This is a genomic window from Pseudonocardia sp. (genome assembly GCF_025465255.1).
Taxonomy (GTDB): Bacteria; Actinomycetota; Actinomycetes; order Mycobacteriales; family Pseudonocardiaceae; genus Pseudonocardia.
The window spans coordinates 57,672-115,342 of sequence record NZ_JAODNI010000121.1; the positions used below are offsets into that span (position 1 = coordinate 57,672).

Genomic DNA, 57,671 nt, shown 5'->3' on the forward strand with positions numbered 1-57,671 from the left:
GGAGCGCCGGCAGCGGGACGACGGCGGCCGGGACCATGTACTCCGGCAGCCGCTCCCGCAGGTGCTCGCGCACGGAGCCGACGAGCGCGGCGACGTCGCGGAACGGGGCCGGCCGGTTCGCGAGGTCTTCGGGGCGCGCGGCCACCGACGGCAGGTGGACGGGCCCGGCGTCCACGCCGTCCCGGGTGAGGAGCAGGTCGAACTCCCCGGCCGTCCCGCCGGCCGTCCAGGCCGCGGCGCTGCGGTAGCCCGCCTCGTCCGCGGCCCGCGCCACGGCCTCCGGGTCGATCCCACGCTCCTGCGGCGCCGCCAGGCCGTCGATCGCGGCGAGGGCCGCGAGATCGTCGGCGAGCCGGGCGTTGGGGATCCCGCGCAGGCGCAGCGCGTCCGGACGACGGCGACGCAGGTGTTCGGCCAGGTCGTGCGAGGTCCAGCCGGCGGGCCAGGTGAGCTGAACGGCCTCGATCCCCGGCGCCCGTTCCCCGGCCCGCAGGACGACGTCGTAGCGGTATCGGCTCAGCTCGTCGTGTGCCGTGGCCCGCTTGAGCCGCAGGTCCGCCGACCCCAGCTCGGGGATCGTCGCCGCGGCGGCCGTGAAGAAGTCCGGCTCGCAGAGCAGTTCGCCCTCCCACGCCACCGACGCGTCGACGGCCCGGCGCAGTGTCTCAGGGGATGCCGCCTCCCCGTCGGACGTTCCGGCGCGGGCGGTCTCCACCCCGGCGCGGAACGTGCGGAGCAGGCCGGCGTGCCGGACGTCGCCGACGAGGATCGCGCCCCCGGGCGCGAGCAGCCGCGCGGCCTGCCGCAGCACGTCCAGCAGGTACTCCGGGCCCGGGAAGTACTGGGCCACGGAGTTGATCACGATCGTGTCGAAGGGGCCCTCGTCCGCGAGGCCGGCCAGCTCGTGCGCCGGGCGGGCTTCGAGGACCACCCGGCCGTCGAGCCTCGGGTCCGCCGCGACCCGCCGGCGCAGCGCCGCGACGGCCTCCTCGGACAGGTCGAACCCGCGGTAGAGCGAGCAGCCCGGGGCGAGCTCGGTGAGCAGCAGCCCACTGCCCACCCCGACCTCTAGCAGCCGGTCCGGGGCGAGCTCGCGGATCCGGGAGACCGTGGCGTCCCGCCAGGCCCGCATGTCCTCGCGCGGGATCGGGGCGCCGTCGTAGGTGGAGTTCCACCCCGCGAAGCCGTCCTCGAACGCCCCGTTCTCGAACTTCCCGGCCTCGTCGTCGGCGGAGGTGGCGCCGTAGAGCAGCTCGTGCAGCTCCTTCCACGCCGCCACCTGCTCCGGCGTGCTCGACCCGAGCTCCGGCACCACGTACGCGGCCAGCCGCCGGTCCCCCGGCGTGATCTCCCGGACCTGCACGGTCGCCTGCGCGACGCCCGGATGCGCCGCCAGCACGGACTCGATCTCCCCCGGCTCGATCCGGTACCCGCGGATCTTCACCTGGTCGTCGACCCGGCCGAGGAAGTCCAGGCTCCCGTCCGCGAGCCGCCGGACGAGGTCCCCGGTCCGGTAGAGCCGCTCGCCGGGCGCCCCGGACGGGTCCGCCACGAAGCGCTCCGCCGTCAGGCCCGCGCGTCCCAGGTAGCCGCGGGCCAGCCCCGGCCCCCCGAGGTAGAGCTCGCCCTCGACGGCGGGCTGCAGCCGCTCGTCGAGGACGTGCGCCGAGGTCAGCGGGTCCGGCACGCCGATCGGGACCGACGTGCCGTGCAACCGGTCCGGGTGGCTCTCGCCGAGCGTCGAGTTCACGGTGGCCTCGGTGGGCCCGTAGGCGTTGTACATCCGCCTGCCCCGCCCCCACCGCGCCACCAGCTCCGGCGACACCCGTTCGGTCCCGGCGAGCAGGGTCGCCGGCGGCAGCGTGACGTCCGGTGGCATCGCGGCGAGCAGCGCGGGTGGCAGGATCATGTGCGTGACGCCCTGGGCGTGCGCGTACTCGGCCAGCTCGGGTCCCGGCACCCGCCGCTCCGCGGGCACGACGACGAGCCGCCCGCCGGACAGCAGCGCCTGGCAGAGGTCCCAGAACGCGACGTCGAAGCTCGGTGACGCGAACTGCAGGATCCGGCTCTCCGGCCCGACGCCGAGCCGCTCGGTCTGGGTGGCCACCAGGCCGGTGACGCCGCTGTGGGTCAGCACCACGCCCTTGGGCCGGCCCGTCGACCCGGAGGTGTAGATCAGGTACGCGGCCGAGCGGACGTCCAGGTCCGCAGGCGGCAGCGTGCCCGGGGCCGCGGCGATCTCCGCGGCGGAGACCGGGTCGTCCAGCAGCAGGAGCCGCGGCGCGCCGGGCAGCTCGCCGGCGAGCCCGGCCACCGTGACGACGACGGCGGGGGCCGCGTCCTCGAGCATGAAGGCCAGCCGCTGCGCGGGGTAGTCCGGGTCCAGCGGCAGGTACGCCGCGCCCGCCCGGAGCACCGCGACCTGCGCGACGACCATGCCCACGGACCGCGGCAGCGCCAGCGCGACCACGGTCTCCGGGCCCGCGCCCCGCTCCCGCAGCACGTGGGCGAGCCGGGCCGAGCGCGCGTCGAGCTCGGCGTAGGTGAGCCGCTCCTCCTCCAGCACGACGGCCACCGCGTCCGGGGCGCGCCGGACCTGCTCGGCGAACAGGTCGGGCCAGGTGCGCAGGCCCTCGACTGGACCGGTCGACAGGGGGCGGGACATCTCGCTCTGGGTCACAGTTCTCCCACCGCGCGGCCGGCGGGCCCGCGGTTCTCGATCGAAGAGGATGGGCCGAGTGGGCTAGCGGCTCGAACGCTCGACCAGGCTGCGGGGACGGAGGTCCGTCCAGTTCGCCTCGACGTGCTCGAGGCACTCCGCCCGGCTCGCCGGGCCGTGCGCGACGGTCCAGCCCGCCGGCACGTCGACGAACGTGGGCCAGAGCGAGTACTGGCCCTCGTCGTTGACCAGCGCGTGGAACGTGCCGTTCTCGTCGTCGAAGGGGTTCGTGGACACAGGAGTCTCCCGAGATCGTGCGTGCGGGGGTGGGGGCCGGGCTCAGCGGGCGGTGGTGGCCACCGGGTCCGCCGGCGCCTCGCCACGGATCGGCTCGGCGGGCCCGGCGTCCGGCACGAGCGCGCCGGTCAGGGAGTCCACGATCTCGCCCGAGCGGGCGGCGACCGTGGACAGCAGCGTCGAGGTGATGCCGTGCGTGTGCTCGGTGGCGCCCTGGACGTAGATCCCGGCGGAGAGCGGGGCGGCGCCGGCGGCGCGGTGGGTGGCGATCCGGTAGTCCCGCAGCACCTGCAGCCGGCCGGCCTCGTCCCGGGCGCACGCGCCGGCCAGCGCCGGGTCGAGCAGCCAGAGGGGGTCGCTGGAGCGGTAGCCCGTCGCGTACACGACGACGTCCGCCGCCAGCACCTCGCGGGAGCCGTCGATCAGGGACTCGACGGCCAGTTCGACGCGGTCCCCCATGTCGACCACGTCCGCCACCCGGGACACGTTGTGGAACTGCAGGCGCTCCCGGCCCGCGACCCGCTCGTGGTAGTGCCGGCGGTAGAGCTCCTCGATCAGCTCCGGGTCGACCACGGAGTAGTTCGTGTTGCCGTGGTAACCCATGATCCTCTGCTTGACGTCCGCGGGGGCGTCGTAGAAGTCGTCGACGGCGGACGGGTCGAAGATCCGGTTCGCGAACGCGCTGTCGTCCGCCGGGCTGTAGCCGTAGCGGGCGAACACCGCGCAGACCTCGGCGTCCGGGAACGTCCGGTGCAGGTAGTCGACCGTCTCGGCCGCGCTCTGCCCCGCGCCGACCACGGCGAACCGCTTCGGGGTGGTCCCGGCGAGCTCGGGGATGCGGGTCAGCAGGTCCCGGTTGTGCCAGACGCGCCGGCCCAGGACGGCCTCGCGCGGCACGTTCGGGGTCAGGCCGGTCGCGAGCACGACGTTGCGGGCCCGGACCCGGACCGGCGCGCCGTCCGCGCGGCTCGCGACGACGTCGACCAGGCCGACCGGCTCCCCGGCGGCCTCGCGGACCGGTACCACCTCGGTGACCTCCGCGCCGTAGTGCACCCGCTCCGTGAAGCTCCCCGCGGCCCACTCGAGGTAGTCGTGGAACTCCAGGCGCGTGGGGAACACGCTGCCGTAGTTGATGAAGTCGACCAGCCGGTCCCGGGCGTGCAGGTAGGACAGGAAGCTGAACCGGCTCGTGGGGTTGCGCAGCGTGGCCAGGTCCTTGAGGAAGGAGATCTGCATCGTGGCGTCCTCGAGCAGCATGCCGCGGTGCCACCCGAAGCGGTCCTGCCGCTCGACAAAGCAGTACGTGAGCCGCGCGCCCTCCCCGACGGCCCCGTTGTGCTCCTCGATCGCGACGGCCAGCGCGAGGTTCGACGGCCCGAACCCGATGCCCACGACGTCCACGTGTTCGATCCCGGCGACGTCCCCGGTCGTGCGCTCGGTGTGCGGCTCGCTCATCGTCATCCTCTCGGCACCCCGACGGGGTACGGGTCACGGCAGCCTTACTCAGGGCAGGCTAACCAATAGTGAGGATGCACTACGCCACCGGGCGGGTGATCTTCACGCAGCGACGGAAACCCGGTTGCCGCGCGGGACGCGGCCGACCGGCGGAAAGCGGGATCACACCTGGTGACAGGAGCACCACGATGGCAGGATGGCAGGATGCCCGGCCCCCCTCAGGGAACCGGGTCAGCGGGCGGCAGCGGGCCCGTCGAGCAGGGTGCGGGCGAGCTCCTGCCACTGCGCGACCATCGGGTCCGTCGCGGGATCCCGGGGATCGAACGTGTAGGTCATGGCGGTGCCGCGCATGCTCGTGAACAACAGGTCCCGCAGGCGGGTGAACCCGGGTCGCGAGGCGAGCTCGTCGCCGAACATCCGGGTCATCGAGGCGCGGATCGCCGCGCCGAGGGTGCGTTCCTCGGGCCGCAGCGCGTCCGCGATCTCCGGGTTGGCACGGGCCGCGGTCCACAGCTCGATGGCCGCCCAGAAGTGCGGCTCGGTGAAGCTCTCCCACAACGACTCGATCACCCGGTCGGCGCGCTGCCACACGTCGGTGGGTGGGTGGCCGTCGAGCAGCAGGGCGAGCCGGTCCTCGGTGTCCTGCACGCGTTTGACGGCCAGGTGTTGCGCCGCGGCGACGAGCAACAGGTCCCTCGACGGGAAGTGGTGCAGCAGCCGGCCGCGCGAGACCCCGGCCCGGGCCTGGATGGTGAGCGTGGTCGCGCCGGAGTAGCCGCCCTCGACGAGGGCGCTCACGGCGGCGTCCAGGATCCGGGCGCGGCTGTCGGAGGTGCGCTGCGCCCGGGTCCTGGGCTCGGCTCCCGAAGTCATGGATTCCCTGACGTCATGCGGCGATCACAGGCCGAGACTACGGCCGATGACCTCCTTCATGATCTCGGTGGTGCCGCCGTAGATGCGGGTGATGCGGGCGTCGGCGTACGCCTTCGCGATCGGGTACTCGTTCATGTAGCCGTAGCCGCCGTGCAGCTGCAGGCACTTGTCGACGACCCGGCCCTGCAGCTCGGTGCACCAGTACTTCGCCTTGCTGGCGTCGACGGCGGTGAGCTCGCCCGCGTTCAGGGCGCGGATGCAGTCGTCCACGTAGTGCTCGGCGATGTCGATCTCGGTGTCGAGCTCGGCGAGGACGAACCTCGAGTTCTGGAACGAGCCGATCGGCGAGCCGAAGGCCTTGCGCTCTTTGACGTAGTCCAGGGTCCAGCCCAGCGCGGCCCGGGACGCGGCGACCCCGGCGACGGCGATGGAGAGGCGCTCCTGCGGCAGGTTGGTGACGAGCTGGGTGAAGCCCTTCCCCTCCTCGCCGAGCAGGTTCGCGACCGGGACCCGGACGTCGGTGAACGACAGCTCCGCGGTGTCCTGGGCGTGCTGGCCGAGCTTGTCGAGGTTGCGGCCGCGCTCGAAGCCCTCCATCCCGCGCTCGATCACCAGCAGCGAGATGCCCTTGTGCTTCTGCGACGGGTCGGTCTTGACCGCGGTGATCACCAGGTCGGAGTTGATCCCGTTGGTGATGAACGTCTTGGCGCCGTTGACGACGTAGTGGTCGCCCTCGCGCCGGGCCGTCGTCGACATCGAGGCGAGGTCCGAGCCGATGCCCGGCTCGGTCATCGCGATCGCGCTGATCAGCTCGCCGGAGACGATGCCGGGCAGCCAGCGCTGCTTCTGCTCCTCCGTGCAGTACGCGAGGAAGTACGGCATGCAGATGTCGTTGTGCAGGGTCAGGCCCAGCCCGGCCGCCGCCGCCCCCGAGCGCATGAACTCCTCGGTGATCACGGCGTTGAACCGGAAGTCCTTGACCCCACCGCCGCCGTACTCCTCCGGCACGTCGATGCCGAGGAAGCCGGACTTCCCGGCGGTCGCGAACAGCTCGCGCGGGACGATGCTGTCCTTCGCCCACCGATCGTCGTGCGGCACGATCTCCTGCTCGACGAACTTCCGGAAGGACTCCCGGAACGCGTCGTGGTCGCTCTCGTACAGGCTGCGCTTCATGGGAGTCCTTCCGGGTCGTCGGGCGGAGGGTGGGTGCGGCCGCTAGCGGGGCGCCATGCGGATGGCGCCGTCGAGCCGGATGACCTCACCGTTCAGCATCGGGTTGGCCACGATGTGCGCGGCCAACGCGCCGTACTCCGACGGGCTTCCCAGCCGGGCCGGGTGCGGAACCTGGGCGCCGAGCGAGGCCTTGGCCTCCTCCGGCAGGCCGGCCAGCAGCGGGGTGTCGAACAGGCCGGGCGCGATGGTGCAGACCCGGATCATGGCGCCGGCCAGGTCCCGCGCGATCGGCAGCGTCATGCCCACGACGCCGCCCTTCGACGCCGAGTAGGCCGCCTGCCCGATCTGCCCGTCGAACGCCGCGACCGACGCGGTGTTGACGATGACGCCGCGCTCGCCGTCGATCGGGTCCGCCTGAGCGATGCGCTCCGCGGCCAGCCGGATGACGTTGAACGTGCCGACCAGGTTGATCTGAATGATGCGGTTGAAGTCGGCGAGCGGGAACGGGCCCTTCCTGCCGATCGTCTTGATCGCGTTGCCGGTGCCGGCGCAGTTGACCGCGACGCGCAGCGTGCCCAGCTCCGCGGCGACGTCCAGGGCCTCCTTGACGGAGTCCTCGCTGGTCACGTCGCCGGCGACGAACCGGACCCTGTCGCCCAGCTTGTCCACGGCCTCGGAGTTCCTGAGGTCGAGGATGACGACGCTCGCGCCGGCGTCGAGCAGCTTCTCGGTGGTGGCCAGGCCGAGGCCCGAGGCCCCGCCGGTGACCAGCGCGACCGAACCGTTGATGTCCATCGGGGGAACGAACCTCCAGGTGATCGGTACCTGTGCGCGGGAAACCTCGTTAGAACGAGGTTTCACGCGCACAGGGGTCAGAGCAGTTCGAGGATGGTGGCGTTGGCCTGGCCGCCGCCCTCGCACATCGTCTGCAGGCCGTAGCGGATGCCGTTGTCCCGCATGTGGTGGATCAGGGTCGTCATGATCCTGGCACCGGAACCGCCGAGCGGGTGGCCGAGCGCGATCGCTCCCCCGTTGGGGTTGAGCGACTTGGCGTCCGCGCCGATGTCGGAGAGCCACGCGAGCGGCACCGGGGCGAACGCCTCGTTGACCTCGTAGGCGCCGATCTCGTCCACCCGCAGGCCCGACCTGGCCAGCGCCTTCTGGGTGGCGGGGATCGGGGCGGTCAGCATGATCACCGGGTCCGCACCGGCCAGGACCGCGGTGTGCACGCGGACGATCGGGGTCAGGCCCAGCTCGGCGGCCTTCTCCGAGGTGGTCATCAGCAGCGCGGCGGAACCGTCGCTGATCTGCGACGAGTTGCCCGCGGTGATGGTGCCGCCCTCGGGCTTGAACACGGTCTTCAGCTTGCTCAGGCCCTCGACGGTGCCGCCGCGGCGGATGCCCTCGTCCTGGCTGACGACGGTGCCGTCCGGCAGGGTGACGGGCGCGATTTGGCCCTCGAAGCGGCCCTCGTCCTGCGCGACGGCGGCCTTCTCGTGGCTGGCGATCGAGAACTCGTCGAGCTGGGTGCGGGTGAAGCCCCACTGCTCGGCGATCATCTCGGCGCCGACGCCCTGGTTCGGGAACCGGCCGTTGTAACGAGCCATGAAGCGCTCGCCGAACGGGTTCTTGTCGGCGACCGCGGAGCCCATCGGGACCCGGCTCATCGACTCGACGCCACCGGCGACGGCGACGTCGTACTGCCCGGAGATCAGGCCGGCCGCCGCGAAGTGCACGGACTGCTGCGACGACCCGCACTGCCGGTCGACGGTCACGCCGGTGACGGTCTCGGGCCAGCCCGCGGCCAGCGCCGCGTTCCGGGCGATGTCGAAGGTCTGCTCGCCGACCTGGGACACGCAGCCCCAGATCACGTCGTCGATCACGGCCGGGTCCACGCCGCTGCGCTCGGCGAGGGCCTGGAGCACGTGGGCGGACAGGTCCACCGGGTGGATCCCGGACAGACCGCCGTTCCGCTTGCCGACGGGGGTTCGTACCGCTTCAACGATGACTGCGTCTCGCACGCCCTGGCTCCTCTGCCTCTGGCCTGGATCGGTCCGGCCCACTCCGACGGCCTCCGCGCACGCGGCTCCGTCGCCTGCCGGTGACGCTAGCAGCGAAACAGTCAGAGTTGACCGTCCGGAAGTGTGGTCTGCAGAACACCCGTTAAGATCACCAGGTCAGAACACGATCACGCCGCGCAGGTTGCGGCCCGCGTGCATGTCGTCGAAGCCCTTCGCGACCTCGTCGAGGGAGTAGCGGGTGGTGATCAGCTCGTCGAGCTTGAGCGCGCCCCGCCGGTAGAGCTCGAGCTGCGCCGGGATGTCCGCAGTGGGCGCGCCGGCGCCGAACAGCGAGCCCTGCAGCCGCTTCTGGAACAGCACCAGCTCGGTCAGCGGGATGTCGCCCTCGCGGGTCCTGGCCTCCCCGAGCCCGACGACGACGCAGGTCCCCGCCTTGCGGACCGCCTTGAGACCCTGCCCGACGTGCTTCCCGGTCACGACGCCGATGGTGACGATCACGGCGTCCGCGCCCTGCCCGCTCGTCAGGGACCGGGCCAGCTCCGCCGCCTCCGCGATCTCGGAGACGGCGTGCGTCGCCCCGAGGCCCAGCGCCGAGGTCCGCTTGAACTCGACGGGGTCGACGGCGATGACGGCCGACGCCCCGGCGTGCGCAGCGCCCTGCACCGCGTTGATGCCGATGCCGCCGACGCCCATCACGATCACGACCTGCCCGGGCCGGACCTCCGCGGAGTTCACCGCCGCACCCCAGCCCGTCCCCACGCCGCACCCGGTCAGGCATGCGACCTCGAGCGGGATCGACGGGTCGACCTTCACCGCCGACGCCGTCGAGACCGTCGTGTGCTCACAGAACGTGGAGAGGCCGCACATCTGGCCGACCGGTGCGCCGTCCAGGGAGAGCCGGAAGCTCGTCGGGTCCTCCCAGCGGGCGTTCGTGGCCAGCGAGGCCCCCATGTCGCACAGGTTCTGGTGGCCCGTCGCGCACCACCGGCACCGCCCGCACGAGGGCAGGAACGAGAAGACGACGTGGTCGCCCTCGGCGAAGCCCGGCGTGTGCGGCCCGACGGCCTCGACGATCCCGGCGCCCTCGTGCCCGCCGGCGAACGGCAGGATGCCGACCTTCATGTCCCCGGTGGCGTGGTGGTCGTCGGAGTGGCAGAGCCCGGACGCGACCATCCGCACCCGCAGCTCGCCCTGCCGCGGATCGTCCACCTCCAGCTCGACGACCTCGAACCGACCGGGAACCTCACGCAGCACCGCACCTCGAGTCAACACCCGTCGATCTCTACACCCGTTCCGGGCCGGAAGGCCAGATGCCCCTGTCCCGAACCGGGTCCGGCTGCCAGGGTCGAGGTCGTCAGCAATGCTCACGACCTCCGGGAGGCCACGCGTGCACGACCAGTGGGACATCACGAACGGCGTGGGGTTGACGGCCCTCGCGGTCGCCGCCGCCCGGGCCGTCGAGGCCGGCCGGCCGGACGCCCTCGTGCACGACCGGTGGGCCGCCGAGTTCGTGCGCGCCGCCCGGTCGGTGGATCCCTCGGTGGACTTCCCCGCCGGCGCGGACGACGTCGGTGACGACGCGGAGCTCTGGCTCCCGATGACCGACTACATGGCCGTCCGCTCCCGGGTGTTCGACGACGCCCTGCTCGACGGCGTCCGGGCGGCCCGGCAGGTGGTGGTGCTCGCCGCCGGCCTCGATGCGCGGGCGTTGCGGCTGCCGTGGCCGTCCGGGACGACGGTGTTCGAGGTGGACCAGCCACGGGTACTGGCGTTCAAGCAGGAGGTGATCGACTCCCGCGGGGACACCTCCGGGGACCGCCGCACCGTGCCGGTCGACCTGCGGGACGACTGGTCGTCGGCCCTGCTGGACCGCGGGTTCGATCCCGCGGCGCCGACGGCGTGGCTCGCCGAGGGCCTGCTCCCCTACCTGCCCGCCGAGGCGGAGAAAGCGCTGTTCGAGACGATCGACCGGCTCTCCGCACCCGGGAGCACGCTCGCGGTCGAGGCCGTCGGCGAGGATCAGGTCGAGGCGATCGACGGGCACCCTGTCGTCACCCGCTCCGCGGAGAGCCTGGGCATGGACATCGTCGCGCTCTGGAACCGCGAGCCCCGCACGGACTGCACGGCCCGGCTCCGCGAGCTGGGCTGGGAGGTCGCGACCGAGTCCGCGGGCGCCGTGGCGCAGGGGTTGGGCCGCCCGCTGGTCGGCGACGTCGCGGGGATCATGGCGGAGGGACGGATCATCCGGGCAGGTAAGGGGTGAGCCCGGCGGCGGGGCGATCACCGTCCCCGCCGCCGAGCGCGGCTAGTTGCCTCCGGGGTTCAGGGTGACCGTCTCGGGCTGGTAGTTCGTCCCCACGACGTCCACGCCCTGGCCCTTGAGGATCTCCACGGCCTTGGTCACGTAGTCGTTGGTGTACGCCTGCGGGTCCGGGTCCTTGGTCAGCACCGTCTGGCCGTCGGCGTTCACGGCGGTCCGGGCGACCTTCACGGTCTGGTCCCAGGCGGCCTGGTCGATGGTGCCGACGCCCGCGGCCGGCGACGGCCAGATCAGCTTGTTGACCTCGTTGACCTGCCAGAGCTGGTGGCTCGCGCCGAGCTTCGAGCCCGCCTTCACGACGATGTCCCGGCAGGACGCCGCGTTGTCCCGGCAGTAGGCCCAGCCCTTGAGGGACGCGGCGACGAACTTCGTCGTCTGGTCCTGGTAGGCCGGGTCGGACAGCTTGTCCGTGCTGGCCCAGATCGCGTCCTGCAGCATCGCGGTGCCGTCGTCGTTCCAGTCGATCATCGAGAAGTCGCCCGGCTGGTAGAGCTGCCCGGTGGCGGGGTTCGTCGCCTCGAGCACCTGCGCGTACTCGTTGTAGGACATGGCCTGCGCGGCGTCGATCTCCCCGGACAGCAGCGCCTGCATGTCGAACTGCTGCTGCACGAGCGTGACGTCGGTGGCCGGCTTGATCCCGGCGTCGGTCATGCCGGCGAAGAGCTCGAACTCGTTGCCGAAGCCCCAGTTGCCGACCTTCTTGCCCTTCAGCTCGGCCGCAGCGGTGATGTTCTCCGTCGCGAACGACACCTGCCTGGTCCCGGAGCGCTGGAAGACCTGGGCCACGTCCGTGATCGCCGCCCCCTGCTCGCGCGACGCCAGCGCCTTGGGCACCCAGGCGATCGCGTAGTCCGCCTGGCCCTGGGCCAGCACGGTCTGCGGGACGATGTCGACGCCGCCCTCCTTGAAGGTGACGTCCAGGCCCTGCTCCCGGTAGAAGCCCTGGTCCGCGGCGGCGATGTAGCCGGCGAACTGGCCCTGGGTGAACCACTGCAGCTGCAGCGTGACCGGTTTCAGGGCACCCGGCGCCGTCGAGGCGCCGGAGCTGCTGTCCCCGGCTGGGGTGGTGGAGCATGCCGCGGCCGTGACGGTGAGCGCCGCGGCCACCGCGGCCACCCGCCAGGACCGTCGGGCCGGGAAGGATCTGGATCCTGCGAATCGGGACACCGGGGACCTCCGGGGGTCGGTTTCAGCGGCTGGTGCGGGTGCGGGTGACCAGGCGCTCGACGAGCAGGCCGGCCAGGAAGAACAGCAGCCCCAGGGCGATCGAGGCGGCGACGAAGGCCCACGCGCGGGCGTAGGCGGTGTTGGCGGCCGCGGAGGAGATCCGGCTGCCAAGCCCGTTCTGCAGGCCGCCGAAGTACTCCGCGACGATCGCGGCGACTACCGCCGCGGGGGCGGCCAGCCGCAGGCCCGTCATCACGTACGGGACGGCGCCGGGCAACCGCACGAACCTGGCCTGCTGCCACGGCGTCGCCGCCAGGGAGGCCATCAGCTCGGCGTGCACCGGCTGCACCTGGCGCAGGCCGCGCAGGGTGGAGACGAACACGGGCACGATCACGACGACGGTGACGACAAGGCGTCGCGGGATCTCGGTCGTCGAGCCGAACATCGTGGTGAACACCGGCGCCAGCGCGACGATCGGGACCGCGCTCGCCGCGAGCACCACGGGGGTGACGAGCTCCTGGACCAGGCGTGACCCCGCGGCCAGGACCGCCAGCACGACCCCGGCGAGGAAACCCGCGACCAGTCCGACCAGGGCGTTCCCACCCGTGATCCCGGCGGTGGCGAGCAGCACGGGGAACTGGGCGCCGATCTGGGTCGCGATCGCGCTCGGCGCCGGCAGCAGGAACGCGGGCACCCCCGCGGCCGTCACGACCACCTGCCACAGCACCAGGACCGCGATCCCGAAGACCACCGGGGCGGCGACCCGGGCCGTCGTCGCGCGGCCGGTCATACCGCGTCGCCCTTGCGCAGCGCCTCGCGGACCGCGGTGATCGCGGAGAAGAAGGCGCCGGACTCGCGGACGTCCTCGACGTCGTCCGGGGCGAGGTCGGTCGCCTCGCCGGGACGCGGCCGCCGGCCGTCGACGATCTCGGTGATCCGCCCCGGCCGCGGGGACATGACGACCACCCGGTCGGACAGCACGACGGCCTCCGGGATCGAGTGCGTCACGAACAGGACCGCCGCCCCGGACTCGCCCGCGATCCGCAGCAGCTCGGCCTGCATCCGCTCGCGCGTCATCTCGTCGAGGGCACCGAACGGCTCGTCCATCAGCAGCAGCCGCGGGCTCGGGGCCAGGGCGCGCGCGATCGCGACGCGCTGCTGCATGCCGCCGGAGAGCTGGCTGGGCCGGGAACCTGCGAAGTCCGCCAGCCCGACGAGCTCCAGCAGCTCCGCGGCCCGCGCCCGGCGTTCGGCCCTTGCCATCCCGTGCACCTGCAGCGGCAGCTCGACGTTCTCCGCGACCGTGCGCCACTCCAGCAGCCCGGACTGCTGGAAGGCGATGCCGTACTCCTGGTCCAGCCGCGCCCGGTGGGCGGACTTCCCGGCGACCTCGACGGTGCCCGCGGTCGGCTGCTCGAGGTCCGCGACCACCCGGAGCAGCGTCGACTTGCCGCAGCCGGACGGGCCGATCAACGAGACGAACTCGCCGTCGCCCAGGGTGAGCTCGATGCCGTCCAGGGCCCGGACCTCGCCGAAGGACTTGTCGACGCCGCTCAGGGAGACGGCTGTCATGAAACAGTCCCGCGGTATCGGCGCAGCCCCAGGTCGAGCAGCCCGACCGCGCCCGCGGCGACCAGCCCGAGCACCGCCGCCCCCAGGATCGCGGCGTACATCTGCGAGGGATCGCCCGTCGCCGACTGTGCGTACTCGATGATCAACCTTCCGATCCCGCCGCGGGTCCCGGTGGAGATCTCCGCGACGATCGCGCCGACGACGGCGGCCGCCGCGGCCAGTCGCACGGCCGGGACCAGGTGCGGGACCGACGCCGGCAGCCGCAGCCGCAGCAGCGTCGTCCACCAGCCCGAGGCCATGCTGTGGAACAGCTCGACGTCCGCCTTCGGCGGGGAGCTCAGGCCCCGCAGCATGCCGACCGAGATCGGGAAGAACGCCAGGTAGGATGCGATGACCATGACGCTGGCCCACGGCTGCCACGCCCAGCCCGCGATCGCGATCTTGCCGCCCCAACCCGCGACGAGCGGTGCGATGGCGATCAGCGGAACCGTCTGGGACGCGATGACGTAGGGCAGCACCGCCCGCTCGGCCAGCGCGAATCGCTGCATGAGCAGGGCCAGCAGCACCCCGCCGATCCCGCCCAGCACCAGGCCGCCGAGCGCGAGCCCGAGGGTGAACAACGCCCCGGACGCGACGGCCACCCCGATCGACCGGGGATCCGCGGCACCCGCGACCTCGGGCGCACCGAGCTTCGCGAGCACCGTCCAGACGTGCGGCATCGCTGCGTCGTCGGTGCGCGGCAGCAGCCGGACCCCGCCGACGGTCACGCCCGCGGCCGGCAGCACCAGCTTGGCGAGCTCCCACGCGGCGACCAGCAGGACGAAGGCGGCGGCGGTCGTGAGGACCGTGCGCGCCCTGCTCCTCATCGCCGTCCCCCCGTCGTGCGCCGGGCGTTCACCCGGACGAGTAGGCGAATACTCCGAGCCGCGGATGACGGTCGGGTTACGAACGGGTTCCCACTGCACCGTCGATCCCACGGTTCGATCACAGGCTGTCGATCACCGAACGGGCCCGGAGGTGACAGCTTCATGTCGGGTCTTGCGCTCCACCCGTTCCGAGCGCGAGGGTTCAGGGCTCCGTGGACGAGGGGAGCCGGCGTGTCCGACAGTGCAGGGCCCGAGAGGACGGTCCGGGCCGCGATCGTGCAGACCAAGTGGACCGGCGACACCGCGTCGATGATCGAGGTGCACGAGTCCTACGCCCGCGCCGCGGCGGAGCAGGGCGCGAAGGTCATGGGCTTCCAGGAGGTCTTCAACGCGCCGTACTTCTGCCAGGTGCAGGAGGCGGAGCACTACCGCTGGGCGGAGCCCGTCCCGGACGGCCCGACGACGGTGCGCATGCAGGCGCTGGCGAAGGAGACCGGGATGGTGCTCGTCGTCCCCGTCTTCGAGATCGAGAGCGCGGGCAACTACTACAACACCGCGGTCGTGATCGACGCCGACGGCACGGTGCTGGGCAAGTACCGCAAGCACCACATCCCGCAGGTCAAGGGCTTCTGGGAGAAGTACTACTTCAAGCCCGGCAACCTCGGCTGGCCGGTCTTCGAGACCGCGGCCGGCAAGGTCGGCGTCTACATCTGCTACGACCGGCACTTTCCCGAGGGCTGGCGCGCGCTGGGCCTGGCCGGGGCCGAGATCGTCTTCAACCCGTCGGCCACCAGCCGCGGACTCTCCGCGCACCTGTGGAAGCTGGAGCAGCCCGCCGCGGCCGTCGCGAACGAGTACTTCGTCGCCGCGATCAACCGGGTGGGCGTCGAGGAGTACGGGGACAACGACTTCTACGGCACCAGCTACTTCGTGGACCCGCGCGGGCAGTTCGTCGGCGAGGTCGCCTCCGGCACGGACGAGGAGCTGGTGGTCCGGGACCTGGACCTGGACCTGATCGACGAGGTGCGTCAGCAGTGGGCCTTCTACCGGGACCGCCGCCCCGACGCGTACGGAAAGCTGGTGGAGTCGTGAGCGAGCTGTACGACCGCACGCGCGCGGTCCTCCCGAAGTGGCTCGCGATGTACTACGACGAGCCGATCGAGATCGACCGCGGCGAGGGCCGGCACGTCTGGGACGCCGACGGGAACCGCTACCTGGACTTCTTCGGCGGCATCCTGACCACGATGACCGAGCATGCGCTGCCGGCCGTCACCAAGGCCGTCGCCGAGCAGGCCGGCAAGATCATCCACACGTCGACGCTGTACCTGAACCGGCCGATGGTGGAGCTGTGCGAGGAGATCGCCGCGGTCTCCGGCATACCGGACGCCAAGGTGTTCCTGACGACGAGCGGCACCGAGGCCAACGACACCGCGCTCCTGCTGGCGGCGTCGCGGAACCGTTCCAACCAGATCCTGGCGCTGCGCAACAGCTACCACGGGCGGTCCTTCTCGACGATCGCGATCACCGGGAACAGCGCGTGGTCGCCGACGTCGCTCTCTCCGTTCCAGACCTACTACGTGCACGGCGGCCAGCAATACCGCTCCCCCTTCGCCGGTCTGTCCGACGGGGAGTTCATCGCCGCCTGCGTCGCGGACCTGAAGGAGACCCTGGACCAGGCCGGCGGGGAGATCGCCGCGCTGATCGCCGAGCCGATCCAGGGCGTCGGCGGGTTCACCTCGGGGCCGGACGGCCTGCTGGGCGCGTTCGCGGAGGTGCTGCGGGAGCGGAACATCCTGTGGATCTCCGACGAGGTCCAGACCGGCTGGGGCCGCACCGGCGAGCACTTCTGGGGCTGGCAGGCCCACGAGGCCACACCGGACATCGTGACGTTCGCGAAGGGCGTCGGTAACGGCCTGTCGATGGGCGGCGTGATCGCCCCCGCCGCGATCATGGACGGCCTCTCCGCCAACTCGATCTCGACGTTCGGTGGCAGCCCGCTCACCGCCGCCGGCGCCCTGGCCAACCTCCGCCACCTGCGCGAACATGACCTGCAGGCCAACGCGGCGAAGGTCGGCCCGATCCTGTTCGACGGCCTGCGCGCGCTGCGCTCCCCGATCGTCGGGGACGTCCGGGGCAAGGGGCTGATGATCGGCGTCGAGCTCGTCGAACCGGGATCCGGCAACCCGGGGACGCCCTCGCCGCAGCTCGCGACGGCCGTCCTTGAGGGCTGCAAGGAGCGCGGACTGCTCGTCGGCAAGGGCGGGCTGAAGGGCAACGTCCTGCGGATCGCGCCGCCGCTCTCGCTCACCGCCACGGAGGCGATCGAGGGCCTCGACATCCTCACCGCCGCTCTGGAAGGGGCGTCATGACTCGCACGGTGATCCGCGGTGGAACGGTGATCACCGCCGCGGACGAGCTCCTCGCGGACGTCCTGATCGACGGCGAGCAGGTCGTCGCGCTGGCCGCACCCGGCTCGTCGCTCGCGGAGTCCTTCAGCGCCGACACCGTCCTGGACGCGACCGGGAAGTACGTCATCCCCGGCGGCGTCGACGCGCACACGCACATGGAGATGCCGTTCGGCGGCACCTACGCCTCGGACACGTTCGAGACCGGCACCCGGGCCGCGGCCTGGGGCGGTACGACGACGATCATCGACTTCCCGATCCAGACCGTCGGACGGTCGCTGCGCGAGGGACTCGACGCCTGGCACGCCAAGGCCGACGGCCACTGCGCGATCGACTACGGCTTCCACATGATCCTCTCCGACGTCACGGAGTCGTCGCTCAAGGAGATGGAGTCCCTGGTCGACGAGGGGATCACCAGCTTCAAGCTCTTCATGGCCTACCCCGGCGTCTTCTACAGCGACGACGGCCGCATCCTGCGGGCGATGCAGAAGGCCGGCGACACCGGCGGCCTGATCATGATCCACGCGGAGAACGGGATCGCGATCGACGTGCTCGTCGAGCAGGCGCTCGCCCGCGGCCAGACCGACCCGCGCTACCACGGCGACGTCCGGCACGCGCTGCTCGAGGCCGAGGCCACGCACCGGGCGATCCAGCTCGCGCGGGTGGCCGGCGCACCGCTCTACGTCGTGCACCTGTCGGCGTCCGAGGCCCTCGCGGAGATCGCGAACGCCCGCGAGCTGGGCGTCAACGCGTTCGCCGAGACCTGCCCGCAGTACCTGTTCCTCTCCACCGACGACCTGGCCCGGCCGGGGTTCGAAGGCGCCAAGTACGTCTGCTCGACGCCATTGCGGCCGGCCGAACACCAGGCGGCGCTGTGGCGGGGGCTCCGTAACGACGACCTCTCCGTGGTCTCCACGGACCACTGCCCGTTCTGCTTCAAGGGGCAGAAGGACCTGGGCCTCGGGGACTTCTCCAAGATCCCCAACGGGATGCCGGGTGTGGAGACCCGGATGGACCTGCTGCACCAGGCCGTCGTCGACGGGCACATCGGCCGGCGTCGGTGGATCGAGCTGGCCTGCGCGACGCCCGCGCGGATGTTCGGCATGTATCCGAAGAAGGGCACGATCGCGCCCGGCTCGGACGCGGACGTCGTGATCTACGACCCGACGGCGCGGCAGACCCTCTCGGCCGAGACGCACCACATGGCCGTCGACTACTCGCCCTACGAAGGCAAGGTGACCACGGGGAAGGCGGAGACGGTGCTCTCCCGCGGCCGGTTGATCGTCTCCGGCGGCGAGTACCTCGGCTCGGCCGGGCACGGTCGCTTCGTGCCGCGCTCCACCTGCCAGTACCTGCGATAGGAGCCGCACGTGGACATCGGGCTGGTACTGCAGACGGACCCGCCGGCGTCGACCGTCGTCGACCTGATGGTGCGCGCGGAGGAGCTGGGGTTCAGCCACGGCTGGACCTTCGACTCGCACGTGCTCTGGCAGGAACCGTTCGTGATCTACAGCCGGATCCTGGAGCGGACGTCCCGGCTGGTCGTCGGGCCCATGGTGACGAACCCGGGTACCCGGGACTGGACGGTGCTGGCGTCCCTGTTCGCGACCCTCGACGACATGTTCGGCCCGCGCACGGTCTGCGGGATCGGGCGCGGGGACTCGGCGGTGCGGGTGCAGGGTCGGCCGCCGACGACGCTGGCCCGGCTCGAGTCGTCGATCGAGGTGATCCGTGGGCTCACCGCGGGCGACTCCGTCGACCTGGGCGGGACGCCGGTGCAGATCCCCTGGGTCGCTCCCGGCAGTCCGGCCGTGCCGGTGTGGGTCGCGGGCTACGGACCCAAGGCGCTCGCGCTCGCCGGGCGGTGCGCGGACGGGTTCATCCTGCAGCTCGCCGACCCGTACCTCGTGGAGTGGACGATCAAGACGGTGCGGGCGGCGGCGGCCGAGGCGGGCCGGGACCCGGACGCGATCACGATGTGCGTCGCGGCGCCGGCGTATGTCACGGAGGACCTGGCACACGCCCGAGACCAGTGCCGCTGGTTCGGCGGGATGGTCGGCAACCACGTCGCGGACCTGGTGACCCGGTACGGGGAGTCCTCCGCGGCGGTCCCGGCGGAGCTCACCGGCTACATCAAGGGCCGCGACGGCTACGACTACAGCCACCACGGCCGCGCCGGGAACACGTCGACGAACTTCGTCCCGGACGAGGTCGTCGACCGGTTCTGCCTCCTCGGCCCCGCGGCGGCGCAGCGGGACCGCCTGGCGGAGCTGTCGAGCCTGGGCGTCGACCAGTTCGCGATCTACGCGATGCACGACGACCGCGAACGCACCCTCGAGCAGTACGGATCCCACGTGCTGTGAGTGCGGAGCCTCGCTAGAGCGAGGCTCCGCACGCACAACCCGTACTGACCTGCGCGATCAGGTTTGGGCGGCCGAGAGCTCGGCGTCGGCGCGCTGCGCCGGGGAGTCGGCGGACGCGACATCGGGGGCGGGCCGCTCGCCGCGGGCGACCTCGTCGTCGAGCAGGCCCTCCTGCCGCGCGACCAGGGTCGGCACGACTACCTGACCGGCGACGTTCGTGGCCGTCCGGATCATGTCCATGATCGGGTCGATGCCGTAGACGATCGCGACCCCGACCGCGATGACCTCCGGCGGCAGGCCGATCGCGCCCATCGTGAGAGTCAGCATGGTGAACCAGCCGGTGGTCCCGGCCGTGGCAAGTGCGCCGAACACCGCGACCAGCGCGATCACGACGTACTGCCACACCGCGAGCTGGATACCCGAGATGTGCGCGATGAAGATCGTCGCGATCGCCGGGTAGATCGCCGCGCAGCCGTCCATCTTCGTGGTCGAGCCGAGCGGCACCGCGAAGGCCGCGTAGCCGGGCTCGACACCGAGGTCGACGGCCGCCTTGCGGCTCATCGGCAGGGATGCGCCCGACGAGCGCGAGACGAAGGCGAACTGCAGGGTCGGCCAGGTGACCGCGAAGAACCGTCGCGGGCTGACGCGCCCGACCGTGCGCAGGAGCAGCGGGTAGACGCCGAACAGCACCAGCAGGCAGCCGACGTACACCGCCACGACCAGGGACAGCAGCGGCGCGACGAACCCGGTGCCGTAGGTGGCGAAGGCGTTGCCGATCAGACCGAGCACGCCGATCGGGGCGAGCCGGACGATCCAGCCCACGACCTTCTGCACGACGTCGAAGACGGAGCGGGTGAGCGTGACGAAGGGTGCGGCCCGCTCACCGAGCACGTAGGCCGCGACGCCCACGAGGACCGCGACGAACACGACCTGCAGCACGTTGCCGTCGGCGAAGGCGGAGAACAGGTTCTCCGGCACCAGGTCCTGCAGGATCTGGCTCCACGATCCGGGGGTGCGGGAGGCGAGCTTGTCGACGGTGGCGGGATCCGCCTGCAGCCGCGTGCCCTCGCCGGGCCGGCCGATCAGCCCGATGGCGAGCCCGATCGCGACGGCGATCACAGAGGTCGCGGCGAACCAGGCCACGGTGCGCCCGCCGAGGCGGGCGGCCGTGCGGGCGCCACCGAGACCACGGAGGCTGCTGATGCCCACGACGATCGCGGTGAACACCAGCGGCACGACCGTGAACTGCAACAACGTCGTGAAGACGCTGCCGACGGTCTCGAGCGTGCTTGCGAGCCACTGCTGACCGCTCGTGCGGGCGAGCAGGCCCAGCAGGGCGCCGAGGACGAGGCCGGCGAGGGTGAGGGCGCCGAACACGCGTGGACGCGACCAGGCGCGGGCGAGACGGGCGGGGGACGGGAGGGACACGGGCGAGCTCCGGGGAGTGCGGGACGGACTGGCGGCCGGGCGGGTCAGGAACCCGGACAGGCCGTCGCCCGTCGGCGGCCGAAGTCGATCGTCCGCCGGCGGGTCAGCAGAACGCGTAGTCCCCCGGTCACGTCTGCATGCAACGGTCCCGGACGGACCGGACATTCCGTGCGCGGGGGTGATCTTGGCGACTCACTCCCCCGGCCGGACCACGCCCTTCACCGCGTTCGGGTCCTTTGCGAACGCGGTGAGGGCGGCCTCGGAGTCCGCGAGGCCGAAGTGGCCCGTGACCAGCGCGTCCAGGTCCACCCGGCCGGAGGCGGCGAGGGCGATCGCGGTGGGCCAGGTGTTGGCGTAGCGGAACGTCCCGGTCAGCTCGACCTCCCTGCGCTGCAGCGCCGACAGCGGCACCGGGATCTCGTCGCTCCCGGTCCCGACGAGGACCGCCCGACCGGCCGGGGCGACGACGTCGATCGCGGCGCGGGCGGCACCCGGGTTGCCGGAGCACTCCAGCAGCACGGTCGGCGCGAGGCCCGAGTCCCGGAGCGAGGTCTCGGTGACGTCCAGGACCGCCGTCGCGCCGAGCGTCGCGGCGAGGGCGAGCCGGTGCGCGTTGACGTCCGCGACGACGATCTCCGCCGCTCCGGCGGCCGCGGCGACCTGGGCGGCGACCAGCCCGATCGGCCCGGCGCCGTTCACCAGCACCCGGCTCCCCAGACCGACGTGGCCCTTCTGCGCCGCCCACACCCCGACCGACAGCGGCTCGAGCAGGGCCGCGGCGTCGTCGCCGAGGGTGTCCGGGACGGGATGGGCGAACGCCTCGTGCACGACGACGTACTCGGCGAGCGCCCCGTCGACGGGTGGGGTCGCGAAGAACGCCATGTTCGGGCAGAGGTTGTAGCGGCCGGCGAGGCACTCGGTACACGTGAAGTCCGGGCGGCCCGGCTCGATCGACACCCGTGCGCCGAGCCCGACCCGGGTGACGCCCGTCCCCAGCCCGACGACCTCGCCCGCGGGCTCGTGCCCCAGGACCAGCGGGGACTCGACGACGAACTCGCCGATCCGGCCGTGCTCGTAGTAGTGCACGTCGGAGCCGCAGACCCCGACCGCCGTCACCCGCACCAGGACCTCGCCCGGCCCGGGCTCGGGGACCGGGCGCTCCTCGAGCACGATCTCGTGGACGTCCCGCAACACCGCGACCCGCATGTCCGCCATGCTGCGAGTGTGCCGCGCGGCCGGACGGCCCGACAGCGCCGTCCAGGTGCGCGCCGGAGCCTCGCCCACGCGCCCGTTTCGGTTCGCCGCGCGCGGCCGACGGGGCGCGTGGCGTCAGAACGCGCGTGGCGCCGCGGCGCGGAGCTCGCGGGCGGTGTGAGTCCGGGAGGGTGCGGGGCTCGGGCAGCGGGCGGGCTCGGGATCCGATCGACGGAACTGCGGGTCGATCGTCTGGACATCCTGCCGTGTCCGGTGCCCCCGCCGGACCTCGGGCGGGCGTTTCCGTCGGGGGCCGGCGCCAGCGTCCGGGCCATGGCGCACGCCGACGCCGACGCCGGCCAGGATCCCGTGATGGCCCGCATCACCGCGGCCATCGCCCTTTCCCACGGCGGCGCACCCGGGAGGCCGCTCCCCTGTTCGACGCGTTGTGGGCCGAGATCGGCGCGGACGGGGACCCCTTCCACCGCTGCGCCCTGGCCCACTACGCGGCGGACGTCCAGGACGATCCCCGCGTCGAGCTGATGTGGGACGAGCGGGCCCTGGCCGCCGCGGACGAGACGCCGGCCGGTCGCGCGGCCGAGTACCAGGCGTCGTTGCAGGTCAGGACGTTATACCCGTTGTTGCACCTCAACCTGGCGGACGTCCACCGCAGGCTGGGTGACCCGTCGCGCGCCCGGGCGCACGCGGCGCGGGCCCGGGAGCGGTTGCCCGTCCTCGACGGGACCGAGGCCTCGGCCCCGGGGCACGCCGAGACCGTCATCGCCGCGCTCGACCGGGTGGAGGCCCGGTTGAGCGCCGAGGAGGACGGTGCCCCGGTCAGTACACCGTGATCTGCCGGACGATCAGGTCGTGGAACCCGGGCTCGGAGTCGCAGAGCTCGCGGAGCATCTCCGCGAACCGGGTGGTGGCCGGGTGCTTGGAGTTGGCCATGGCGGACTCGAGGTCCGGGAAGCCCACGATCTGCATGTAGCGGTCCTGCTCCGCGCGGTTCGCGCAGGTGACCGACCACCGTGCGGTGCGATCCGCACCGATCGCGTCGGCCCAGGCGTCCTCGGTGCGCTCGAAGTCGTCCATCCTCCGGCTCCGGAAGTCGATGAGCTGCACGAATGCGCCCAGCTCGAGCTCCAGGGCCGCGGCCGGCGTCAGAGCGCTCCGCAGGCCGTCGCGCAGCTCGTCGTCGTCGGTGTGGCCGTGCACGTCGACGGCGTGGGCGGTCGCGGCGCGCAGCACCTCCTCGGTCTCCCCCGTCAGGGTCAGCGAGCAGTTCGCCTCGCTGGGCATGGTGCGGCAGTCGATGGTCATCCTGGTCATGGCTTCTCCTCCCGGAAGGACGGGTGACGACGGTGGCGAGATGCGGGGCTGCTCACGGGCGGAGCTCGAGCACCATGTTCACGGGCGTCTCGGTGGCACGCCGGAACCCGGTGAAGCCCGCTTCCTCGGCGACGACGCGGAGCCGGGCCTCGCCGGCCTGGGCCCCGAGGGCGGCCCCCACGTCCTGGGAGAGCGAGGCGGGCGTGCAGATCGAGGTGGACGCCGCGTAGAACAGCCGGCCGATCGGGTTCATGTTGTCCGCGACCGTGTCCCCGGCGGCCGGTTCGACCAGCATGACGATCCCGTCCTCGGCGAGCGCCTCGCGGGCGTGCCGCAACGCACCGACCGGATCGCCCATGTCGTGCAGGCAGTCGAAGTAGCAGAGGAGGTCGTAACCCGTCCCGGGGAAGTCCTGCGCGCCCGCCACCTCGAAGGTCGCCCGGCCGCCCAGCCCGGCGTCGGCGGCGAGCTTCCGGGCGGCCGCCACGGACTCCTGGTGGTAGTCGACGCCCACGAACCGGCTCGCGGGGAAGGCCTCGGCCATGACCAGCGTCGAGTGCCCGTAGCCGCAGCCGACGTCCGCGACCTTCGCGCCGGAGCTCAGCCGCTCGATCGCCCCGTCCAGGGCCGGCAGCCAGGCGTCCACGAGGTTCGCCAGATACCCGGGCCGGAAGAAGCGGGCGGTGCCGCTGAACAGCGAGGGATCCTGCTCGTGCCAGCCGATGCCCGCGCCCGAGCGGAACGCCTCCATCAGCCGGGGCAGCCCGCTGCCCACCGCGCCCGCGATCTCGAACCCGCCGAGCACGCAGGCCGGGCTGGACTCGTCGGTGAGCGCGACCGCCTGCTCCGGCTCGAGGTGGTAGCGGTTCGGGTCGTCGCCGTCCTGGGCGTCCAGGGTCACGTACCCCCCGGCCGCCTGGGCGGCCAGCCACTCGCGGACGTAGCGTTCCGCCGTGCCGGTCCGCGCGGCCAGGTCGGCGGCGGTCACCGGGTCCCCGTCGACCATCGCACGGTAGAGGCCCAGCTTGTCGCCGAGGACCACGAGCGGGGCCGCGGCGATCGCGCCGAGCTCGGTGATCACCTGCCCGACGAACGCCTCCAGCTTGTCCTCGTCGACCGCACGCACGTAGCTCACCCCCAGGGGAGTCGGACTCGCGATCGAACCCCGCGGCGGAACGTGCGGACATACGTAGTTCGTGCCGGATGCCGGGCGGCTAGAGCATCGGCCCACCTAGGCCGCGGTCAGAACCACTCGTCGTGCATGTCCAGGGTCGTGCGGTCCAGCGACCCGAGCAGGTCCAGCTGCGGACCCGTCCGCGGCAGCTCGTACCGGAAGAAGAAGCGGGCGGCGGCGCGCTTGCCGTCGTAGAACTCCCCGGCCTTCCCCCCCGCCGCGAGCAGCTGTTCCAGCCACAGCCACGCCACGACGACGTGCCCGACCGCCTCCAGATAGACGGAGGCGTTGGCCAACGCCACCTCCGGGTCGCCGCCGGCCCACAACGCGGCGGTCACCTCGCCGACCCGGCGCACCACCGCGTCGAGCCGCTCGGCGTGCTCCCCCGCCTCCCCGCCGGCCGCCCGTGCCTTCTCGACGGTCGCGCCGATGGTCCCGGTCAGCAGCCGCAGACCCGCGCCGTCGGCCATGACGACCTTGCGGCCCAGCAGGTCCAGCCCGTGGATGCCGTGCGTGCCCTCGTGGATCGCGTTGAGCCGGTTGTCCCGGTAGAGCTGCTCGACGTCGTACTCGCGGGTGTAGCCGTAGCCACCGTGGACCTGGATCGCGAGGTCGTTCGCCGCCAGGCACCACTGCGAGGGCCAGCTCTTCGCGATCGGGGTGAGCACCTCGAGCAGCAGGTTCGCGCGAGCCTTCTCCTCGTCCGTCCCGGCGGTCAGCTCCTCGTCCAGCAACCGCGCGCAGTAGAGGACCAGGGCGAGGCCGCCCTCCGCGTAGCACTTGGCCGCGAGCAGCATGCGGCGCACGTCGGGGTGCGCCACGATCGGCACCTGCGGCGCGGCCGGATCCTTCGCCGCGACCGGGCGGCCCTGCGGCCGGGAGCGCGCGTAGTCCAGGGCGTGCAGGTAGCCGGCATAGCCGAGGGCCACGGCGCCGGCCCCGACGCCGACCCGGGCCTCGTTCATCATGTGGAACATGTAGGCGAGCCCGCGGTGCTCCTCGCCGACCAGGTACCCGACGGCTCCGGGCTCTCCGCCGGGCGTCCACTTCCCCTCGCCGAAGTTCAGCAGCGTGTTGACGGTGCCGCGGTAGCCCATCTTGTGGTTGAGCCCGACGAGCGCGATGTCGTTGCGCTCCTCGTTCGCCAGGACCTTCGGCACGATGAACAGCGAGATGCCCTTCACCCCGGGCGGGCCGCCGGGGATCTTCGCCAGCACCAGGTGGACGATGTTCTCGGACAGCTCGTGCTCCCCGCCGGAGATCCACATCTTGGTGCCGGTGATCCGGTAGGTGCCGTCGTCCTGCGGCACCGCCCGAGTGGTGACGTCGGTGAGCGACGAGCCGGCCTGCGGCTCGGAGAGGCACATCGTCCCGAACCAGCGGCCCTCGACCATCGGCCGGACCCAGGTGTCGATCTGCTCCCGCGTCCCGTGCGCGAGCAGCAGGTTCGCGTTGGCGACCGTCAGGAACGGATAGGCGGACGTGCCGATGTTGGCCGCCTGGAACCACAGGAAGCAGGCCTGCGCGACCACCGCCGGCAGCTGCATCCCGCCGACCTCGGCGTCCATCCCGGCGCCGACGATCCCGGTCTCGGCGAAGACGCCGAGCGCGGCCTTCACCTCGGGCAGGATCTCGACCCGCTCGCCGTCGAACACGGGTTCGTTCGTGTCCGAGAGCTTGCGGTGCGGGAGGAAGTGCTCGGTCGCGACCTCCGCCGCGAGGTCCAGGGCCGCGGCGAAGGTGTCCCGGTCGTGCTCGGCGTAGCGCTCCCGCTTCGTCAGCGACTCGACGTCGAGCCACTCGTGGAGGAGGAAGGCGAGGTCCCGGCGCGACATCAGCAGCGAGCGCATGCCGCTCACCCTGCCACGCGGTTTCACTCCACAGCGAGGTCCGTCCCGCACCGCTCGCACCGCGTGGGCCGGGCCTCGGTCAGGAAGCCCCCGCACTCGGGACAGACCCGGTCCAGCCAGCAGACCGGGTCGCCGCCGACGTCCTCGTCCGGATCCACCCGTGGATGGTCCCTCACCGGGAGCCGGACCGCTGGGCGCGCCGCCCCCGGCGTTGGTTCTCCGTTCATCTGCTGTTCGCCCACGGTGCCTACCGTTTCACGTGGCAACACTTTCGGAGGACCCCTGACATGGACGTGTCCGTGATCGTCGTCGTGGTCGTCGTGACCGCGCTGATCTTCGACTTCACCAACGGCTTCCACGACACGGCCAACGCCATGGCCACCTCCATCGCCACCGGGGCCCTGAGCCCCAAGGTCGCCGTTCTCGTCGCGGGCGTGCTGAACCTGGTCGGCGCGTTCCTCTCGGTGGAGGTCGCCCGGACGGTCTCGAGCGGACTCGTCGACGAAACCAGGATCACCCCGGTGGTGATCTTCGCCGGCCTGGTCGGCGCGATCGTGTGGAACCTGCTCACCTGGCTGCTCGGCCTGCCGTCGAGCTCGTCGCACGCGCTGTTCGGTGGCCTGATCGGCGCGTCGATCGTCGCCGCCGGCACCGGCGCGGTGCACTTCGGCGCGGTGCTGAGCAAGGTCGTCGTCCCGGCCGTGATCTCGCCCGTGCTCGCCGGCGTCGTCGCCCTGCTCGGCACCTACATCGCCTACCGCAGCACCGCCCGCGCGGACAAGGGCACGATCACCCGCGGTTTCCGGGCCGGGCAGATCGTGTCCGCCTCCATGGTCGCGCTCGCGCACGGGACCAACGACGCGCAGAAGACGATGGGCATCATCACCCTGACCCTGATCACCGCCGGCGTGCTGGCCCCGGACTCCGGGCCGCCGTTCTGGGTGATCCTCGCCGCGGGCCTGGCCATCGCGATCGGCACCTACGTCGGCGGCTGGCGGATCATCCGGACGCTGGGCAAGCGCGTCAGCGACATCGAGACCCCGCAGGGCTTCGCCGCCGAGACCGCCTCGACGGCCGTCATCCTGGCCTCGTCCCACCTGGGCTTCGCCCTCTCGACCACCCAGGTCGCCACGGGTGCGATCTTCGGTGCCGGCGCCGGCCGGCGACTGGCCTCGGTGCGGTGGGGCGTCGCCGGGCAGATGGCCGTCGCCTGGATCCTGACGCTGCCCGCTGCCGCGCTCGTCGGCGCCGCAGCCGCCTGGGTCGCCTCGACCGGCACCTTCGGCACGGTGATCGTGGCGGTCGTCGGGGTTGCCGTCGCCGCCGGGATCTACGCCGCCTCGCGCCGCAGGCCGATCACCGCGGACAACGTCAACGAGGTCCCGACGCCCGCCGCGGCGGCCGAGCCCGTCGCCGCCGGTCGCTGAGAGAGGAGGAACACCGATGACACTCGCCTGGGGTTCCCTGCTGGTCGTCTGCGTGGTCTCGCTTGTCGCCGGGGTCGCGGTCTGCGCCCTGGTCTCGTTCGCCCTGGTAGGGCTGTCCGCCCGCACGCCGCGACCGGTCGGCGGGCCCGACGACGGCGCCCGGCTCGCCCTGAGCCCGGGCGCCGGCACCGCGGTCGCCGTGCTCTGCCTGGGCGCGACCCTGCTGATCGTGGGTTACGGCCTCTACATCGTCATCGCCTGAACCCGAAGACCCAGGAGCGCCGGTCCCGAGGGACCGGCGCTCCTGTCGTGCCGGTCCTTACAGGACGCCCGTCGCCACCGGAGGCGGGGGCAGGCGACCGATCGACGGGTCGAGGACCGACGCCGCGATCCGGCCCCGGTGCGCCTCCGCGCTGCCCAGCAGGGCGGCGTCGGTGATCGCCCGCTTGTAGTACAGATGCGCCTGGTACTCCCAGGTGAAGCCGATGCCCCCGTGCAGCTGCACGGTCCCGGACGCGACGTCGACGAAGGCCTCCGAGCAGGTGGCCTGGGCGATGCTCGCGGCGAGCCATGGGTCGTCCGTGCCGTCCTGCAGCGCCCACGCCGCGTGGTAGGCGGCGGAGCGGGCGTGCTCGACGGACACGAGCATGTCCGCGAGGCGGTGCTTCACCGCCTGGAACGAGCCGATGGGCCGGCCGAACTGCAGCCGCTCCTTCGCGTACCCGACCGTCAGGTCCAGCAGGTGCTGCGCCGCGCCGACCTGCTCGGCCGCCAGCAGCGTCGCCCCGACGTCGAGGGCGTGCGCGCAGACCCGCTCCGCCTCGTCCGGCCCGGCGAGCAGCTGCGCCGGGGCGTCGGTGAGCCGGATCGTGGCCTGCCGGCGGGTCATGTCGAGCGTGGAGAGCACCTGCCGCTCGACGCCGGCCGCCTCACCCTCCACGACGAACAGCGCTACCCCGTCCGGTCCGCTGGCCGCGACGAGCAGGACGTCCGCCGCGGCGGCGTCGACCACCCGCTCGACCACGCCCGTCAGTCCCCAGCCGTTCCCTGCCCGCGTCGCGCCGACCGTCAGGGACGTCGGGTCGAACCGGCCCCCGCGGTCCGCCACGGCGAACGCCGCCGTGCGCGCGCCCTCGACCAGGGGCTCCAGCGTCTCGGACCGCACCGGCCCCTCGGACGACGCCACGAGCGCCGGGATCGCGAGCCCCACCGTGCCGAACACGGGACCGCAGAACAACGCCGCCCCGAGCTCCTCGACGACCACGGCCTGGTCGACCAGCGTGCCTCCCGCGCCGCCCAGCTCCTCGGGCACCGCCAGGCCCAGGACGCCCAGCTCGGCGCCGAGGCGGGCCCAGGACTTGGGGTCGTACCCGGTGGGCGACTCCATCAGCGCCCGCACCGTCGCCTCGTCCGAGAACTCGGCACAGAACTTGCGCACCGCGCGTCGCAGCTCCTGCTGCTCGTCGGTGAAGGCGAACTCGGTGTTCGCGAGTCCAGGGTTCTCGGCCTGCTCAGCCACGGGGCACCTCGCGCCAGGGTCGGTCGGAGTCGGCGCGCATGTCCCCGGGCAGGCCGAGGATGCGTTCGCCGAGGATGTTGCGCAGCACCTCGGAGGTGCCGCCCTCGATGGTGTTCGCCCGCGAGCGCAGGAACCGCTGCTGGATCGGGCCGCGGTAGTCCTCGTTGCGGGTGATGTCGCGGAGCGTGTAGTCGCCGTAGACGGTGCCCTCCGCGCCGAGCAGGTCCATGCAGAACTCGTAGATCTGCTGGTTGAGCTCGGCGCCGACCAGCTTGCCGACCGAGCCCTCCGGGCCCGGGCCCTTCGCCGTCGCCGTCGCCCGGGACCGCTCGCCGGTGAGGCGCTGGGCCTCCGCCGTCGTCCACAGCTTGGCCAGCCGGTCCCGCAGGATCGGGGTGTGCAGGTCCGGGCGGTCCGCCCAGAGCGCGACCGCGTCCGCGATGGTGCCCGTGCCCCGGCGGCTGGAGCCACCGCCGATCGCGGTCCGCTCGTTCATCAGCGTCGTCATGGCGACCCGCCAGCCCGCGCCGACGGCACCGAGGCGGTGCGCGTCCGGGATGCGGGCGTCGTTCATGTAGACCTCGTTGAACTCCGCCTGGCCGGTCATCTGGCGCAGCGGACGCGTCTCGACGCCGGGTGCGTGCATGTCGAGGACGAAGTAGGTGAGGCCCTTGTGCTTGGGCACGTCCGGATCCGTGCGCGCGAGCAGCAGCGCCCAGTTGGCCCGGTGCGCCAGGCTCGTCCAGACCTTCTGCCCGTTGACGACCCACTCGTCGCCGTCGCGCACCGCGGACGTCGCCAGGCCCGCGAGGTCCGAGCCCGCACCCGGCTCGGAGAACAGCTGGCACCAGATGTCCTGGGTGGTGGCCAGCGGCCGCAGCCATTCGGCCGCCCGATCCGGGGTCCGGGCGTGTTCGCTCAGGGTCGGCGCGGCCATCCCGTAGCCGATGGGGTTCAGCGCGAACGGCGTCGGGCCGCCCGCGTCCTGCAGGATCGCGTCCGCGTTCGCCTGCAGCCCGCGCGAGACGCCCAGGCCGCCGAGACCCACCGGGAAGTGCACCCAGGAGAGCCCGGCGTCGAAGCACGCGCCCAGGAACTCCTTCTGCGACACCGAGCGGGGGTCGTGGTCCTGCACGACCTTCCGCGCGGCCTCCTCCACCCGGGCGGCGTCGCCCGCCGGCCCGGACCGCGGTTCCGGGCCCGAGTTGACCACTGTGTCAGCACCCACGCTCATGCTGCGGACGGTATCCGGCCGGGCGCCCGGGCGCGAGAGGCGATTGCATTAAACGGGGCTCCCCTCGGAGGTGCTCTGCACGCCGCCCACGCCGCACGGGGTGGTTGTGGTGCGAATGACCCTGTTTCGCGTGGTCCGTACGGGGGCAGGACGTCCGCCGAGGTGTGAAGCCCACCGGGAATCGGGTACCAACGAGGGGTGACCCCTCCCGAGTCCCGACCCCCTCGCCTCACCGAGGCGGAGCAGCGCCAGCTCGACGAGCTGGAGCGCCGCCTCGCAAACCAGTTCCCGGACCTCGCCGGGAACTTCTCCGGCGGCCGCCTGCCCCGGCTCGAACGGCGGCGCGCCGCGATCGTGTTCGCGGCCGTCGGCGTGGCCCTGATCGTGCTCGCCGCGGTCGTCGGCGGTGTGGGCGGTGCCCTCGCGGTGCTGTGCAGCCTGGCCGCGACCGCCGGAGTCGTCGCGCTGCTGCATCGCCGTGCCGCGCGTCCCGGCCCGCAGTCGGGCCCCGGCGCCAAGCGCGCGGACTCCGGCGCGACCGGGAGCTGATCCGCACCTGTCCGCCCGGGCGCGCCGCGGCGATCCGCCGCTGATCACCGACGCGGAGCCCTCCCCCGAGGAGCGGCTGCGCCGGCGGAAGCGCACGTACGTCGTGATCATGATCATCCACATCGTGGGGTTCGGTGTGGGTGGGGCGCTCTACGAGGTCGCGTGGGAGATCGGCCTCGTCCTGTTGCTCGTGACGATCCCGCTGCCCTGGATCGCGGTGGTCCTGGCGAACGACGACGGGCCGCTGTCGCCGCGCACGCTCCGCCGACGCCGCGCCGCACGTGGACGCACCGAGCTGGATCCGGAACGGGACGTGGGGTCACCGCCGGACCGCTCCTGACGCGACCACCGGCCCACGCGACCACCGGCCCACTCGACCACCGGGCCCACTCGACCACCGGGCAGACTCCAGGGGTGCCCGCCCCGCTCGTCGACCCTTCCGCACTGCCCGACCTCCCGGTCCGCGCCGCGCTCGACGAGATCACCCGCACCCTGACGACGAGCGGCGCCGCCGTGCTCGTCGCACCGCCCGGCACCGGCAAGACCACACTCGTCCCGCTCGCCCTCGCCGGCGCCGTCGAGGGCCGGATCGTCGTGGCCGAGCCGAGGCGGGTCGCGACCCGGGCCGCCGCGGCCCGGATGGCGTCGCTGCTCGGGGAGCCGGTCGGCCGCCGGGTCGGGTACGCGGTCCGCGGGGACTCACGGAGCTCCGCCGAGACGCGCGTCGAGGTCGTCACGTCCGGGTTGCTGCTGCGGCGCCTGGCACGGGACCCCGAGCTGGCCGGGGTGGGCGCCGTCGTGCTCGACGAATGCCACGAACGCCATCTCGACGCGGACCTGCTGCTCTCTCTCCTGCTCGACGCCCGGGACGGCCTGCGTCCGGACCTCGACCTCCTCGCGGCGTCCGCGACCGTGGCGGCCGGGCGGCTGTCCGAGCTCCTCGGCGACGCCCCCCTCGTCTCCGTCGAGGCGCGCGCTCATCCGGTCGAGGTGCACCATCTGCCGCCGCGCCGCGACGAGCGGATCGAGGCCTGCGTCGCGCGCGCGGTACGCGCGGCACTCCCCCACGGCGACGTCCTCGCCTTTCTTCCGGGCGTGCCCGAGATCCGCCGGACGGCGTCCGCGCTCGCCGGCGTCGAGTCCGAGTACGCACCGCAGGGGTTCGACGTGGTCCCGCTCCACGGCCGGCTCTCCCCCGCCGAGCAGGACGCGGCGCTGTCCCCCGGGCCGCGGCGGCGCGTGGTGCTGGCGACGTCGATCGCCGAGTCCAGCCTGACCGTGCCCGGCGTCCGGGCGGTCGTGGATGCGGGGTTGGCGCGGGTGCCGCGCGTCGACCATCGCCGCGGGCTCGCGGGGCTGGTGACCCTGCGGGAATCAGCGGCGGTCGCCGAGCAGCGGGCCGGCCGCGCGGGCCGTGAGGCGCCGGGGCACGCGTTCCGCTGCTGGCCCGAGGGTGAGCTGCTGAACCGCTTCCCCGAACCCGAGATCAAGACCGCCGACCTCACGCGGCTGGCGCTCGACCTCGCCGCGTGGGGAACGCCGGACGGATCGGGCCTGCGCTGGTGGGACGCGCCTCCGGAGGGCCCGCTGCGAGCCGGGCAGGCGGTGCTCCGGGCGCTCGGTGCCGTCGACGAGGCCGGCGCGATCACGGAGCGGGGGACGCGGATGGCCGAGCTCGGGCTGCACCCGCGGCTGGCCCGCGCGCTGCTCGACGGGGCGGCGGAGGTCGGGGCCCGGGCCGCGGCGGAGGTGGTCGCGGTGCTCGACGACGACACGCTCGCCGCGGGGGTGGAGCTGGACCGGGAGCTCGCACGGCTGCGGAGCGGCGAGGCGCCGGGGAGCGGACGGTGGAAGGGCGAGGCCCGGAGGCTGACGGGGCTCGTGCGTGGGGTGGGGTCCTCCGTCCCGGGCGCGGGCCGGGAGCGGGGCCCGGGTTCGGTATCGGGCCCGCGGGCGGCACCGGGCTCCGCGTTCGTCGTGGGGCTCGCGCATCCGGAGCGGCTCGCCCGTCGCCGCGCTCCCGGGTCGCCCGTCTACCTCATGACCGGCGGGACCGCCGTCGAGCTGCCGGCCGGGAGCCCGCTCGCCGCCGTCGAATGGCTGGCCGTCGCGGTCGCGGACCGTCGCCCCGGCGAGGTCCACGGCCGCATCCGGCTCGCCGCACCCGCGGACCAGGAGCTGGCCGAGCAGGTGGCCTCCGCACTGCTGGTCGACGGCGACGAGGTCGTCTGGCGGGACGGAGACCTCGTCGCACGCCGGGTCCGCAGGCTCGGGGCGATCGTCCTCGAGGAGCGCCCGCTGCGGAGACCGGCGGCGGCCCTGGTTCGAGCCGCGCTGGTGGAGGGCTTGCGGACGGACGGTCTCGGCCTCCTGCGGTGGAGCCGGGCCGCGAGTTCGCTGCGGGCCCGCCTCGCGCTGCTGCACGACGTCCTCCGTCAGTCCTGGCCCGCGGTCGACGACGAGGCCCTGCTCGCCGGGATCGAGCGCCCCGACGGCTGGCTCGCGGGGCCGCTCTCGAACGCGCGGCGCCGCGCCGACCTCGAGTCGATCGACCTGGTCGCAGCCCTGCGGAACCTGGTCGGCTGGCCGCTCGCGGCCCGGATCGACGAGCTGGCCCCGGAGCGGATCACCGTGCCCTCCGGCTCGCACATCGCGCTGGACTACGCGTCCGGCCGGCCGGTGCTCCCGGTGAAGGTCCAGGAGGCGTTCGGCTGGCGTGCGACACCCCGGATCGCCGACGGCCGCGTCCCGGTCCTGCTCCATCTCCTCTCCCCCGCCGGCCGCCCGACGGCGGTGACGGACGACCTGGAGTCGTTCTGGGACAACGGCTATCCGCAGGTCCGGTCGGAGCTTCGCGGTCGCTACCCGAAGCATCCGTGGCCGGAGGACCCGCGGACCGCGGAGCCGACGAAGCGCACGACGCGCAGGCGCGACTGAGCCCCGCGGGACTTACCGTGGGCGCTTCGAGGCCGAGCCTCGAGCGGCGCCCGGCCGAGCAGCGTCTCAGCCCGTGCCGTACAACCGGCTGATGACCGTCCTCGCCAGCTCCGTCGCCGGTGCACGTCCGTCGGCCGCCGGCGCATTGGTGGCCCACACGACAACGGTGATCTTGCGGTCCGGGTCGTAGCCCATGAACGAGTCGTAGCCCGGGATCTCGCCGGTGTGCCCGTAGAGCGAACCCAACTTGGCCAGTGCGAGGCCGTACCCGGGACTGTCCGGGATGCCCGGCATCGTCGGCTGCATGCTTTCCAAGCGCTCCTTCTGCATCGCCGGGTCGAGCAGTCCGCCGCCGCCGAGCGCCTGGACGAACTCGGCGAGATCGTCCGCGGTCGAGATGGCCGATCCCGCGGTCCACCTCCAGGACTCGTTGTCCTTCGTGACGTCGAAGGGTGCCAGTGTGCCGGCCTTCGCCTGGGCCTGGATGGTCGCGGGGAGCACGATCGTCCCGACGTTGATGCCGTAGGTGTAGCCCTGCGGGTGGGGGTCGGGGATGGAGGCGTCCGTCGCTGCCGGCATCGAGGAGCCGGTCATCCCCAGGGACCCGAAGATCCGGCTCTGGAACTCCTCGGCCACCGGCCTGCCCGTCGCCTGCTCGATGATGAGGCCGAGGAGCACGAAGTTGGTGTTCGAGTAGTTGTACCCCCGGCCCGGCGGGTAGAGCGGCGGGCGCTTGTACGCCATGGTCAGCAGCTCCTCGGGCGTGTACACCCGCTCCGGGTCGCTGTCCTGGAGCTGGTTGAGCTCGAGCGTCTCCGAGTAGTTGTACAGCCCGGAACGCATGCTCAGGAGCCCGCGGATCGTGATGTTCGCACCGTCGGGCACGTCCGGCCGGAGCTTCGACACGGGATCGTCGAGGCTCAGCTTGCCCTCCTGGACGAGCTGGAGGATGACCCTGCCGGTCATCGGCTTGGTGTTGCTGCCCACCCGCACGTGGTCGCCGAGCTGGACGGGGTCGTCGCCCTTTTAGGTCCGGGTGCCGTAGGTCATGGCCCAGTCGCCCTGCTCGGGTGAGCGCACCATCACGACGGCGCCGGTGGTCAGCATGTCCTTGGCGAGGGCCTCGAGCTCGGGTTGCAGCACGGCGGCGTAGGCGGGCGCGGCGCCGGCCGCCGGGGTGCCGCCGCATCCCGCGGCCAGCAGGACCGCACACGCGGCGAGGCCGGATGCCGTGCTGCGTCGAACTCGTGTCGTCGTCATGGCCCGGTTCTCCCCGCTTCGTCGTGTGCGCGCTGTCCGGGCGCGCCCACATGGGGAGGATCACCGCATCAGATGCTCTCGGCAATGGACCCAGGCCCCGTCCTCATCGCACGGGGTGCCGCTCCGGGAACCCGGGCCGGCTGTCAAGGCCGGAGGCTCAGAACGAGGGCGGTCCGCGCCTCGACGGACCGGGAGCGAGCCGTCTGCGCCGGCGCTCAGACTTCGGCGGCGGCGGGCATCGCCCCGATCTGGGTCAGGAACGCGATGTCGTCGAGCCGATTCCAGCGTTCGACGACCCGGTCCCCGGAGAAGCGGAGGATGGTGATCCCCTCCGCTTCGATGTGCGCGCCTGCCGCGGGCACTCCGAACAGCTCCCCGGTGTGGGTCCCGGAGAGGGTGAACCGAACCGCCGCCCTGTTCCTGTCATCGGTGAACAGGTCCTCTGCGGCGATGGTGGCGTCGGGCACGCCGGCACGCAGGGCCCGGAAGAACCCTGCGATGCCCTCACGGTCCGGGGCGAACGCCGGCGGGAAGCCGTGGAAGACGGCATCGGGGGCGTAGAGCGTGGTGATGTAGCCGTCGACGTCGCCCGAGTTCAGCAACTGCACGGCTGTGGTGATGGTGGTGGCGTGGTCACTCATGGTCGTCTCCTTCGTCAGGTGTGGTGTCGGTGGGAGCAGCAGAGCGTCGGCGACGGGGTAGGCCCGGTCATCGGTCGGCCCTCGGCGATCCAGGCGTTGATCCCGCCGTCGAGATGCGCCACGTCGCGGTAGCCGAGTTCCTGGAGGGAGCGGACCGCGAGAGCCGAGCGGGAGCCCGCCGAGCAGTAGACGATCACTCGCCGGCCGCGCTCGAACCCCTCCACATGGTGTGGAGTTCCGTGGTCGGCGTGGAACTCGAGCATCGCGCGCGGCACGAGCACCGCGCCGGGGATGGTGCCGTACTGGGTTTCGTCGGGCTCGCGGACGTCCACCAGCAGCAGGAAGGGATCGCCGAGCTCCGCCGCCAGCTGTACCGGGGTGAGGTTGTCGATGCGCGCCCTGACCGAGGCCACGACGAATTCGACGGGCGTCATGACGCTGCTCCGAGGTCCGGCCGCGAGCGGTGGTCGTCCGCCGGAGGTGCTGCCACCGGCCGGCCGTCGTCGAGCCACGCCGTGAAGCCGCCCCGGAGATGGGCCACGTCGCCGTAGCCGAGCTCCTGCAGCGAGCGCGCTGCGAGGGCCGATCGAGATCCGGCGGCGCAGTAGACGATCACGCGCCGACCGAGGTCGAACCCGTCGAGGTGACTGCTGGTCGCGCTGTCGGCGCGGAACTCGAGCATCCCGCGCGGCACGAGCACCGCGCCGGGGATGACGCCATGGGCGGTCTCCCCGGGCTCGCGGACGTCGACGAGCAACACGCCGGGCCGGTCGAGCTCCACCGCGACGTCCGCGGGGGCGAGGTTCTCGATACCCGCTCCGGCCGCGATCACCATCTCCTTCACACCGGTCATGACATCCTCCCGCGGTCGCGGCCAGCAGGCGCTGGACGAGACCCGACGATGTCACCCGGGTGTTCCTGGATCGTTCCCGGCCGAGATGAAGGATTCGCCGTTCAGGCCGGGTGTCGTGCCGATGCGGCGCACCGGGCCTCGTCGAGGGGTTGGCCGGCGACGCGGAAGCCCTCGGCCGCCGCGCGGAAGCGGGCGGCGGCCTCGTCCCCGGACCCTCTCGCCAGCGCCAGGTGCCCCTTGACCTCTTCGAGCGCCGCGTCCCAGGCGGGCAGCCGCATCACGACCGCGGCCAGCGTCTCGGTGGCCTGTTCGTACCGGGATGCGCGGTCGAGATCCCCGGCTCGCGCGGCGGCGATGGCGGCGGGCACGGCGAGCGTGATCCGGCAGCCGGGGCATGTCTCCAGCGGGCCGCGAACCCCCAGCTCGGCCTCGTCGAGCATGAGCAGGGCCGTGTCGGGGCCGGCGGCCGCGATCTTGGTCCCGTAGATGCGATCGAGGAGGTGGAAACCGACGTCGGACTCGCGGGCGACGGCCAGCGCCTCGTCCAGCAGCACGCCCGCCGCCTTGCCCTGGCCCCGGTACAGCGCGACCTCCGCGCGGCGCTGCAGCGCCAGTGCCTCGCCCGTTGTGCCCCCGATGGCCCGGCTGAACCGGGCCGCTTCCCGGAGATCCTCGTCGGCCTCGTCCAGCCGGCCCGACAACAGCTTCGCCTCACCGCGCAGCGTCGTGGCGAAGGCACGGCCGCGGGCGGCACCCAGCCGCTGCGCCTCGGCGAGGAACGAATCGGCGAACTCGACCACCTCGGAGTAGGGCCGCGCCCCGTAGAGGAGCCGCTGGGTCATGCACAGGTGGCCGTCGAACACGCTGATCGCCAGCTCCCGCAGCGCGTGCGTGTCGAGCAGGTCCGCCCAGACGCTGCTGCGCAGGTCGTCGCGCGCGTGCGCAGCAGCCGCCTGAGCCCAGGACGCCACCACGAGCGCCGTCCGATCTCCCGACTCCATGGCCAGCCGGCGGCACTCCGCGGCCTTCGCGGTCCCGAGCTCGGGATCGGCGAAGCCCATGACGGCCGCGCCGCTCCACGCCAGCGCCTGGGCGAGCCTGCCCTGCACCGACGCGGGCTCGAGCCCGTCCAGCGTCCGCAACGCGCCCGGAGGATCACCCTGTTTGATCTGCGCCAACGCCTGCATCGCCTGCAGGTCGTGGGATTCCGGACGGCAGGCGACTCGCGCGGCAGCCGCATACGCGGCGGGCGCCCGGCCGTCGCCGAGGGCGTCGAGGGCCTCGGCCCGCAGCCGGAGTGCGTCGGGGAACCCCGGCTCGTGGTCCAGTAGCGGCTCCAGGTGGCCGAGCGCGTCGGTGAACGCGCCGAGTGTGACGGCCCGGCGGGCTGCGGCCAGCAGCCATGGGCTCGCGTCGTCGGGGCGGCCGCCGTTCAACCAGTGCCGGGCGACGAGGGCGGGGGCGGCGCCCGCGGCCGCCAGGCCACGGGCGGTGTCGCGGTGGATCGCGATCCGGTGGTGGGGCGGGACCTGCTCGACGAGCGCCTGACGCACGAGGTCGTGCCGGAAGCGGTAGCGGCCCCCGGAGACGACCAGCGCGCCCGCGTCGAGCGCGGCGTCGAGCAGCGCGAACGCGTCCGGCTCGGCCAGTCCGGTCAGCGCGGGCACGTCGACGGGGTCGAGGTCGTCGCCTGCCACGGCCAGCCGGCGGAGCATCGCCGCGGTGGCGTCGTCGAGGTCGATGAAGCGCTGGGTGATCGCCTCCCAGACCGACGGCGCGACAGCCGCGTCCGCGGTCCCGCCGATGCCGCGGGTGAGCTCCAGGGCGAAGAACGGGTTGCCCTGCGCCATCGCGACGATCCGGGCGAGGACACCGGCGGCGGGCTTCGCGACGACCCCGGCCGCCACGAGCCCGGCGACCTCGTCGTGGTCGAGCGGGCCCAGATCGATCCCGGCGTACCGGCCGGACCGGTCGAGGCCCGTGACCGTCCGGATCAGGGACGGTGGGGCGAGCTCGGGGCGGAAGGCGAGGACGCCGAGGAACGGGAGCGCGCCGCCGGCCCGGGCCAGTTGTCCCCACGCCTCCACGGTGGCGTCGTCGGCCAGGTGCGCGTCGTCGACGACCAGCAGGACGCCGGTGACGTCCCGGCACGCCGCGATCAGCCGGTGCACCGCCCCGATCACCATGTGGCGGGTGAGCCCGCCCTCGCGCGGCCGCGCCGGCGCGGCGAGCGCCGTGAGCTCGGCGAGCGTCGAGCGCGCCGGGTCCGGGAGGGCGTCGAGCAGGGTGCGGTCGCGGCTGAGCAGCTGCTCAGCGGCCGCCACCAGCGACGCGTAGGGGCCCTGTGCGAGCGTGGCGGCCACCGTCACGACCAGCCACCCGCGTTCCCGTGCCGCCGACGCGACCTGCCGGCACAGCGCCGATTTGCCGATGCCGGCCGGACCGCGGACCACCAGTGCGTCCAGCTCACCCTGCTCGGCCGCCCGGAGCCCCGCAGTCGCCCGGGCGAGCTCGGTCTGCCGGCCGATGAAGATCGTCGCGGCGGGGGCGAGGCCGGCGACGCACTCCTCGTACAGGGCCCGACTCTCCGGCGCGGGCGGCAGGCCGAGCTCACGTTCCAGGTTCGTGCGCAGCCGCCCGTACCAGCGGATTGCGGCCGGCCGGTTGCCGCGGGCCAGCGCGGCGCGCATGAGCTCGCGGTACGCCTCCTCGTCGGCCGGGTCGAGCGTGACGAGCCGTTCCCACCGCCCCCCGAGGCGCAGGAGGGCGACGTGGAGCGACCGCAGATGATGCCGCCGGGACTGGGTCCACTCCTCGTACAACGAGTCGGGGAGCAGGTCGCCCGCGTAGTCCGCCGCGGCCTCGTCGCAGGCGGCACCGTCCCCCGAGCGGATCGCCGCCTCGGCGTGGCGCTCGAACACGGCGACGTCGGTCCGGACGTCACACGAGGGGAACAGGGCGACCTGGCCGCCGCTCGACCTCACGGCGTCCTCACGACCGAGCGCCCGCCGTGCGTGATGCGCGGCCTTCCGCAGGTTGGCGGCGCCCGCGTCGGGTTCCAGGTGCGGCCACAGCGCCTCGACGACCTGGTCCCGCGCGAGCCGGTGACGATCGGACAGGGCGAGAAGCGCGACGAGCTCCGCGGACCGGCGGGTCGGCCACCCGGCGTCGGAGATCTTCCGGGCCCCGACCGTGACCGTGAGACCCCCGAGCAGCGCTATGTGCACGCGCTCGCGCTGCGGGAGGTTCGTCATCACCACTCCTACCTGGACGGTGCGCGATCTGATCATAGCGGGGCGCCGAGGGCGGTCCGGACGTTCGGCCCCGACACCTTCGCCGAGCCGGAACGAGAAGGAGCCGACCGGTCGTCGACCGGAGCGGCTCCCGAACCCGAGACCCGGCTCAGGGCACCACCGTCACCGGCCACCGCCCGGTCTTCACCACGCGCATGGCGACCGAGCCGAACAGCTTGTGCCCCGCCTGCACGCTCGCGCCGACGACGATCGCGTCCGCCCGGACCCGCTCGGCCACCGCCGTCAGCACCGCCACCGGGTCCCCGACGGCCATCTCGAACCCGACGACGGTGCCGTACTGCGGGCCGAGCTCCACGACCTCGCGGCGGAGCTCCTCCAGCATCGTGTCCTGGGCGGGGTCGACGACCGCGGTCGCGGCAAGGGGCATCGCGGTGGCGAAGGCCATCCCCGGCAGCCGGTCCGCGTAGACCGCCACGACGCGACCGCCCTGCCGCCGAGCCTGCCCGACGGCGTAGTGCAGGGCCCGCCAGCCGGTGTCCGAGCCGTCGACCCCGACGACGATCGCGCGCGGCCCGTCGCAGCCGATCTCGAACCCGCCGGGCGCCCCGGCGCCCGACGGGTCCGGAGCCGACGGGTCCGGAGCCGACGGGTCCGGGGCTCTCATCGCCGGTCCTCGAGCAGGGCCTCCTCGGCGAGGATGGCCTCCTCCTCGACGGCGGGGACCGTCCGGACGGCCTCCTCGGCGTCCGCACGCTGCTGCGACGGGCCGGGCTGCTCCTCGTCGGCGTCGGCGTCCTCGAGGGCCTTGTGCACCGTGCTCAGCAGCGCGGCACCGACCAGCACGACGACCGCCGCGATCAGGAACGGGACCTTGACCCCGACGCTCTCGGCCAGCAGGCCCGCGGCGAACGGCGCCAGGCCGCCACCAATGAACCGGACGAAGCCGTAGGTCGCCGAGGCGACGTTGCGCGGCACCGGCGAGATGCTCATGACGGCGGTCGTGACCAGTGTGTTGTTCAGGCCGACGAATGCGCCCGACGCGATCACGGCGGCGACGACCGCCCACACCGTGCCGGAGAAGGCGCCGATGGCCGCCAGGATGACGGCGACGCAGATCAGGCTGCCGTAGAGCGTCCGGGCCGTGCCGAAGCGGTCCTTGAGCCAGACGGCGCCGAACACCGCGAACAGCGCGACCAGGATGCCCCAGGCGAAGAACACGGCCCCGAGCCGCAGCGCCGACAGGTTCATCAGGAACGGCGCGTAGCCGAGCAGGGTGAAGAAGCCCCAGTTGTAGAGCAGGCCGACGAGGCTGGTGGTCCGCAGGTTGCGGTGCTTCAGCGCAGAGAGGGGTTCCGACAGCTTCGACGGCGTGTCCGGCTTCGGCGTCCTGTCGACGAACACGACCGTCGCGACCAGGGCGATCAGCATCAGGACCGAGACCCCGAAGAACGGGCCGCGCCAGCTGATGTTGCCGAGCAGGCCCCCGAGCAGCGGGCCGGTCGCGATGCCGACGCCCAGCGCCGTCTCGTAGAGGACGATCGCGCCGCCGAAACCGCCGCTGGCCGAGCCGACGATCACCGCCAGCGAGGTCGCGATGAACAGCGCGTTGCCGAGGCCCCAGCCGGCGCGGAAGCCGACGATCCCGCCGATCCCACCGGCCGCGCCCGCCAGCGCCGCGAACACGACGATGATCGCCAGTCCGGCGACGAGGGTGCGCTTGGCGCCGATCCGGCTGGACACCCAGCCGGTGATCAGCATGGCGACCGCCGTCACCACGAGGTAGCTGGTGAACAGCAGCTCGACCTGGGTGTGGCTGGCGTCGAGCTGGGTCGCGAGCGCCGGCAGGATCGGGTCGACGAGCCCGATGCCCATGAACGAGATGACACAGGCGAAGGCGACGGCCCAGACGGCCTTCGGCTGCTTGAACGGGCTCGCGGACGGGGCGTGTCCCGAGCCGGCGTGCGAGGTGCTCACGACACCACTTCCTCTTCGGCGTCGGCGAGGGCGGCCAGGGCGCGGGTCGCGCCGAGCAGCGCGCGCCGGTCGTCGTCGGACAGGGTCTGGATGTGCTCGGACAGGAACCGGGCGCGCTCGTCGTGGCGCACGGCCATGTGCTCCCGGCCGGCCTCGGTGACGGTGATCAGCGTGGCGCGGCCGTCCGTCGGGTCCGGATCGCGGCGGACGAGGCCGGCAGCCGCGAGGCGGGCGAGGATGCCCGTCATCCCGGGCTGGCTGGTCCGCTCCAGGGCCGCGAGCTCGGTGACGCGGCGCGGGCCGCCGCGAGCCAGCTCGTCGAGCGTGGAGAGGGCCACCGCGTTCCATTCGGAGTTCCGCAGCGCCCGTCGCAACCAGCTCGCCGTGCGCTCCAGCGCCACGGACAGCTCCGCGACGTCCGGCACGCGGGACGTGATCGACTCGTCCCGGACGGGGCCGACTGGTCTGTTCACGCCCTGATTACATCACCGGCTTATATAACTTGTCGATGCGAAGTGGCGGGGTGCACGCCGGATCCGGGCGCGTCGAACGTCTGTTCTACGGTCACCCTTGAAGAGCACGACATCCGACGAGACCGCCGCCAGAGAGGGAGCACGTGGACCCCGTGACCACCGCCGACACCGTGAGCAGCGGCGACGCCCCCGCGACGACCCCGTCCGCCCCCGCCGCCGCCCCGGACGCGCCGGCCGCCCCGACGGAGACCCCGGCGCCCGCGAAGCCCAAGCGCGGCCGCCCGAAGGGCTCGTCGACGGCACGGACGACCCGGGTCGTCGAGCTGACCCTGACCGTCGCCGGTTCCGCGGACGGCGAGTGGCAGGCCGAGCTCAAGCGCGGCACCACCTGGATCGCGCGCGCCCTGCCGGTCACGGCCGCCGCCGTGCAGAAGGCGGTCGCGGAGCTGCACCAGGACCTCGCCGGCCCGATCGAGGAGGTCATCGTCGAGGCCCGCGCCGCGCGCGAGGCCAAGGTCGCCGAGCTGGAGGCCCAGCTGGAGCAGGCCCGCAAGGCCCTCGCCGAGCTGGACTGAGCAGTCTCATGACGATCATCGACCGGCCCGGGACGGAGGTCTCCACGATCTCTCCAGCGGACATGGAGGCTTTCCTCCGCGTCCTCGCGCACGTCGACACGCTGCCCACGGAGCACCCGGACGCGGTCCGGATCCGGCACGCGACCTCGGGGATCTGGAAATCCGTCAAACAGCGCCGCAAGGCGGACCGGCGGCGCGCGGTCACCGAGGCGGACGAGGCCGTCACCGCCGCGACGGCCACGGGTGCGCTGGGCCGGATCGACGACGAGACGGCCGGGATCCCGCTGGTCTCGGCGACCGCCGGGGCCAGCGCGGGGACGCTGCTGCGAGCCCGCGGCTGCTACGTCTGCAAGCAGCGCTACACCGTCGTCGACGCCTTCTACCACCAGCTCTGTCCCGCCTGCGCGGCGTTGAACCGGGCCCACCGGGACGCGCGCACGGACCTCACCGGCCGGCGCGCGCTGCTCACCGGGGGCCGCGCCAAGATCGGCATGTACATCGCGCTGCGGCTGCTGCGGGACGGGGCGCACACCACGATCACCACGCGGTTCCCCAACGACGCCGTGCGGCGCTTCGCGGCGATGGAGGACAGCGCGGAGTGGCTGCACCGCCTGCGGATCGTCGGTGTGGACCTGCGGGATCCGGCGCAGGTGGTCGCGCTGGCGGACACGGTGGCGGCGCAGGGCCCGCTGGACGTCCTGATCAACAACGCCGCGCAGACCGTACGCCGCTCCCCCGGCTCGTACTCGGCGCTCGTGGAGGCCGAGAACGCGCCGCTGCCGGCCGGGCCGCTGCCGGACGTCGTCACGTTCTCGCACGTCAGCAAGGCGCATCCGGCCGCGCTGACCGGTGCCCTCGACGCCGGCGGGGCCCAGACGCTCACGGATCTGGCGCTGACGGCACGCAGCGCCTCCCCGGACCGGATCGCCGCCGGGACGGCCGTCGACGCCGGCGGGCTGCTGCCCGACACCGCGCCGGTCAACAGCTGGACGAACACGGTCTCCGACGTCGACGCCCTCGAGCTGCTCGAGGTCCAGCTCTGCAACCAGACGGCCCCGTTCATCCTGGTCAGCAGGCTGCGGCCGATGCTGGCGGCAGGGGCGGCCGCGGCACCGTCGGGTCGTTCCTACGTCGTGAACGTCAGCGCGATGGAGGGGGTGTTCTCGCGCGGCTACAAGGGCCCCGGGCACCCGCACACGAACATGGCGAAGGCCGCGCTGAACATGATGACGCGCACCAGTTCCATGGAGATGTTCGACACGGACCGGATCCTGATGACGGCCGTGGACACCGGCTGGATCACCGACGAGCGGCCGCACCCGATGAAGCTGCGGCTGGCGGACATCGGGTTCCACGCCCCGCTGGACCTCGTCGACGGCGCGGCACGGGTCTACCACCCGGTCGTCCGCGGCGAGGCGGGCGAGGACCTGCACGGCTGCTTCCTCAAGGACTACGCCCCCTCCAACTGGTAACCGCAGGTCCGGGCGCCGCCGGCGGGGCGGTCGGCGGAACTGTCGGTGGGCGTCGCTAGGTTCCGTGGCGTGTTGCACGTGCACCGGGCCGAACGGGCCGACCGGCTGGCCGAGGGCCTCGCCGAGGTCCTCGCGGCGCCTCCGGCCGATCCGTTCACCCCGGAGATCGTGGCGGTGCCCGAGAAGGGCGTCGAGCGATGGCTGGGGCAGCGGCTTGCGGTGCGGCTCGGTGTGGGCAGTGGCTCCGACGGGGTGTGCGCGAACGTCCGGTTCCCCTCGCCCGCGGCCGTCCTCGCGGACGCGGTGGACGCCGCGACGGGCGTGGACCCGGAGGTCGATCCCTGGCACCCCGCCCGCGCGGTGTGGCCCCTGCTGGAGGTGATCGACGAGGCGGTGACCGGGACGGGGTTCGCGGCGCTGGCCGCGCACCTCGGCGCGAGCGGCGAAGGCCGCCGGTACGCGGTCGCGCGCAGGCTGTCGGACCTGTTCGCGGGCTATGCGACGCACCGTCCGGACATGCTGGCGGCCTGGCTGTCGAACCGGGACACCGACGGCGACGCGCCCCTGCCCGAGGACGTGGCATGGCAGGCCGAGCTGTGGCGACGCCTGCGGGCCCGGATCGGCGCGTTCGGCCCTGCCGAGCGGCTGCTCGACGCGGTCGAGGCGCTCGGCCGTGACCCGGGGCTCGCGGAGCTCCCCGAGCGGATTTCCGTCTTCGGGCCGACCCGGCTGGCCGCCCAGCACCTCGCCGTCCTGGAGGCGCTGGCCGAGCACCGGGACGTCCACCTCTGGCTGCCGCACCCCTCGCCCGCGCTGTGGGCCGCCGTCGCGGACCGGGCCGCCGGGCCCCCACCCCGGCGCGCGACCGACGAGACCGCCGAGAAGGTCGCGCACCCGCTGCTGCGCTCGCTGGGCCGTGACGTCCGGGAGCTGCAGCTCCGGCTGCCCGTCGCTGAGCAGCACCACCACGACGCCGCCCTCCCCGAGCCCCGCACGCTGCTGGAACGCCTCCAGGCGGACCTCCGACGGGACGCGCTCCCGGCCGAGCCGCCGCTGCTGGACCCGGCGGACCGCAGCGTCCAGGTACACGCCTGCCACGGGCCGGACCGGCAGGTCGAGGTGCTCCGCGAGGTCGTGCTCGGGCTGCTCGAGGCGGACCCCACCCTCGAACCGCGGGACGTGATCGTCATGTGCCCGGACATCGAGGCGTTCGCCCCGCTGATCTCGGCGTCCTTCGGGCTCACCGGCGAGGGGGCGCCCGCGGACGTCCACCCCGGGCACGCCCTGCGCGTCCGGCTCGCGGACCGCGCCCTGCGGCAGGCGAACCCGCTGCTCGGCACGGTCTCCGCGCTCCTGGAGCTGGCCGACGCCCGGGTCTCCGCCTCGCAGGTGCTGGACCTGGTCGGCTCCTCCCCCGTCCGCCGGCGCTTCCGGCTCGACGACGACGCGTTGGACCGGATCGGCGAGCTCGTCGTCCGGGCCGGGGTGCGGTGGGGCCTCGACGGCGAGCACCGGCGCCCGTACCGGCTGGACGGGTTCCCGCAGAACACCTGGTCGGCCGGCCTGGACCGGATGCTGCTCGGGGTCGCGATGGCCGAGACACCCGGCGAGCAGGGCTGGCTCGGCACGGCGCTCCCGCTCGACGACGTGGACTCCTCGGACGTCGATCTCGTCGGCGGGCTCGCTGAGATACTGGACCGGTTGCGCACCGCACTGGAGTCCCTCACCGGGCCGCAGCCGCTCACGGCCTGGGCGGACGCGCTGCTCGACGGTCTGTCCGCGCTCACCGGCACCGCGCCGTCGGACGCCTGGCAGGACGCGCAGGCCCGCGCCGAGCTGGCGGACGTCGTCCGCTCCGCCGGGCCCCAGGCCGGGACCGTGCCCCTCACCCTCGCCGACGTGCGCGGGCTGCTCGCCGACCGGCTCCGCGGCCGGCCCAGCCGGGCGAACTTCCGGACCGGCACACTGACCGTCGCGACGCTGGTGCCGATGCGCTCGGTGCCGCACCGCGTCGTCTGCCTGCTCGGCCTCGACGACGGCGTGTTCCCCCGCACCGGCACCCCGGACGGGGACGACGTGCTGGCCCGGGACCCGCGCGTCGGCGAGCGGGACCCGCGCAGCGAGGACCGCCAGCTCCTGCTCGACGCGCTGACCGCAGCCACCGAGCACCTGGTGGTCGTGGCGTCCGGGGCGGACGAGCGGTCCGGCGCCCGGCGGCCGGCGGCGGTACCGCTGGGCGAGCTGCTGGACGCCGTCGACGTCTCCGTCCGGACCGCGGACGGCACGCCCGCGCGGGAGGCGATCACCGTGCGGCACCCGTTGCAGCCGTTCGATCCGCGGAACTTCGTGGGCTCGCCCCCCTTCAGCTTCGACCGGGCCTCCCTGGCCGGGGCCCGGGCCTCGGCCACCGAGCGCCGGCCCGCGCCGCCGTTCCTGGCCGAGCCGTTGCCCGCCCCCGCGGAGGACCCGGCCGAGTCCGGTGTCGTCGAGCTGGACGATCTCGTGCGGTTCGTCGAGCATCCGGTGAAGGCGTTCCTGCGGCAGCGCGTCGGGATGGTGTTGCGGTCGGAGGACGACGCGTCCGGCGACGCCCTGCCGGTGGACCTGGACGGGCTCGGCAAGTGGGCCGTCGGGGACCGGCTGCTCCGGGACCGCCTCGCCGGCGCGGAACTGGAGCGCTGCACGCAGGCCGAGTGGCGGCGCGGCGAGCTGCCGCCCGGCTCGCTGGGCCGCGCCGTGCTGGAGAAGGTGACCTCGGACGTCGAACCGCTGGTGGCGGCGTCGGCGGAGCTTCGCGGGTCGGCCGAGCCGGTGTCGCGTGACGTGGCTGCGCTGGCCCCGGTGGACGGATGCGGGGACGTGCGGGTGGTCGGGACGGTCGCCGGGCTGCACGGGCGCACGATCGTCCGCGTCGAGTACTCCCGGCTCGGCCCGAAGCACCGGCTGCGGGCCTGGGCCCAGCTGCTCGCGCTCACCGTGACCCACCCGGAGGTCCAGTGGCGGGCGGTGACGCTCGGCCGCGGCCGGGGCGGCGGGGCGCAACGGTCGACGATCGGGCCCGTCCCCCCGGAGGCGGCCGCCGCGGCGCTGGCCGAACTCGTCGCCCTGCACCGGGAGGGCCTGCGGGAACCCCTGCCGCTGCCCACCCCGTGTGCCGCGGCCTACGCGAGCGCCCGGATCCGTGGGGCGGCGCCGCGGGACGCGGCCGCCTCGGCGGAACGGGACTGGAGCCCGTTCGAGTGTGAGGACGAGGCCCACCTGACGGTGCTCGGTGCGAAGGCGCCGTTCGAGGCGATCCTCGCCGCGCCGGGCACACACGAACCGACCCGCTTCGGAGACCTGGCGATGCGCCTCTGGACCCCGTTGATCGACGCCGAGACCCTGGACGTCCCGTGAGCACGACGACGGGGGCCCAGGCCCTGCTGATGCCGGAGGACTTCCGGGTCGACGGGCGGCTGCCCGAGGGCACGACGGTCCTCGAGGCGAGCGCCGGGACGGGCAAGACCTTCACCATCGCCGCCCTGGCCACCCGCTACGTCGCCGAGGGCCTCGCCGAGCTGCCCGAGCTGATGCTCGTCACCTTCGGCCGGGAGGCCACCCAGGAGCTGCGCGAACGCGTCCGGGAACGGCTGCTGACCACCGAACGGGGGTTGGCGTCCGGCGGGCCGAGTGGCGACCCGGTGATCCGGCTGCTCGCGGACGCGCCCGCCGAGGAGGTCGCGCGGCGCCGGTCCCGGTTGCGGCTCGCGCTCGCCCACTTCGACGCGGCCACCATCGCCACGACCCACCAGTTCTGCCAGCAGATGCTCGCCGGGCTGGGCGTGGCCGGGGACAGCGACCCGGATGCGGAGTTCGTCGAGCACGTGGACGACCTGGTCACCGAGGTCGTCGACGACTTCTACGTGCGCAAGTACGCCGCGCCCTCGGCCGGGAGGCCGGACCTGACCCGGGACGAGGCCCTCACCCTCGCCCGGCACGCGGTCGGGGACCCGCAGGCCCGGCTCGAACCGCGGGACGCGGCTTCTGGCTCGATCGCCGCGGTCCGGCGCAGCTTCGCCCAGGCGATCCGGGACGAGGTGGACCGGCGCAAGCGCCGCCGCCGTCTCTTCAGCTACGACGACATGCTCACCCGGCTCGCGGACGCGCTGCGGGACCCGGTGCGCGGCGCGGCGGCCCGGCAACGGCTGCGGGACCGGTACCGCGTGGTGCTGGTGGACGAGTTCCAGGACACGGACCCGATCCAGTGGGAGATCCTGCAGCGCGCGTTCCACGGACACGTGACGCTCGTGCTCATCGGGGACCCCAAGCAGGCGATCTACGCGTTCCGGGGCGCTGACGTCGTCTCGTACCTGGAGGCGGCCGGCGAGGCCGGGAAGACGGCCACGCTCGGGAAGAACTTCCGCAGCGACGAGGCCCTGCTGCGCGCGCTGGAGGGCGTGCTCGGGCAGGCCGCCCTGGGGAGCGACAAGATCGTCGTCCGGCCGGTGGAGGCGCGGCACACCGGGCGCCGGCTGGCCGGTGCCCCGTCGGACGCGCCGTTCCGGCTGCGGGTCGTGGACCGGGACCGGCTCGAGCCGCTGACCGGCCGGAACCTGGGCCGGGCGCCGAAGGCCCGCGAGGTCGTCGCGGCGGACGTGGCGGCGGACGTCGCCGCACTGCTCGCGTCGCCCGCGACGGTCTCCGAGCTCGCCCATGAACCGACAGGAAACCGTAGGCGAGTCCGCGCGGGGGACGTCGCCGTGCTCGTCCGCACGAACGCCCAGGGCGTGCTGATCCGGGAGGCCTGCGCCGCGGCCGCGGTGCCCGCGGTCCTCGCCGGCACCACCAGCGTCTTCACCACCGCGGCCGCGGCGGAATGGCGCACGCTCCTGGAGGCCGTCGAGCAGCCGCAGCGCACCACCCGCCTGCGCGCGGCGGCGCTGACCTGCTTCGTCGGGCACACCGTGGCGGAGCTGTGCGGGCCGGACTCCGACACGCTGGTCGACGAGCTGGGCACCGACCTGCGCGCCTGGCACACCGTGCTGACCGAACGGGGTGTCGCGGCGCTGCTGGAGGCCGTCACGACCCGCACCGGGCTGCCCGCACGGCTGCTGGGGCTCACGGACGGCGAGCGGCGGCTCACCGACGTCCGGCACATCGGTCAGGTCCTGCACCGGGCCGCCCTGGAGCGTCGCCTCGGGCCGTCCGCGCTGGTCGAGTGGCTGCGGCAGCGGATCGCCGAGGCCGCGCGGGACACCGCGGGCGAGCGGGGCCGGCGGCTGGAGTCGGACGCGGACGCCGTCCAGGTCGTCACCGTGCACCGCAGCAAGGGGCTGGAGTTCCCGGTCGTCTACGTCCCGTTCGGCTGGGACCGCTGGGTGCCCGATCCCGATCTCCTGCTCTTCCACGACGCCGACGGCGCGCGCGTCCTGGACGTCGGCGGCCCGCGCGGCCCGGAGCGCGGCCCGCGGATCGAGGCGCACCAGGCGGAGGAGGCCGGCGAGGACCTGCGGCTGCTCTACGTCGCACTGACCCGGGCCTGCTGCCAGGTCGTCGCGTGGTGGGCGCCCACGACCACCACCCAGGCCTCGGCGTTGCACCGGCTCCTGGTCGGGCGGCCGGCGCCGGGCGAGAACCCGGCACCGACGTACAAGGTGCCGCAGGACGCGTCGGCGTTGCAGCTGTTCCGCGCGCTGGAGCCGTACGGCGTGGCCGTCGAGCCGCTGGCGGACCGGGACCCGGCCCCGCCCGCGCCGGCTGACGGACCGCCGCCCGGGCTCGCCGTGGCGAGGTTCGACCGCGCGCTGGACACCGCCTGGCGGCGGACCTCCTACAGCGCCCTGACCGCGGACGCCCACGCCTCGCACGCCGGCGCGGACGCCACCCCGGAGCCGTCGGCCCCCGGGGTCGGCACCGAACCGGAGACCACCGGCAAGGACGACGAGGCCGAGGTCCCGCTCCCGGACGTGAGCAGCAGCCTCGGCGCGGACGTGCCGTCCCCGATGGCCGACCTCCCGCTCGGCACCGGTTTCGGCACGCTGGTGCACGCGGTCTTCGAGACCACGGACACCACCGCCCCGGACCTGGAGGCCGAGCTGCGACTGCGCAGCCGCGAGCAGCTGGCCCGCCAGCCCGCGGACGTCGACCCCGACGCGCTGGCCGCCGCACTGGTGCCGGTCGTCGAGACCCCGCTCGGGCCGCTCACCGGGGGCCGGTCGCTGCGCGCGATCGCGCCGGCGGACCGGCTCGCCGAGCTGGACTTCGAGATGCCGCTCGCCGGGGGGGACGTCCCGTCGGGCCGGGTCGTGCTGGGGGACCTCGCTCCGGTGCTGCGCCGGCATCTCGCCGCCGACGACCCGCTGGCGCGCTACCCGGACCTGCTGGCCTCCCCCGGGCTCGCCGGACAGCCGCTGCGCGGGTACCTCACCGGCAGCATCGACGCCGTGCTGCGGGTCGACGGCAGGTTCCTGGTCGTCGACTACAAGACGAACTGGCTGGGCCCGTCCGGTCCGTCGGGCCGGGAGCCGTTGACGGCCGCGCACTACGCACCGCCGGTGCTGGCCGAGGCGATGATGGCCGCGCACTACCCGTTGCAGGCGCTGCTCTACGGGGTCGCGCTGCACCGGTTCCTGCGCTGGCGGCTCCGTGGCTACGAGCCCGACGAGCACCTGGGCGGAATGCTCTACCTCTTCCTGCGCGGGATGTGCGGGCCCGGGACGCCACAGGTCGAGGGAACGCCGTGCGGGGTGTTCGCCTGGAAGCCGCCGGGGGCCTTGATCGCGGAGCTGTCGGACCTGCTCGACGGTGGGGCGCGGCGGGCCGCGCGGCCGACGCCGCCCGCGCAGCAACCGGCATCCCCCGACGAACCTCCCCTCTTCGACCTGGACGGGGGCACCCCGTGAGCGTGACGGCCGCCGCGACCGCTCCGGAGCGCGATCCCTTCGACCTCCGCACCGCCCGCTCCGCCACCGGCCTGCTCGCCGTCTTCAACACCGCCGGCGTCCTGACCGCCGCGGACGTGCACGTCGCCACCCGGCTGGGCCGCCTCGGCGGGGACCCGGCCGGCGAGCCCGAGGAGGTGCTGCTCGCGGTCGCGCTCACCGTCCGGGCGATCCGGCACGGCTCCGTCTGCGTCGCGCTCGCGGAGATCGGCCACACCGTCCTGGGCGAGGGCGAGGAGCTCGTCGACGTCTCGGAGCTGCCCTGGCCCGAGCCCGGCCCCTGGATCGCCGCCGTGCGGGACTCCCCGCTGGTCGGGCTCGGGACCGCGCCGGGGACCGGACGCCCGCTGCGCTGGGTCGGCCCGGACGACGGCGGCGCCGGCCTCCTCTACCTCGACCGCTACTGGGCCGAGGAGGAGCTCGTCCGCCGCGAGCTGCGGGAACGCTCCAGCACCGGGCAGCCGGACGTCGACCTCGCGCAGCTCCGACGAGGCCTGGATCGGCTCTTCGGAACCGCACCCGAGGACCTCCAGCGCCTCGCCGCCGCGGTCGCCGCGCTCCGCCGGGTCACCGTCCTCGCCGGCGGCCCCGGCACGGGCAAGACCACCACCGTCGCCAAGCTCCTCGCGCTGCTCCACGACCTGCACGGGGACGTGGCGACGCCGCTGCGGGTCGCCCTCGCCGCCCCCACGGGCAAGGCCGCGGCCCGGCTGGGCGAGGCCGTCGCCGAGCACACCGGGAAGCTGCCCGAGGCGGACCGGGCCCGGGTCGGGGCGCTCACCGCGTCGACGATCCACCGGCTGCTCGGGCGGCGCCCCGGCTCGTCGAGCCGCTTCCGGCACGACCGGCTCAACCGGCTCCCGCACGACGTCGTGGTGGTCGACGAGACCTCCATGGTCTCGCTGACCTTGATGGCGCGACTGCTCGAGGCGGTCCGGCCGGACGCCCGGCTCGTCCTCGTCGGGGACCCGGACCAGCTCGCGTCGGTCGAGGCCGGGGCCGTCCTCGGCGATCTCGCGCGGGCCGCCGGCACACCGGAACCCGGGCTGGACGAGCAGCTCCGCGAGGTCGGGGCGCTCGGGGCGGACGCGCGACCGGTGGTGCACGGCGTCGTCACGCTCTCCCGCACCTGGCGCTTCGACGGCGCCATCGCCGCGTTCGCCCGGGCCGTCCAGGCCGGGGACGCGGACGCCGCGATCGGGCACCTGCGCGCCGGGGACCCCGACCTGCTGTTCGTCGAGGCGGACCTGGAGCAGCGGGACCCGGCGGGGCTGGACGGGCTGCACGCGGACGTCGTCGCCGCGGCGAGCGGGCTGATCGACGCGGCGCGGGCCGGACGGGCGGCTCAGGCGCTGGAACGGCTCGAGGAGCACCGGCTGCTCTGCGCCCACCGGCGCGGCCCCTACGGGGTGAACCGGTGGGGGGCGGAGGTCGAGCGCTGGCTGGGCGCGGCCGTCCCCGGGTTCGATGACGTCCCGGGAGCCGGACGGGGACCCTGGTACCCGGGGCGGCCCCTGCTCGTCACCACGAACGACTACGACCTGGGGCTGTACAACGGGGACACCGGGGTGGTCGTGCGCGACGGGGAGGGCGTCCGGGCCGTGTTCGGCCGGCCCACCGCCCCGCAGTCCTACGCGCCCGCCCGGCTCGCCGGAGTCCAGACCGTGCACGCGATGACCGTCCACCGCAGCCAGGGCAGCCAGTTCACCCGGGTCAGTGTGGTGCTGCCGCCGCCCGAGTCCCCGCTGCTCACCCGCGAACTGCTCTACACGGGGGTGACCCGCGCGCGGCGGACCGTGCGCGTCGTCGGGTCCGAGGACGCGGTTCGGGCGGCGATCGCACGCCCGGTCAGCCGGGCGAGCGGGCTGCGGGACCGCATGGCGGAGTGACCGCGGCCGCGGCGCACTTTCCGGGAACGGGAGAGGCGCGCGGGCGGACGGCGTGCCACCGTGGAACCGTGATCGTGCAGGTGGAGCGGCTCCCGTGCTGACCGGGCTCCTGTTCGCCGTCTGTGCCATGGTGCTGAACAGCCTCGGCGGTCTCCTCCAATCCGATGCGACCACGCGCACCCGGCCGGGCCGTCCGCTCGCCGTGCAGCCGCGCTACCTCGCCGGCCTGCTGGTCGACGGCCTCGGCTGGGCCTGCACGGTCGTCGCGCTCCGGCACCTCCCCGTCTTCGCGGTGCAGGCGATCCTCGGCGGCGCGATCGCCGTCACCGCCGTCGCCACCCGGATCCTGCACGACACCCGCCTCGGCCTGGCCGAGAAGCTCGCGATCGCCGCATGCCTCGGCGGCCTCGTCCTGGTCGCGGCCAGCGCGGGCGGGGACCGGCCGGCGAACACGTCCCCGACCGTCGACGTGATCCTGGGCGTCTCCGTCGTCGCGCTGGCGATCGCGGGCCGGCTCGTCTGGCACGGCGGCCGCGCCTGGCCGCTGGCCTTCCTCGGCGGCCTGGGCTTCGGTGGGACGGCGCTGGCCGTGCGGTCGCTGCACCTACGCCCGGGCGACGAGTTCGACCTGCTGGTCCTCGTGTCCCAGCCCGCGACCTACCTGCTCCTCGCGTTCTGGATCGTCGGCATCACGACCTACTCCAAGGCCCTCGGGCTGGGCTCGCTCGCCTCGGTGACCGCGGTGTTCGCCGTGACCGAGGTGATCGTCCCCGGGCTGGTCGGTATCGTGCTGCTCGGGGACCCGGTGCGGCCCGGCTGGGGCGTCCCGCTGGCCGTCGGGCTGCTGGTCGCGGTGACCGGGGTCGTCGTCCTGGCCCGCACCCCGGCCCGGCCGAACCGGGCCCGGCGGGTGCACTGACCCCGTTACGCTTCTTCGCACACCGGCCGTCACGGACAAACACACTCGTTCCCCTCGGTGCGGGGGTGCAGACTGGGGCGATGCCGGATGCCCCCGGGTCCCCCCTGAGCCGCAACACACCGCTGACCTCCGCCCGACCCGCCATCGTGACCATCGACGACGACCCCAGCGTCTCCCGGGCCGTCGCCCGTGACCTGCGGCGCCGCTACGGCGAGCGCCACCGCATCGTCCGCGCCGAGTCGGGTCCGCAGGCGCTGGAGGCGCTGCGCGAGATGACCCTGCGCGGGGACGACGTCGCCGTCCTGCTCGCGGACTACCGGATGCCCGGGATGAACGGGCTGGAGTTCCTCGAGCAGGCCATGGACCTCTACCCCGCCGCCCGCCGCGTGCTGCTCACCGCCTACGCGGACACGGACGCGGCGATCACCGCGATCAACGTCGTCGACCTGGACCACTACCTGCTCAAGCCCTGGGACCCACCCGAGGAGAAGCTCTACCCCGTCGTCGACGCGATGATCGACGCCTGGCGGGCCGCGGACCGGCGCGAGGTCTGCGAGACCCGGGTGGTCGGGCACCGCTGGTCCGCCCGCTCTCACGACGTCCGGGACTTCCTCGCCCGCAACCAGGTCCCCTACCGCTGGTATCCCGTCGACGAACCGGACGCCGCCCGCCTGCTGCAGGCCGCGGGCGTCGACGGCCAGACGCTGCCGGTGGTGATCACCCCGGCCGGCGAGGCGCTGGTCGCCCCGGAGGACGGCGAGCTGGCCGCGCGGGTCGGGCTGTCGACCGTGCCCGCGGAGGAGTTCTACGACCTCGTGGTGATCGGCGGCGGCCCGGCCGGGCTCGGCTCGGCCGTCTACGGCGCCTCCGAGGGCCTGCGCACGGTCATGGTCGAGCGGCTCGCGACGGGCGGGCAGGCCGGGCAGAGCTCTCGCATCGAGAACTACCTGGGCTTCCCGGACGGCGTCTCCGGCGCCCAGCTCACGGACCGGGCCCGCCGCCAGGCCGTCCGCCTCGGCGCCGAGCTGCTGACTGCCCGGGACGTCGTCGGGCTGCAGGCCAACGGCTCCTCGCGCAGCGTCCACTTCGCGGACGGCAGCGCCATCCACGCGCACGCGGTCGTGCTGGCCACCGGCGTTTCCTACCGCGAGCTGCAGGCGCCCGGCGTCCCGGAGCTGACCGGCCGCGGTGTGTTCTACGGCTCCACGCTCACCGAGGCGGCGGGCTGCGCCGGGCAGGACGTCTACATCGTCGGCGGCGCGAACTCCGCGGGGCAGGCCGCCGTCCACTTCGCCCGGCACGCGCGCTCCGTGACGATGCTGGTCCGCGGGCCGTCGCTGGTCTCGTCGATGTCGCACTACCTCATCGAGCAGATCGGCGACATCCCCGAGATCACCGTGCGGACGTGCTGCGAGGTCGCGGGCGCCGAGGGCGGCGAGCACCTGGAGAAGCTGACGCTGCGGGACCGCACCACCGGCGAGACCGAGACCCTCGACGCGTCGTACCTGTTCGTCTTCATCGGCGGGACACCCCGCACGGACTGGCTGAGCGGCCAGGTGGTCCGGGACGCGGCCGGGTTCGTCGTCGCCGGGCCGGACCTGATCGTCGACGGGAAACCGCCCGCGGGATGGCCGCTGGACCGTGATCCGTTGCACCTGGAGACGAGCCTGCCGGGCGTCTTCGTCGCGGGTGACGCCCGCGCGGAGTCCGTCAAACGGGTCGCGTCCGCCGTCGGGGACGGGGCGATGGCCGTCTCGCTCGTGCACCGGTACCTGGAGAGGTCATGACGACGGCCCCGTGCGATCCGGAGGAGCTGCGTTGCCTGTTCCTCTTCGAGAAGCTCAGCGACGCCCAGCTCAGGGAGCTCTGCGAGCAGGGCTACATGGCGACGTTCGAGCCCGGCCGCGTCTACTCCGAGGGCGACCGGGCGACGTGCTTCTACGTGCTCGTCGAGGGCAGCGTCGTGCTGTCCCGGCGTTCCGGGGAGGACGACGTCGACGTGGAGCGGACGTCCCAGCCGGGCGTCTACGCCGGCGCGTGGCACGCCTATCTGGGCGACCGGATGCCGCAGACGTACAACAACTCGCTGCGGGTCACCGTGCCCTCCCGGTTCTACGTGCTCGACGCGGAGAAGCTCGCGGCGCTGATGGCCGAGTGGTTCCCGATGGCGCTGCACCTGCTCGAGGGGCTGTTCTTCGGCATCCAGAACACCCAGCAGGCGGTCAGCCAGCGGGAACGGCTGCTCGCCCTCGGGTCGCTGTCCGCCGGGCTCACCCACGAGCTGAACAACCCCGCCGCCGCCGCGGTGCGGGCCACCTCGACGCTGCGCGAGCGGGTCGCGGGGATGCGCAGCAAGCTCGGGATGATCGCAGCCGGGCCCTACGAGAAGGCCGATCTGCAGACGTTGATGCAGCTGCAGACGGACGCCGCGGACCGGGTCGCGAAGGCCCCCGAGCTGAGCCCGCTCGAGGCCGGGGACGCCGAGGACGTGCTCGGGGACTGGCTGGACGGGAAGGGCATCGCCGGCGGCTGGGACATCGCGCCCACGTTCGTCCAGGCCGGGCTGGACATCGACTGGATGGAGCGGGTCGCCGCCGCGGTGCCCCCGGAGATCCTCGAGGGCGCCGTCCGGTGGCTCAACTACACCGTCGAGACCGAGCTGCTGATGAACGAGATCGCGGAGTCGACCACGCGGATCTCCACCCTGGTCGGCGCGGCGAAGCAGTACTCCCAGATGGACCGGGCGCCCTACCAGACCGTCGACGTGCACGAGCTGCTCAAGTCCACGCTGATCATGCTCGCGCGCAAGATCGGCGACGGTGTGCAGGTCGTCAAGGAGTTCGACCGGACGCTGCCGAGGATCCCGGTCTACGCCGCGGAACTGAACCAGGTCTGGACCAACCTGATCGACAACGCCGTGCAGGCCATGGACGGGCACGGGACGCTGACCGTCCGCACCGCGCGGGAGGACGACCAGCTGCTCGTCGAGATCGGGGACACCGGGCCCGGCGTCCCTGCCGAGATCCGGAACCGGATCTTCGAGCCCTTCTTCACCACCAAGCCCGTCGGCGACGGCACCGGGCTCGGCCTGGACATCTCCTGGCGGATCGTCGTGAACCGCCACCACGGGGACCTGCGGGTCGAGTCCGAACCCGGGGACACCCGGTTCCAGGTCCGGCTGCCGCTGGTGCCGAGCACGAGCGAGGAGACGGGATGAGCGCCCCCGTCGACACCTCCGTCCCACCGTCCGGGAGCGGCTGCGTGGAGTGCGAGGCGGCCCGGGGCTGGTGGGTCCACCTGCGCCGCTGCGCCGCCTGCGGACACGTCGGCTGCTGCGACACCTCCCCCGCGCAGCACGCGACCGCGCACTTCCGGAGCACCGGGCACCCGGTCGTGCAGAGCTTCGAACCCGCCGAGGACTGGTTCTGGGACTACGAGCGCCAGGTCGGCCTCGACGGGCCGGAGCTCGCCCCACCCACGCACCGGCCCGTCGAGCAGACGGTCCCCGGCCCGGCGGACCGGGTCCCGCAGGACTGGCGCGAGCACATCCACTGAGCCCGTGCGGGAGGATCCCCACGTGATCACGAGTGCGGGGATCCTGCTCCACCGCGAGCGGGACGGACGGG

The 57,671-nt window shown here is 73.6% G+C and carries 49 protein-coding genes and 1 pseudogene (2 of these 50 cut by a window edge); 21 read left to right on the forward strand and 29 right to left on the reverse strand.

Features of this window, described 5'->3' with window-relative positions; genetic code table 11:
• From JWP64_RS14570 to JWP64_RS14605, 8 genes are all read right to left on the reverse strand, one after another.
• Positions 1-2,665, reverse strand: the 5' end (the start) of a protein-coding gene (locus tag JWP64_RS14570; RefSeq protein ID WP_297496652.1) for a non-ribosomal peptide synthetase. Its footprint begins 11,006 nt before the window's first position; only the first 2,665 of its 13,671 coding nucleotides appear in the window; the start codon lies at positions 2,663-2,665; the stop codon falls past the left edge of the window.
• 78 nt (positions 2,666-2,743) lie between these two features.
• On the reverse strand, positions 2,744-2,956 hold the full coding sequence (locus JWP64_RS14575; protein WP_297496654.1) for an MbtH family protein: 213 nt from the start codon (positions 2,954-2,956) through the stop codon (positions 2,744-2,746).
• A gap of 42 nt (positions 2,957-2,998) precedes the next feature.
• The gene (locus JWP64_RS14580; RefSeq protein ID WP_297496655.1) at positions 2,999-4,411 is read right to left on the reverse strand and encodes a lysine N(6)-hydroxylase/L-ornithine N(5)-oxygenase family protein; all 1,413 of its coding nucleotides are present in this window, start codon (positions 4,409-4,411) and stop codon (positions 2,999-3,001) included.
• Positions 4,412-4,642: 231 nt separating this feature from the next.
• On the reverse strand, positions 4,643-5,284 hold the full coding sequence (locus JWP64_RS14585) for a TetR/AcrR family transcriptional regulator (RefSeq protein WP_297496657.1): 642 nt from the start codon (positions 5,282-5,284) through the stop codon (positions 4,643-4,645).
• A 24-nt stretch (positions 5,285-5,308) separates the two neighbouring features.
• Complete coding sequence (locus JWP64_RS14590; protein WP_297496659.1) at positions 5,309-6,457, reverse strand: acyl-CoA dehydrogenase family protein; 1,149 nt, start codon at positions 6,455-6,457, stop codon at positions 5,309-5,311.
• Between the two features lie 42 nt (positions 6,458-6,499).
• Positions 6,500-7,252, reverse strand: a complete 753-nt coding sequence (locus tag JWP64_RS14595; protein WP_297496661.1) for a 3-hydroxyacyl-CoA dehydrogenase — start codon at positions 7,250-7,252, stop codon at positions 6,500-6,502.
• 77 nt (positions 7,253-7,329) lie between these two features.
• Positions 7,330-8,478: a thiolase family protein gene (locus JWP64_RS14600; RefSeq protein WP_297496663.1), complete on the reverse strand. Its 1,149-nt coding sequence runs from the start codon at positions 8,476-8,478 to the stop codon at positions 7,330-7,332.
• Between the two features lie 156 nt (positions 8,479-8,634).
• Positions 8,635-9,750: an NDMA-dependent alcohol dehydrogenase gene (locus JWP64_RS14605; protein ID WP_297496665.1), complete on the reverse strand. Its 1,116-nt coding sequence runs from the start codon at positions 9,748-9,750 to the stop codon at positions 8,635-8,637.
• An 88-nt stretch (positions 9,751-9,838) separates the two neighbouring features.
• Here JWP64_RS14605 and JWP64_RS14610 point away from each other — a divergent pair, with 88 nt between their 5' ends.
• Positions 9,839-10,741 carry an SAM-dependent methyltransferase gene (locus tag JWP64_RS14610; RefSeq protein ID WP_297496667.1) on the forward strand — a complete coding sequence of 301 codons (903 nt, stop codon included), beginning with the start codon at positions 9,839-9,841 and terminating at the stop codon, positions 10,739-10,741.
• Positions 10,742-10,783: 42 nt separating this feature from the next.
• Here the strand turns inward: JWP64_RS14610 and JWP64_RS14615 are convergent, their stop codons facing one another.
• From JWP64_RS14615 to JWP64_RS14630, 4 genes are all read right to left on the reverse strand, one after another.
• A complete protein-coding gene (locus JWP64_RS14615) occupies positions 10,784-11,914 on the reverse strand; it encodes an ABC transporter substrate-binding protein (protein ID WP_297496669.1) in 1,131 nt (376 codons plus the stop codon).
• A gap of 73 nt (positions 11,915-11,987) precedes the next feature.
• Positions 11,988-12,755 (reverse strand): ABC transporter permease subunit, encoded by a 768-nt coding sequence (locus tag JWP64_RS14620; protein WP_297496672.1) that lies wholly within the window; start codon positions 12,753-12,755, stop codon positions 11,988-11,990.
• The gene (locus tag JWP64_RS14625) at positions 12,752-13,537 is read right to left on the reverse strand and encodes an ABC transporter ATP-binding protein (protein WP_297496674.1); all 786 of its coding nucleotides are present in this window, start codon (positions 13,535-13,537) and stop codon (positions 12,752-12,754) included. The genes JWP64_RS14620 and JWP64_RS14625 overlap by 4 nt, the downstream gene beginning before the upstream one ends.
• Positions 13,534-14,403 (reverse strand): ABC transporter permease subunit, encoded by an 870-nt coding sequence (locus tag JWP64_RS14630; RefSeq protein ID WP_297496676.1) that lies wholly within the window; start codon positions 14,401-14,403, stop codon positions 13,534-13,536. Before JWP64_RS14630 ends, JWP64_RS14625 begins: the two co-directional genes overlap by 4 nt.
• A gap of 231 nt (positions 14,404-14,634) precedes the next feature.
• Between JWP64_RS14630 and JWP64_RS14635 the strand changes: the two genes are divergently transcribed.
• Genes JWP64_RS14635 through JWP64_RS14650 form a run of 4 tightly spaced genes read left to right on the forward strand, consistent with a single transcriptional unit; the run spans position 14,635 to position 19,171 of the window.
• Positions 14,635-15,495 carry a nitrilase-related carbon-nitrogen hydrolase gene (locus tag JWP64_RS14635; RefSeq protein WP_297496678.1) on the forward strand — a complete coding sequence of 287 codons (861 nt, stop codon included), beginning with the start codon at positions 14,635-14,637 and terminating at the stop codon, positions 15,493-15,495.
• Positions 15,496-15,542: 47 nt separating this feature from the next.
• Positions 15,543-16,772, forward strand: a complete 1,230-nt coding sequence (locus JWP64_RS14640) for an aspartate aminotransferase family protein (RefSeq protein ID WP_297496843.1) — start codon at positions 15,543-15,545, stop codon at positions 16,770-16,772.
• Complete coding sequence (hydA, locus tag JWP64_RS14645) at positions 16,769-18,169, forward strand: dihydropyrimidinase (protein WP_297496680.1); 1,401 nt, start codon at positions 16,769-16,771, stop codon at positions 18,167-18,169. Before JWP64_RS14640 ends, hydA begins: the two co-directional genes overlap by 4 nt.
• A gap of 9 nt (positions 18,170-18,178) precedes the next feature.
• Entirely contained in the window at positions 18,179-19,171 is a 993-nt protein-coding gene (locus JWP64_RS14650) for a TIGR03842 family LLM class F420-dependent oxidoreductase (RefSeq protein WP_297496682.1), read from the forward strand.
• A 57-nt stretch (positions 19,172-19,228) separates the two neighbouring features.
• On the opposite strand, the gene JWP64_RS14655 is transcribed toward JWP64_RS14650, so the two are convergent.
• Complete coding sequence (locus tag JWP64_RS14655) at positions 19,229-20,599, reverse strand: dicarboxylate/amino acid:cation symporter (protein WP_297496684.1); 1,371 nt, start codon at positions 20,597-20,599, stop codon at positions 19,229-19,231.
• Between the two features lie 192 nt (positions 20,600-20,791).
• Positions 20,792-21,805 (reverse strand): NAD(P)-dependent alcohol dehydrogenase, encoded by a 1,014-nt coding sequence (locus JWP64_RS14660; RefSeq protein WP_297496845.1) that lies wholly within the window; start codon positions 21,803-21,805, stop codon positions 20,792-20,794.
• Between the two features lie 434 nt (positions 21,806-22,239).
• Between JWP64_RS14660 and JWP64_RS14665 the strand changes: the two genes are divergently transcribed.
• The gene (locus tag JWP64_RS14665; RefSeq protein WP_297496686.1) at positions 22,240-22,644 is read left to right on the forward strand and encodes a hypothetical protein; all 405 of its coding nucleotides are present in this window, start codon (positions 22,240-22,242) and stop codon (positions 22,642-22,644) included.
• Here JWP64_RS14665 and JWP64_RS14670 read toward each other — a convergent pair.
• From JWP64_RS14670 to JWP64_RS14685, 4 genes are all read right to left on the reverse strand, one after another.
• Complete coding sequence (locus tag JWP64_RS14670; protein WP_297496688.1) at positions 22,631-23,125, reverse strand: DUF1059 domain-containing protein; 495 nt, start codon at positions 23,123-23,125, stop codon at positions 22,631-22,633. The genes JWP64_RS14665 and JWP64_RS14670 overlap by 14 nt on opposite strands.
• A gap of 52 nt (positions 23,126-23,177) precedes the next feature.
• Positions 23,178-24,260: a methyltransferase domain-containing protein gene (locus JWP64_RS14675; protein WP_297496690.1), complete on the reverse strand. Its 1,083-nt coding sequence runs from the start codon at positions 24,258-24,260 to the stop codon at positions 23,178-23,180.
• 107 nt (positions 24,261-24,367) lie between these two features.
• Positions 24,368-26,149: an acyl-CoA dehydrogenase gene (locus JWP64_RS14680; protein ID WP_297496692.1), complete on the reverse strand. Its 1,782-nt coding sequence runs from the start codon at positions 26,147-26,149 to the stop codon at positions 24,368-24,370.
• Positions 26,150-26,172: 23 nt separating this feature from the next.
• Positions 26,173-26,307 carry a hypothetical protein gene (locus tag JWP64_RS14685; protein WP_297496694.1) on the reverse strand — a complete coding sequence of 45 codons (135 nt, stop codon included), beginning with the start codon at positions 26,305-26,307 and terminating at the stop codon, positions 26,173-26,175.
• 129 nt (positions 26,308-26,436) lie between these two features.
• Here JWP64_RS14685 and JWP64_RS14690 point away from each other — a divergent pair, with 129 nt between their 5' ends.
• On the forward strand, positions 26,437-27,576 hold the full coding sequence (locus tag JWP64_RS14690; protein ID WP_297496696.1) for an inorganic phosphate transporter: 1,140 nt from the start codon (positions 26,437-26,439) through the stop codon (positions 27,574-27,576).
• A gap of 16 nt (positions 27,577-27,592) precedes the next feature.
• Positions 27,593-27,838 carry a hypothetical protein gene (locus JWP64_RS14695; protein WP_297496698.1) on the forward strand — a complete coding sequence of 82 codons (246 nt, stop codon included), beginning with the start codon at positions 27,593-27,595 and terminating at the stop codon, positions 27,836-27,838.
• A 57-nt stretch (positions 27,839-27,895) separates the two neighbouring features.
• Here JWP64_RS14695 and JWP64_RS14700 read toward each other — a convergent pair whose 3' ends face one another.
• On the reverse strand, positions 27,896-29,095 hold the full coding sequence (locus tag JWP64_RS14700; RefSeq protein ID WP_297496701.1) for an acyl-CoA dehydrogenase family protein: 1,200 nt from the start codon (positions 29,093-29,095) through the stop codon (positions 27,896-27,898).
• Positions 29,088-30,329 (reverse strand): acyl-CoA dehydrogenase family protein, encoded by a 1,242-nt coding sequence (locus JWP64_RS14705; RefSeq protein ID WP_297496703.1) that lies wholly within the window; start codon positions 30,327-30,329, stop codon positions 29,088-29,090. The genes JWP64_RS14700 and JWP64_RS14705 overlap by 8 nt, the downstream gene beginning before the upstream one ends.
• Before the next feature lie 198 nt (positions 30,330-30,527).
• Here JWP64_RS14705 and JWP64_RS14710 point away from each other — a divergent pair, with 198 nt between their 5' ends.
• The 3 genes from JWP64_RS14710 (at position 30,528) to hrpB (ending at position 33,815) form a co-directional block, all read left to right on the forward strand.
• Positions 30,528-30,878 (forward strand): DUF3040 domain-containing protein, encoded by a 351-nt coding sequence (locus tag JWP64_RS14710; protein ID WP_297496705.1) that lies wholly within the window; start codon positions 30,528-30,530, stop codon positions 30,876-30,878.
• Positions 30,808-31,218 carry a DUF3099 domain-containing protein gene (locus JWP64_RS14715; RefSeq protein ID WP_297496707.1) on the forward strand — a complete coding sequence of 137 codons (411 nt, stop codon included), beginning with the start codon at positions 30,808-30,810 and terminating at the stop codon, positions 31,216-31,218. Before JWP64_RS14710 ends, JWP64_RS14715 begins: the two co-directional genes overlap by 71 nt.
• 74 nt (positions 31,219-31,292) lie before the next feature.
• Positions 31,293-33,815 (forward strand): ATP-dependent helicase HrpB, encoded by a 2,523-nt coding sequence (hrpB, locus tag JWP64_RS14720; RefSeq protein ID WP_297496709.1) that lies wholly within the window; start codon positions 31,293-31,295, stop codon positions 33,813-33,815.
• A 66-nt stretch (positions 33,816-33,881) separates the two neighbouring features.
• Here hrpB and JWP64_RS14725 read toward each other — a convergent pair.
• From JWP64_RS14725 to JWP64_RS14765, 9 genes and pseudogenes are all read right to left on the reverse strand, one after another.
• A pseudogene (locus JWP64_RS14725) lies at positions 33,882-34,817 on the reverse strand (serine hydrolase domain-containing protein); the annotation flags it as partial.
• Between the two features lie 24 nt (positions 34,818-34,841).
• Complete coding sequence (locus tag JWP64_RS14730) at positions 34,842-35,075, reverse strand: hypothetical protein (protein WP_297496711.1); 234 nt, start codon at positions 35,073-35,075, stop codon at positions 34,842-34,844.
• A gap of 215 nt (positions 35,076-35,290) precedes the next feature.
• Positions 35,291-35,716: an ester cyclase gene (locus JWP64_RS14735; RefSeq protein WP_297496713.1), complete on the reverse strand. Its 426-nt coding sequence runs from the start codon at positions 35,714-35,716 to the stop codon at positions 35,291-35,293.
• A gap of 14 nt (positions 35,717-35,730) precedes the next feature.
• Positions 35,731-36,150, reverse strand: coding sequence for a rhodanese-like domain-containing protein (locus tag JWP64_RS14740; RefSeq protein WP_297496715.1), 420 nt, complete (start codon positions 36,148-36,150; stop codon positions 35,731-35,733).
• The gene (locus JWP64_RS14745; protein ID WP_297496717.1) at positions 36,147-36,569 is read right to left on the reverse strand and encodes a rhodanese-like domain-containing protein; all 423 of its coding nucleotides are present in this window, start codon (positions 36,567-36,569) and stop codon (positions 36,147-36,149) included. Before JWP64_RS14745 ends, JWP64_RS14740 begins: the two co-directional genes overlap by 4 nt.
• A 101-nt stretch (positions 36,570-36,670) precedes the next feature.
• Positions 36,671-39,823: an AAA family ATPase gene (locus tag JWP64_RS14750; protein WP_297496719.1), complete on the reverse strand. Its 3,153-nt coding sequence runs from the start codon at positions 39,821-39,823 to the stop codon at positions 36,671-36,673.
• A gap of 148 nt (positions 39,824-39,971) precedes the next feature.
• On the reverse strand, positions 39,972-40,487 hold the full coding sequence (locus JWP64_RS14755; protein ID WP_297496721.1) for a universal stress protein: 516 nt from the start codon (positions 40,485-40,487) through the stop codon (positions 39,972-39,974).
• Entirely contained in the window at positions 40,484-41,797 is a 1,314-nt protein-coding gene (locus JWP64_RS14760) for an MFS transporter (RefSeq protein ID WP_297496722.1), read from the reverse strand. Before JWP64_RS14760 ends, JWP64_RS14755 begins: the two co-directional genes overlap by 4 nt.
• A complete protein-coding gene (locus tag JWP64_RS14765) occupies positions 41,794-42,270 on the reverse strand; it encodes a MarR family transcriptional regulator (protein WP_297496724.1) in 477 nt (158 codons plus the stop codon). The genes JWP64_RS14760 and JWP64_RS14765 overlap by 4 nt, the downstream gene beginning before the upstream one ends.
• Before the next feature lie 152 nt (positions 42,271-42,422).
• On the opposite strand from JWP64_RS14765, the gene JWP64_RS14770 reads away from it, so the two are divergent.
• The 10 genes from JWP64_RS14770 to JWP64_RS14815 all read left to right on the forward strand — a co-directional run.
• On the forward strand, positions 42,423-42,845 hold the full coding sequence (locus tag JWP64_RS14770; protein ID WP_297496727.1) for a DUF6319 family protein: 423 nt from the start codon (positions 42,423-42,425) through the stop codon (positions 42,843-42,845).
• A 62-nt stretch (positions 42,846-42,907) separates the two neighbouring features.
• Entirely contained in the window at positions 42,908-44,317 is a 1,410-nt protein-coding gene (locus JWP64_RS14775; protein WP_297496847.1) for an SDR family NAD(P)-dependent oxidoreductase, read from the forward strand.
• Positions 44,318-44,386: 69 nt separating this feature from the next.
• On the forward strand, positions 44,387-47,713 hold the full coding sequence (recC, locus tag JWP64_RS14780) for an exodeoxyribonuclease V subunit gamma (protein WP_297496729.1): 3,327 nt from the start codon (positions 44,387-44,389) through the stop codon (positions 47,711-47,713).
• Positions 47,710-51,198, forward strand: coding sequence for a UvrD-helicase domain-containing protein (locus JWP64_RS14785; protein ID WP_297496731.1), 3,489 nt, complete (start codon positions 47,710-47,712; stop codon positions 51,196-51,198). Before recC ends, JWP64_RS14785 begins: the two co-directional genes overlap by 4 nt.
• Positions 51,195-53,126 carry an exodeoxyribonuclease V subunit alpha gene (recD, locus tag JWP64_RS14790; protein WP_297496733.1) on the forward strand — a complete coding sequence of 644 codons (1,932 nt, stop codon included), beginning with the start codon at positions 51,195-51,197 and terminating at the stop codon, positions 53,124-53,126. The genes JWP64_RS14785 and recD overlap by 4 nt, the downstream gene beginning before the upstream one ends.
• A gap of 94 nt (positions 53,127-53,220) precedes the next feature.
• A complete protein-coding gene (locus JWP64_RS14795) occupies positions 53,221-54,045 on the forward strand; it encodes a hypothetical protein (RefSeq protein ID WP_297496734.1) in 825 nt (274 codons plus the stop codon).
• 80 nt (positions 54,046-54,125) lie between these two features.
• Positions 54,126-55,832: an FAD-dependent oxidoreductase gene (locus JWP64_RS14800; protein WP_297496736.1), complete on the forward strand. Its 1,707-nt coding sequence runs from the start codon at positions 54,126-54,128 to the stop codon at positions 55,830-55,832.
• Entirely contained in the window at positions 55,829-57,262 is a 1,434-nt protein-coding gene (locus tag JWP64_RS14805; protein WP_297496738.1) for an ATP-binding protein, read from the forward strand. Before JWP64_RS14800 ends, JWP64_RS14805 begins: the two co-directional genes overlap by 4 nt.
• The gene (locus JWP64_RS14810; RefSeq protein WP_297496740.1) at positions 57,259-57,600 is read left to right on the forward strand and encodes a UBP-type zinc finger domain-containing protein; all 342 of its coding nucleotides are present in this window, start codon (positions 57,259-57,261) and stop codon (positions 57,598-57,600) included. Before JWP64_RS14805 ends, JWP64_RS14810 begins: the two co-directional genes overlap by 4 nt.
• Before the next feature lie 25 nt (positions 57,601-57,625).
• On the forward strand, positions 57,626-57,671 hold the 5' portion of the coding sequence (locus tag JWP64_RS14815) for an NUDIX domain-containing protein (protein ID WP_297496850.1). The gene runs 443 nt beyond the window's last position; only the first 46 of its 489 coding nucleotides appear in the window; its start codon is at positions 57,626-57,628; the stop codon falls past the right edge of the window.

Bases quoted from the DNA above. Each gene is read 5' to 3' on its own strand.
- JWP64_RS14755 (WP_297496721.1), bottom strand. From the start codon at position 40,487: ATGAGAGCCCCGGACCCGTCGGCTCCGGACCCGTCGGCTCCGGACCCG.
- JWP64_RS14580 (WP_297496655.1), bottom strand. From the start codon at position 4,411: ATGAGCGAGCCGCACACCGAGCGCACGACCGGGGACGTCGCCGGGATC.
- JWP64_RS14800 (WP_297496736.1), top strand. From the start codon at position 54,126: ATGCCGGATGCCCCCGGGTCCCCCCTGAGCCGCAACACACCGCTGACC.
- JWP64_RS14620 (WP_297496672.1), bottom strand. From the start codon at position 12,755: ATGACCGGCCGCGCGACGACGGCCCGGGTCGCCGCCCCGGTGGTCTTC.
- JWP64_RS14590 (WP_297496659.1), bottom strand. From the start codon at position 6,457: ATGAAGCGCAGCCTGTACGAGAGCGACCACGACGCGTTCCGGGAGTCC.
- hydA (WP_297496680.1), top strand. From the start codon at position 16,769: ATGACTCGCACGGTGATCCGCGGTGGAACGGTGATCACCGCCGCGGAC.
- JWP64_RS14805 (WP_297496738.1), top strand. From the start codon at position 55,829: ATGACGACGGCCCCGTGCGATCCGGAGGAGCTGCGTTGCCTGTTCCTC.
- JWP64_RS14640 (WP_297496843.1), top strand. From the start codon at position 15,543: ATGTACTACGACGAGCCGATCGAGATCGACCGCGGCGAGGGCCGGCAC.
- JWP64_RS14740 (WP_297496715.1), bottom strand. From the start codon at position 36,150: ATGACGCCCGTCGAATTCGTCGTGGCCTCGGTCAGGGCGCGCATCGAC.
- JWP64_RS14775 (WP_297496847.1), top strand. From the start codon at position 42,908: ATGGAGGCTTTCCTCCGCGTCCTCGCGCACGTCGACACGCTGCCCACG.
- JWP64_RS14695 (WP_297496698.1), top strand. From the start codon at position 27,593: ATGACACTCGCCTGGGGTTCCCTGCTGGTCGTCTGCGTGGTCTCGCTT.
- JWP64_RS14810 (WP_297496740.1), top strand. From the start codon at position 57,259: ATGAGCGCCCCCGTCGACACCTCCGTCCCACCGTCCGGGAGCGGCTGC.
- JWP64_RS14660 (WP_297496845.1), bottom strand. From the start codon at position 21,805: ATGCGGGTCGCGGTGTTGCGGGACGTCCACGAGATCGTGCTCGAGGAG.
- JWP64_RS14705 (WP_297496703.1), bottom strand. From the start codon at position 30,329: ATGAGCGTGGGTGCTGACACAGTGGTCAACTCGGGCCCGGAACCGCGG.
- JWP64_RS14735 (WP_297496713.1), bottom strand. From the start codon at position 35,716: ATGAGTGACCACGCCACCACCATCACCACAGCCGTGCAGTTGCTGAAC.
- JWP64_RS14625 (WP_297496674.1), bottom strand. From the start codon at position 13,537: ATGACAGCCGTCTCCCTGAGCGGCGTCGACAAGTCCTTCGGCGAGGTC.
- JWP64_RS14595 (WP_297496661.1), bottom strand. From the start codon at position 7,252: ATGGACATCAACGGTTCGGTCGCGCTGGTCACCGGCGGGGCCTCGGGC.
- JWP64_RS14585 (WP_297496657.1), bottom strand. From the start codon at position 5,284: ATGACTTCGGGAGCCGAGCCCAGGACCCGGGCGCAGCGCACCTCCGAC.
- JWP64_RS14680 (WP_297496692.1), bottom strand. From the start codon at position 26,149: ATGCGCTCGCTGCTGATGTCGCGCCGGGACCTCGCCTTCCTCCTCCAC.
- JWP64_RS14630 (WP_297496676.1), bottom strand. From the start codon at position 14,403: ATGAGGAGCAGGGCGCGCACGGTCCTCACGACCGCCGCCGCCTTCGTC.
- JWP64_RS14750 (WP_297496719.1), bottom strand. From the start codon at position 39,823: ATGACGAACCTCCCGCAGCGCGAGCGCGTGCACATAGCGCTGCTCGGG.
- JWP64_RS14690 (WP_297496696.1), top strand. From the start codon at position 26,437: ATGGACGTGTCCGTGATCGTCGTCGTGGTCGTCGTGACCGCGCTGATC.
- JWP64_RS14730 (WP_297496711.1), bottom strand. From the start codon at position 35,075: ATGACGACGACACGAGTTCGACGCAGCACGGCATCCGGCCTCGCCGCG.
- JWP64_RS14610 (WP_297496667.1), top strand. From the start codon at position 9,839: ATGCTCACGACCTCCGGGAGGCCACGCGTGCACGACCAGTGGGACATC.
- JWP64_RS14745 (WP_297496717.1), bottom strand. From the start codon at position 36,569: ATGACCGGTGTGAAGGAGATGGTGATCGCGGCCGGAGCGGGTATCGAG.
- JWP64_RS14670 (WP_297496688.1), bottom strand. From the start codon at position 23,125: ATGACCAGGATGACCATCGACTGCCGCACCATGCCCAGCGAGGCGAAC.